Annotated in this window: 41 protein-coding genes and 1 CRISPR repeat array (2 of these 42 running past the window's edge); of the genes, 21 read left to right on the top strand and 20 right to left on the bottom strand. The window is 65.7% G+C overall.

Features of this window, described 5'->3' with window-relative positions; translation table 11 throughout:
* Positions 1–34 carry the final stretch of an abortive infection family protein gene (locus ACYQ77_RS23000; protein ID WP_459714554.1) on the top strand. Its footprint begins 863 nt before the window's first position, so 34 of the gene's 897 nt are visible here — the last part of the coding sequence; its start codon lies off the left edge, out of view; its stop codon occupies positions 32–34.
* A 127-nt stretch (positions 35–161) separates the two neighbouring features.
* Complete coding sequence (locus ACYQ77_RS22995; RefSeq protein ID WP_459714551.1) at positions 162–1,217, top strand: hypothetical protein; 1,056 nt, start codon at positions 162–164, stop codon at positions 1,215–1,217.
* An 85-nt stretch (positions 1,218–1,302) separates the two neighbouring features.
* On the opposite strand, the gene ACYQ77_RS22990 is transcribed toward ACYQ77_RS22995, so the two are convergent.
* Together ACYQ77_RS22990 and ACYQ77_RS22985 are read right to left on the bottom strand one after the other, a co-directional pair.
* Complete coding sequence (locus ACYQ77_RS22990; RefSeq protein WP_459714549.1) at positions 1,303–2,160, bottom strand: helix-turn-helix domain-containing GNAT family N-acetyltransferase; 858 nt, start codon at positions 2,158–2,160, stop codon at positions 1,303–1,305.
* A gap of 91 nt (positions 2,161–2,251) precedes the next feature.
* Positions 2,252–2,926: a M28 family metallopeptidase gene (locus ACYQ77_RS22985; RefSeq protein ID WP_459714547.1), complete on the bottom strand. Its 675-nt coding sequence runs from the start codon at positions 2,924–2,926 to the stop codon at positions 2,252–2,254.
* Positions 2,927–2,979: 53 nt separating this feature from the next.
* On the opposite strand from ACYQ77_RS22985, the gene ACYQ77_RS22980 reads away from it, so the two are divergent.
* Positions 2,980–4,038, top strand: a complete 1,059-nt coding sequence (locus ACYQ77_RS22980; protein WP_459714545.1) for a hypothetical protein — start codon at positions 2,980–2,982, stop codon at positions 4,036–4,038.
* Between the two features lie 83 nt (positions 4,039–4,121).
* Here the strand turns inward: ACYQ77_RS22980 and ACYQ77_RS22975 are convergent, their stop codons facing one another.
* The 4 genes from ACYQ77_RS22975 to ACYQ77_RS22960 all read right to left on the bottom strand — a co-directional run bounded on the left by ACYQ77_RS22975 (position 4,122) and on the right by ACYQ77_RS22960 (position 6,875).
* Positions 4,122–4,322 carry a hypothetical protein gene (locus ACYQ77_RS22975; protein WP_459714544.1) on the bottom strand — a complete coding sequence of 67 codons (201 nt, stop codon included), beginning with the start codon at positions 4,320–4,322 and terminating at the stop codon, positions 4,122–4,124.
* Positions 4,323–4,607: 285 nt separating this feature from the next.
* Positions 4,608–5,414, bottom strand: coding sequence for an RNA polymerase sigma factor (locus ACYQ77_RS22970; protein ID WP_459714542.1), 807 nt, complete (start codon positions 5,412–5,414; stop codon positions 4,608–4,610).
* A 370-nt stretch (positions 5,415–5,784) separates the two neighbouring features.
* Complete coding sequence (locus tag ACYQ77_RS22965) at positions 5,785–6,645, bottom strand: TetR/AcrR family transcriptional regulator (RefSeq protein WP_459714540.1); 861 nt, start codon at positions 6,643–6,645, stop codon at positions 5,785–5,787.
* On the bottom strand, positions 6,624–6,875 hold the full coding sequence (locus ACYQ77_RS22960; RefSeq protein ID WP_459714538.1) for a TetR/AcrR family transcriptional regulator: 252 nt from the start codon (positions 6,873–6,875) through the stop codon (positions 6,624–6,626). Before ACYQ77_RS22960 ends, ACYQ77_RS22965 begins: the two co-directional genes overlap by 22 nt.
* Before the next feature lie 40 nt (positions 6,876–6,915).
* On the opposite strand from ACYQ77_RS22960, the gene ACYQ77_RS22955 reads away from it, so the two are divergent.
* The 3 genes from ACYQ77_RS22955 (at position 6,916) to ACYQ77_RS22945 (ending at position 9,640) form a co-directional block, all read left to right on the top strand.
* Complete coding sequence (locus tag ACYQ77_RS22955) at positions 6,916–7,608, top strand: NAD(P)H-dependent flavin oxidoreductase (protein ID WP_459714536.1); 693 nt, start codon at positions 6,916–6,918, stop codon at positions 7,606–7,608.
* Positions 7,526–8,614, top strand: coding sequence for a tannase/feruloyl esterase family alpha/beta hydrolase (locus tag ACYQ77_RS22950; RefSeq protein ID WP_459714533.1), 1,089 nt, complete (start codon positions 7,526–7,528; stop codon positions 8,612–8,614). The genes ACYQ77_RS22955 and ACYQ77_RS22950 overlap by 83 nt, the downstream gene beginning before the upstream one ends.
* A gap of 195 nt (positions 8,615–8,809) precedes the next feature.
* Positions 8,810–9,640, top strand: coding sequence for a hypothetical protein (locus ACYQ77_RS22945; RefSeq protein WP_459714531.1), 831 nt, complete (start codon positions 8,810–8,812; stop codon positions 9,638–9,640).
* A gap of 300 nt (positions 9,641–9,940) precedes the next feature.
* Here the strand turns inward: ACYQ77_RS22945 and ACYQ77_RS22940 are convergent, their stop codons facing one another.
* A complete protein-coding gene (locus tag ACYQ77_RS22940; protein WP_459714529.1) occupies positions 9,941–10,822 on the bottom strand; it encodes a MerR family transcriptional regulator in 882 nt (293 codons plus the stop codon).
* 121 nt (positions 10,823–10,943) lie between these two features.
* Between ACYQ77_RS22940 and ACYQ77_RS22935 the strand changes: the two genes are divergently transcribed.
* The 4 genes from ACYQ77_RS22935 to ACYQ77_RS22920 all read left to right on the top strand — a co-directional run bounded on the left by ACYQ77_RS22935 (position 10,944) and on the right by ACYQ77_RS22920 (position 16,812).
* Positions 10,944–11,099, top strand: a complete 156-nt coding sequence (locus ACYQ77_RS22935; RefSeq protein ID WP_459714527.1) for a hypothetical protein — start codon at positions 10,944–10,946, stop codon at positions 11,097–11,099.
* A gap of 373 nt (positions 11,100–11,472) precedes the next feature.
* A complete protein-coding gene (locus tag ACYQ77_RS22930; protein WP_459714526.1) occupies positions 11,473–12,372 on the top strand; it encodes a radical SAM protein in 900 nt (299 codons plus the stop codon).
* Positions 12,369–12,782 carry a DUF6375 family protein gene (locus tag ACYQ77_RS22925; RefSeq protein ID WP_459714524.1) on the top strand — a complete coding sequence of 138 codons (414 nt, stop codon included), beginning with the start codon at positions 12,369–12,371 and terminating at the stop codon, positions 12,780–12,782. The genes ACYQ77_RS22930 and ACYQ77_RS22925 overlap by 4 nt, the downstream gene beginning before the upstream one ends.
* Before the next feature lie 7 nt (positions 12,783–12,789).
* Positions 12,790–16,812, top strand: coding sequence for an NACHT domain-containing protein (locus ACYQ77_RS22920; RefSeq protein WP_459714522.1), 4,023 nt, complete (start codon positions 12,790–12,792; stop codon positions 16,810–16,812).
* Between the two features lie 236 nt (positions 16,813–17,048).
* Here ACYQ77_RS22920 and ACYQ77_RS22915 read toward each other — a convergent pair whose 3' ends face one another.
* From ACYQ77_RS22915 to ACYQ77_RS22905, 3 genes are all read right to left on the bottom strand, one after another.
* Entirely contained in the window at positions 17,049–20,411 is a 3,363-nt protein-coding gene (locus ACYQ77_RS22915; protein WP_459714520.1) for an NACHT domain-containing protein, read from the bottom strand.
* Positions 20,412–20,691: 280 nt separating this feature from the next.
* Entirely contained in the window at positions 20,692–21,987 is a 1,296-nt protein-coding gene (locus ACYQ77_RS22910) for an IS256 family transposase (protein ID WP_459714518.1), read from the bottom strand.
* Between the two features lie 145 nt (positions 21,988–22,132).
* Positions 22,133–25,456 carry an error-prone DNA polymerase gene (locus tag ACYQ77_RS22905; RefSeq protein WP_459714516.1) on the bottom strand — a complete coding sequence of 1,108 codons (3,324 nt, stop codon included), beginning with the start codon at positions 25,454–25,456 and terminating at the stop codon, positions 22,133–22,135.
* A 761-nt stretch (positions 25,457–26,217) separates the two neighbouring features.
* On the opposite strand from ACYQ77_RS22905, the gene ACYQ77_RS22900 reads away from it, so the two are divergent.
* Positions 26,218–27,162 (top strand): ATP-dependent DNA ligase, encoded by a 945-nt coding sequence (locus ACYQ77_RS22900; protein WP_459714514.1) that lies wholly within the window; start codon positions 26,218–26,220, stop codon positions 27,160–27,162.
* A gap of 1,040 nt (positions 27,163–28,202) precedes the next feature.
* Here the strand turns inward: ACYQ77_RS22900 and cas6 are convergent.
* Complete coding sequence (cas6, locus tag ACYQ77_RS22895; protein WP_459714512.1) at positions 28,203–28,907, bottom strand: CRISPR system precrRNA processing endoribonuclease RAMP protein Cas6; 705 nt, start codon at positions 28,905–28,907, stop codon at positions 28,203–28,205.
* Positions 28,900–29,982, bottom strand: coding sequence for a hypothetical protein (locus ACYQ77_RS22890; protein WP_459714510.1), 1,083 nt, complete (start codon positions 29,980–29,982; stop codon positions 28,900–28,902). Before ACYQ77_RS22890 ends, cas6 begins: the two co-directional genes overlap by 8 nt.
* A gap of 194 nt (positions 29,983–30,176) precedes the next feature.
* Between ACYQ77_RS22890 and ACYQ77_RS22885 the strand changes: the two genes are divergently transcribed.
* From ACYQ77_RS22885 to cas2, 9 genes are all read left to right on the top strand, one after another.
* Positions 30,177–32,027 carry a TIGR03986 family type III CRISPR-associated RAMP protein gene (locus ACYQ77_RS22885; protein ID WP_459714509.1) on the top strand — a complete coding sequence of 617 codons (1,851 nt, stop codon included), beginning with the start codon at positions 30,177–30,179 and terminating at the stop codon, positions 32,025–32,027.
* On the top strand, positions 32,024–33,382 hold the full coding sequence (locus ACYQ77_RS22880) for a Cas10/Cmr2 second palm domain-containing protein (protein WP_459714507.1): 1,359 nt from the start codon (positions 32,024–32,026) through the stop codon (positions 33,380–33,382). The genes ACYQ77_RS22885 and ACYQ77_RS22880 overlap by 4 nt, the downstream gene beginning before the upstream one ends.
* Positions 33,379–33,945: an RAMP superfamily CRISPR-associated protein gene (locus tag ACYQ77_RS22875; RefSeq protein ID WP_459714505.1), complete on the top strand. Its 567-nt coding sequence runs from the start codon at positions 33,379–33,381 to the stop codon at positions 33,943–33,945. Before ACYQ77_RS22880 ends, ACYQ77_RS22875 begins: the two co-directional genes overlap by 4 nt.
* A 104-nt stretch (positions 33,946–34,049) precedes the next feature.
* Positions 34,050–35,174, top strand: a complete 1,125-nt coding sequence (locus ACYQ77_RS22870; protein WP_459714503.1) for a type III-B CRISPR module-associated Cmr3 family protein — start codon at positions 34,050–34,052, stop codon at positions 35,172–35,174.
* Positions 35,171–36,478, top strand: a complete 1,308-nt coding sequence (locus ACYQ77_RS22865; protein ID WP_459714500.1) for an RAMP superfamily CRISPR-associated protein — start codon at positions 35,171–35,173, stop codon at positions 36,476–36,478. Before ACYQ77_RS22870 ends, ACYQ77_RS22865 begins: the two co-directional genes overlap by 4 nt.
* A complete protein-coding gene (locus tag ACYQ77_RS22860; RefSeq protein WP_459714498.1) occupies positions 36,475–36,930 on the top strand; it encodes a hypothetical protein in 456 nt (151 codons plus the stop codon). Before ACYQ77_RS22865 ends, ACYQ77_RS22860 begins: the two co-directional genes overlap by 4 nt.
* Positions 36,927–37,292, top strand: coding sequence for a hypothetical protein (locus ACYQ77_RS22855; RefSeq protein ID WP_459714496.1), 366 nt, complete (start codon positions 36,927–36,929; stop codon positions 37,290–37,292). Before ACYQ77_RS22860 ends, ACYQ77_RS22855 begins: the two co-directional genes overlap by 4 nt.
* A gap of 203 nt (positions 37,293–37,495) precedes the next feature.
* Positions 37,496–39,172 (top strand): CRISPR-associated endonuclease Cas1, encoded by a 1,677-nt coding sequence (gene cas1 / locus ACYQ77_RS22850; RefSeq protein ID WP_459714493.1) that lies wholly within the window; start codon positions 37,496–37,498, stop codon positions 39,170–39,172.
* Entirely contained in the window at positions 39,169–39,447 is a 279-nt protein-coding gene (gene cas2 / locus ACYQ77_RS22845; protein WP_459714491.1) for a CRISPR-associated endonuclease Cas2, read from the top strand. The genes cas1 and cas2 overlap by 4 nt, the downstream gene beginning before the upstream one ends.
* Before the next feature lie 202 nt (positions 39,448–39,649).
* Positions 39,650–40,117: direct repeats of the CRISPR family, unit length 37 nt; unit sequence GTGCCAACCCAGCTCACGCCGAAGGGCGTATTGAAAC.
* A gap of 878 nt (positions 40,118–40,995) precedes the next feature.
* Here the strand turns inward: cas2 and ACYQ77_RS22840 are convergent.
* The 7 genes from ACYQ77_RS22840 to ACYQ77_RS22810 form a co-directional block, all read right to left on the bottom strand.
* Complete coding sequence (locus ACYQ77_RS22840; RefSeq protein ID WP_459714489.1) at positions 40,996–42,147, bottom strand: hypothetical protein; 1,152 nt, start codon at positions 42,145–42,147, stop codon at positions 40,996–40,998.
* Positions 42,144–42,725, bottom strand: coding sequence for a hypothetical protein (locus ACYQ77_RS22835; protein ID WP_459714487.1), 582 nt, complete (start codon positions 42,723–42,725; stop codon positions 42,144–42,146). The genes ACYQ77_RS22840 and ACYQ77_RS22835 overlap by 4 nt, the downstream gene beginning before the upstream one ends.
* 68 nt (positions 42,726–42,793) lie before the next feature.
* A complete protein-coding gene (locus ACYQ77_RS22830) occupies positions 42,794–45,238 on the bottom strand; it encodes an alpha/beta hydrolase (RefSeq protein ID WP_459714485.1) in 2,445 nt (814 codons plus the stop codon).
* Positions 45,239–45,827: 589 nt separating this feature from the next.
* On the bottom strand, positions 45,828–49,895 hold the full coding sequence (locus ACYQ77_RS22825) for an SAV_2336 N-terminal domain-related protein (protein ID WP_459714484.1): 4,068 nt from the start codon (positions 49,893–49,895) through the stop codon (positions 45,828–45,830).
* Positions 49,892–50,845, bottom strand: a complete 954-nt coding sequence (locus ACYQ77_RS22820) for an AAA family ATPase (protein ID WP_459714482.1) — start codon at positions 50,843–50,845, stop codon at positions 49,892–49,894. The genes ACYQ77_RS22825 and ACYQ77_RS22820 overlap by 4 nt, the downstream gene beginning before the upstream one ends.
* Before the next feature lie 12 nt (positions 50,846–50,857).
* A complete protein-coding gene (locus ACYQ77_RS22815) occupies positions 50,858–52,798 on the bottom strand; it encodes a hypothetical protein (protein WP_459714480.1) in 1,941 nt (646 codons plus the stop codon).
* Between the two features lie 3 nt (positions 52,799–52,801).
* Entirely contained in the window at positions 52,802–53,206 is a 405-nt protein-coding gene (locus ACYQ77_RS22810) for a hypothetical protein (RefSeq protein ID WP_459714478.1), read from the bottom strand.
* Between the two features lie 268 nt (positions 53,207–53,474).
* On the opposite strand from ACYQ77_RS22810, the gene ACYQ77_RS22805 reads away from it, so the two are divergent.
* On the top strand, positions 53,475–57,149 hold the full coding sequence (locus ACYQ77_RS22805) for a tetratricopeptide repeat protein (RefSeq protein ID WP_459714475.1): 3,675 nt from the start codon (positions 53,475–53,477) through the stop codon (positions 57,147–57,149).
* A gap of 146 nt (positions 57,150–57,295) precedes the next feature.
* Here the strand turns inward: ACYQ77_RS22805 and ACYQ77_RS22800 are convergent, their stop codons facing one another.
* Positions 57,296–57,671: the 3' portion of a hypothetical protein gene (locus tag ACYQ77_RS22800; protein ID WP_459714473.1), read on the bottom strand. 65 nt of this gene lie beyond the right edge of the window; only the last 376 of its 441 coding nucleotides appear in the window; its start codon lies off the right edge, out of view; its stop codon occupies positions 57,296–57,298.

Genomic DNA, 57,671 nt, shown 5'->3' with positions numbered 1-57,671 from the left:
CTTCGAGACCTACAACCAGCGAACCCAGCGATGAGGGAAACTTTCCTCAACGCTGCCCGGCGCGGACGGATCAAGAGGATGGTGGACGGCCACCAGTATCGCCTCCGTTGTCGCCGAGCTCCACGATCTCAGCGCAGAACCAGGAAAGGGCCAGTGCTCGGATGACCGAGAGCGAGATCACCAATCGCCGGTTCGGTCGGGAGTTCGTGGCTGAACAACGGCGTCGCTACGGCCATCGCTCGCCGGAGCAGCGCGAGTTGACTTACGACATCGCTGTTGAGGATCAGTACGAGCCATGGCGGCAGTGGCTGGATGACCAGCTTTCCTTACTGCCCGCACACGATGCTGAGACGTTGGCGGGCAAGGTGTGGGTGGACAAGGATTTCTGGACGGTCAACTTCGAGCTGGCCGTCGGTGCGTGGCTGCGTGAGCAAGAGCTCTGGGTCGCATATGAGCAAGAGTGGGATGGCGTTACACCTGACTGGACCATTCTGTCCGACACAGGGCAACCAATGGGATTCGTCGAGGTGCACACGCACAACCCCGCCGCAGACATTTATGCTCAGATGAAGAGCTGGCACGCCCTCGTCGAACGGATCAAGTCCATTCCGGTCCCCGTGGTATTGCGATTGGCCCCGGCTAACGAGCCACCTATCCCGCCTGATGCAGGCACGGCGAAGAAGATCACTCACGAGCTGCGCTCGGCTCTTTTGGAAGCGTCAGAACAGGCCGCATTCACAACATGCGGGTACACGTTCGTCGTCGTGGGCGATCGTCGACGAGACGGTAGGCAAAAGGTGTCTCCCTACGGGATGCAGGCAGCCTTCGAACCACCCAGCAGTCTGGCGGGCTCGGTGAGCGCTCACTCGTTGCTTGAGCGAGTGAAGGAAAAGGTGCGCAAATACCGCCCACTCGCTAACCGGCACCAAGTGCCCTTGTCGGTCGCAGTAGGAGCGCACCGTTTCACAGGAGTTCAACTCCGGCATGTCGACGAGGCTCTTGCCGGAGCCGAGGCGCCGATCATCAACCTCCAGTTCGGTACAGGCGACCCCTGGGTCGAGGAGACAGTGCCCTGGACTCCCGTCGAGCCGTGGGAAATGCCAGCCGATCTTGCCGAACTGTTATGGATCGACAACGGCTCCTGGCCGTTCACGATCACTCGGCGACCCAATCCAGGTGGAAGAACGACTCCGGCACACGAGTGCCCCTCAACCTGAGTTCGATAGGCGGGCCCGACATGACGAGCACCCACGGTTTAGATCACACAATCAGCGGTCAAGTCAGTGCTTCTGATAGACGGCGTCAGCTTCGGGCGGGTCGGTCGACGGTGTCGGCGCGGCGTTCGATGAGGACGGTGTCGTGCCAGGTGCCGTTCACCTGCGCGATGCGGTCGCGGATGCCGACCGTGCGGTAGCCGGCCTGGTGGTGCAGTGCGATGCTCGCGCGGTTCTCGGTGAAGATCGCGGTTTGCGGGGTCCAGAGCCCTGCTTCGTCGGCGGCCACGACTTGCCGGCGGATCAGGGCTTTGCCGATGCCCTTGCCGCGGTGCCCGTCGGCGACGTAGATCGAGCTTTCGGCCACACCGGAGTAGCACTCGCGGCTGGAGACGGGGGACAGGGCGGTCCAGCCGACGACCTCGCCGTCCTGTTCGGCGACCCAGCGGTGGTCGGGGAGCCACTTGGCGTCCAGTGACGCGCGCGAGGGGACGGTGGTCTCGAAAGTGGCGATGCCGGTGTCGATGCCTTCGCCGTAGATGCGGCGGACGGCGGACCAGTCGCCGGGTTCGAGAGCGCGGACGGTGATGTCGGCGGGGGCCTCGGGTGGGCAGCAGGGGCGGGGTGCGAGCAGGCCCATGACGGCGTCGGCGGCGTGGGGGAGCCCGACGCAGCAGGCTTCGTTGACGACGACGCGGGTGCTGGTGCCTTCCTTGTGCAGCTTGAGGAAGCCGACGTCGGCGAGTTTGCGGATGTGGTGGGAGCAGGTGGACTGGCTGATGCCGAGCAGCTCGGTGAGCTGGCCCACCGTGAGACCGCCTGGGGTCGTGGCCACGGTGTGCAGGAGCCGGACGCGGGTGGGTTCGGCGAGGCTGGCGAACCATTCGGCGTAGGTCGCGGCTTCCTGGTCGGGGAGGACCGAGGCGGTGGGCACGGTGGCGGTCATGACGCCGAGTATCGACGTGGATCGATGATGCGTCAAACAGCGACCTGCGCGAGGTGGTGGACGGTGGCGACGACCAGGCGGGTGGCCGCGATCAGGTGGCTGGGTCGACGCGCTCCGGGGTTTCGGCGGGGGTCTGGTAGCCGGGGATGCCCATGCCGATGCCGATCGCGGGCAGGCCCGCCGCGGCGTAGCGGCGGTTGTCCGACGCCATCGAGCCCGCGCGGAGCGGGACGCCGGTCTCGCGTCCTGCCTGGTCGAGTGCGGCGAGCAGGGCGGTGGCCGGGCCGCCGGCCTCGACCGCGGCCGCGTCGCCGAGTTGGGCGGCGCTGTCGACGTTGATGACCGGTGTGCCAGGTGGCACGTGGGGTGCGTGGTGGGCGGAGCCTTGGGCGCCCGCCTCTTCGGCGTCGAGGAGCGCGACCGCGATGCCGATGCCCGTTGGTGCGAGGAGGCGGGCGGCTTCCAGGACGACGGCGATGCCCGAGGCGTTGTCCGCGGCCGCGGGCAGGCGCTGGTCGGGGTCGTCGCCGACGCCGTCGTGGTGCGCGGTCAGCAGGACCGCGGGGGCGCCGTCGGTGAGGACGGCGTGGATGTTGGTGCCGGTGGTCTCGACGGTGCGCAGGGGAACCGAGATGGTGACCTCCCCGCCTTCGGCGACCATCCGGGTGTGCAGGTCGGTGCGGACGGCGAGGAGTGGGCGGTCGCCCTGGCGTGGGCCGGCGATCATCTTCGGCATCCAGCCCTCGGCGTCGGCACCCCGGGGCACCAGTGCGTCCGCGATGGCGACCGTGCGGGTTCGGGGAGGTCGGCGGAGGCGAGGTGTTCGACGAAGTCGCGGCGGTGCACCAGATCCTGGCCGCGCCAGCGGAGGGTGGGTGTCGCGTACAGGTCGCGCACGTCGTGGACCGGGAAGGTCTCGGTGGTGACCGTGACGCCAAGTTGGGTCAGTTGCTGCACCAGCCATTGTGCGGCCGCCCGGCCGCCGGGCGCGAAAACTGCGCGACTGAAACGCGACGAGCACGGATACTCGTTCGTATGCTCCCCCCGTTGTCGGAGGACGAGTTGTTGCACGCGCAGCGTTGTCTCGACTACGCGCGCACGACAGCCGTCCTGCAGGAAGATCACGATGTGCCCAGTGCGGCGGCGCAGTTCGAACAGGCGTTGTGCAACGCGCTCGCGGCGATCGTCCATGCACGCTGGCCAGGCTCTGAGGTCGACAACAAGGGGAAGGTGAAGTCCGCGAAGGTACTTCTTGAGGTGATCGTGGCCGAGGAGGCCAAGGCGGGGCAGGTCGGGCCGGTCCTGAAACTCGAGGAGCCAGATGCTTCGCCGCCGTTGCCGGTCGCGCGTATCCCGGGTTGGGAGGTGCCCGCCGCCGAACCGGGTGTCCGCGTCGAGGTGGCACTTCTTCGAGAGGCGTTGCGCGCTACGGCTCCACGTCGCCACGGGAACCCGGGCAAGAGGTCGTTGGAGCCGAAGCACATCGAGGCGCTCGCCAAGCTCGACGCGCACCCCGCGCTCAACTCGTTGCACAGCGAGTACGGCGACCGGCAGGAGGCGAAGGAACGCGTCCGGGACCAGTGGCGGCGTGGTCAAGCGGCGAACTACCTCGAGATGCTGAGTGAGAAGGAGATCGAGCGGAGGATCCGGGCGGCCCAGGACCTGTTGCCGTTCGACCCGAAGGATCGGCTGGACAGTCTCGGGCTGCAGGAATGCCCGGTTTGTGATCAGGAGACGTTGCTGGTCGAGCATCTCGATGACTTCGGCGCCGGAATCGGTGCGGGCACCTGTTTTGTGTGCGGCTACTGCCGGAGCGCAGCGGTGGTGGACGACGAGGCTTGGCGGTTCATGTGGTCGAACAAGTGGGTGCACGAGTAGCCGATTCGGAACTGGGCGGACACGTGTACCGGCCCCGGGGCTCAGCTGTCGTTCAAGAGCCCCGGGGCATGGTGTCGTTGTTGCTACTTGTTCTCGGTGACCGTCGTGTCGGGGTGCCGACGTGCGGTCGACTCCTTGACGTACCGGCCGGTGATCGCACTGCGGTGCGAGGTCCCCGAGGACCGGCTGCCGCCCGAGGAGACCGCGACCGAGGTGCGGGGGTGCCGGGCGGCGGCCGCCGAGCTGATGTACCTGCCGGTGATGGCACTGCGGTGTCTGGCCATGATGTGGACCAGCCTTTCTTGGGAAGCCCGGTTCCGAAGTTGGAACCGGATCACCGAAGGTGTAAGTGCCGGAGCCGGGCTTATCCTTCGCCCTCGGTGGATTTTCTTGATGTGTTTGTTGGTGTGCGCACCCACCGACCGGTCACCACAGCCCGGCGGAGGGTCGAGGTGTTGGTCGTCGACGCGGCGACCAGCCGACGGGCGACGGTGCGGGGCACGCTCGCTCGTGCCGCTCGCGCGTCGGGGGTGCCCAGGGAGGACCGTTCGATCAGCTGGTTGATGGTTTCATGATGCTCGTTCATCGGGCTCCCTGCGTTGTGTCATGCGTTTGCGGTGCCTGCTGAAGATGCTTTCGAGGGCTTTGAGGCTGATTCCGAGCCGTTGCGCGATGTCCTCCTGCGGGTGGCCCTCGGCGTAGAGGACGAGGGCCTGCTGGGTTCGTTCCGGTAGTTGGGCGAGTGCCCGTTCGACCTCGTCGCGCTGCACGGCATGGTGTTCGACGCTGGACCGGTCGATAACACGGTCTGAGTCGATCTCGTCGGGGCCGCGGTGCTGGTGGTGCTTGGTGGTTTCGCGGTGCCACTCGCGGTAGTGGTTGGCGAACCGGATGAGGCACTGACCGATGAAGAACGTCTTGAGGGTAGCGCCCTTGGTGTGGTCCCACCGATGGGTGAGCAGGACCTGCTCCCGGAACTTCTGCAAGGCGACCGCGACCGTGAGGTGAGCCAGCCCGTCCCGGTCGTCGATGTCCCAGCCGGGTTCCGGGAGCGGTGGGAGTGCGCCGAACCCGCGGGCCTTGACACGCTCGAAGATCGTGCCCTTGTACATCCAGCTGCTCAGCACGGCCAGCCCGTAGCGGGCCAGTTCCTCGGCGAACCGGTCGTACTCGGGCCCCTGGAAGCTCGACCACTGGAGACGGTCGATGAGCTTCGCGTCGGCGAGCAGCCGGTCGAGACGGTCCGCGGCGGACTCGTCGTCCCGAAGCCACTGCCGGGGCACCGGCCTGACCTGCTGCTCGCCGGGATATCCCGGTTCTAGCCGCGCGAGCTCCTGGCGCGTCGCCGGTGGCGACCGTCGAGGCTGCTCGTGCATAGCGCTGACCCTCCGGGGCGGGCACTGACCTCCAGAACAAGGAGCTCACTGCCCTCTTAGGTGCGCGGTCCTCCGAAATCCTTCGCCCGAGTTCAAGATTTTTTAGGGCACTGGTCGGCCCCTGTCGGCCGACACGCGTGCACATGGGTACAAGTGTTCGACAAGAAGCGTAAACCGCGTGGTCCGGACGGACTTGCAACCACGCCGGAGGTCGGGTTCCGGCTGGAAACGCCCAGGGCAGGGCCCTAAGAGTTCGAGGTGTCGGAGTGCGCAGCCTGGTCGAGCAAGGCCTCAGCGATAGCGTGCAGGTCGCGGGCGATTTCGGGGCGTCGGCGCACGTGGCCGGTGCGGGCAACGTCGTTGATCACCATCAGTGTCGCTTGAACGTGAAACGGGCGGTGGGCTCGTCCAGGCCGGGGCGGTCGGTGCGGAGCAGGCGGACCCATTCGGCAACGTAGTCGTGCTGGAGCTGGCGGATCTCGTGGCGTTGCTGGTCGGGGAGGTTCATCACCTCGGACACGAGGGCGCCGATCAGGTCGCTGTGGGACAGGGCGAGCTGGATGTAGGAGTCGAGCGCGCCGTGCAGGGCGTCGTGCGCGGTGGACGCCGACACCAGGGCGCGGGACATGTCCAGCTGGAGTGTGCCCGCCGCGCGGGTGAGTGCCGCGACGAGCAGGTCCGACTTGACCGTGAAGTGGTTGTAGACGCTGGCGCTCTTGATGCCGACCGCGGCGCCGATGTCGTCCATGCTCACTGCGTGGTAGCCGTGCTGGTTGAACAGCTTCGTGGCGGCGGACAGCAGCGCTTCACGGCGTGAACCGGGGGCGAGGCCGCTTCCAGGTTCCGGTGCCGCCGGCATTGTCGGTGCGTCTTCGCCCAGGTCCCGGGTCGCGCAGACCGTCCCCGCGAAGTGGTGCAGCAGTGCGGCCAGCTGTTCGGCGGGCATCTCGGTGGCGTGGTACGACGGGCTGGTCAGGATGGCGAGCACGGCCCAGGCCAGCAGCTCGGCGTCCGATTCGGACAGGTCCGGGCGGGTGGCACGCAGCGCGGACGACAGCCGGTTCGGTACGACGAAGAACCGCTGCCGCATCTCGGCGCGTTGCTCGTCGGTGAGGTGGCGGGACTCCCTCGTCCACAGGATCCCGATGTCCCGGCGCTCGACCGCGCGGGCGGCGAGCCCGGTGAGCATCGCGTCGAGGTCGTCCGCGCTCACCGATTCGACGGCTGACACTGCGCGGTCGAGTCCGTCGATGATGGTGCGGGCGAGTAGCTCCTGCTTGTTCCGAAGTGGCGGTAGAGCGCGCCCGCGGTGATGCCGACCGTGCTCGCGACGTCCTCCGTGCCGACGTTGTGGTAGCCGAGCCGGTAGAAGTGGTCCGCTGCAACCGCGATGATCTGCGTCTTCCGGTCACGTGGCTGGCGTCGCGCCGCCGCTGGCGCTCGGTCTGTCACTGCGTTCATCGGCCTTCCCGTACCCGCGGGTCGCGGGACTTCGCTCGTCGTGCACCGCACCAACGAGCGGCTCGCGGCCGACGTCGATTGCCTCGTACGGCGCCGCGTCGAGATCGTCATCACCAGCGTCGGCTCGCCGGCCGCGGTCGTCGGGCCGCTCCACGATGCCGGGTGCCTGGTTTTCGCCGACGTGGCCACGATGCGGCACGTCGACCGCGCGCTCGACGTGCGTGTCGACGGGCTCGTGTTGTTGACCGCCGGTGCCGGCGGCCAGACCGGGTCGGCGAACCCGTTCGCGTTTGTCCGGGCCGTCCGCGCGCGGTTCGATGGGCCGATCGTCCTCGCAGGCGGGGTGTCGGACGGCGCCGCGGTCCTGGCCGCCCGCGCGCTCGGCGCCGACCTGTGTTACCTCGGCACCAAGCTCATCGCCACCACCGAGAGCCTCGCCGACGACGCCTACCGCCAGGCCGTCGTCGACGCAGGTCTCGACGACGTCGTCGAGACCTCACTGCCGAGTGGACTGCCGGCGAACTTCCTCCGCTCGTGGTGGGAGTCGCGGCCGGAGTTCCGCTCGGGTGACGCCGCCGCCATGTCCGGCGGGTTCGCCCACTACTGCACCGTACTTCGCGGGCTGCTCGAACGGCGGCCGCCAGGCGCTGATGGAGGCCCAGCTCTACCCGGACGACTTCGACGGCATCATCGCCGGTGCCCCGGGCAACAACCTCACCGCCCTCGCTGGTGAGTTCTTCCCGTGGATCGCCCAGGCGAACACCGACCGGTCCGGCCGCCAGATTCTGAACGCCGACAAGCTCCAACTCCTCAACACCAAGGTCCTCGCCGCCTGCGACACCGAGGACGGCCTCGCCGACAACATGCTCAGCGACCCGCGCAGCTGCACGTTCGACCCCGCCACCATTCGCTGCCCGAACGGCACCGACCGCACGGACTGCCTGACAAGCGCACAGGTCGAAACCGTGCGCAAGATCTACCAAGGACCGGTCGACGACCGCGGCCGCCGCCTGTTCCCCGACAGTCTGCCCCGCGGCACAGAGCTCGCCTGGCGGGGCTACGTCGTCGCCCCACAAGGGCAGAGCATGAGCGGCTTGGCCGCACTCGGCCTGAACTACCTGAAGTTCTTCGGCTCGTGGGACAACCCGCCCGGCACCTTCACCCTCGCCGATCACCGCTTCGACATGCGGACCTTCACCAAGCTCCGCCAGATGAGCGGCATCTACGACGCCACGGACCCCGACCTCAGTAGGTTCCGCGACCGCGACGGCAAACTGCTCATCTGGCACGGCTGGTCCGACCCCGCGATCCCGCCACCAGCAGCATCGCCTACTACCATGCCGTCACCCAACGGATGGGCGGACTACGCGCCACCCAGGAGTTCGCCCGCCTGTTCCTGTTCCCCGGCGTCTACCACTGCACCGGCGGCCACGGCCCGGACATCGCCGACATGTTCACCCCGATGTACGACTGGGTCGAACACGGCAAGGCACCGGACCGCATCACCGCCACGAAGAAGAGCGGTGACCAGGTCGTGCGCACCCCGCCCAGCCTTCCCGTACCCGCTGCAGGCCCGCTACGACGGCATCGGCAACCCCGACGACGCAGCCAACTTCGTCGCTACCGCACCGCGACGTCCAGCCGATGACACCTTCCCCTGGCTGGGTGACTTCCGCTCTGGATACCGGCAGACCTGCCTTTGGGAAGGCACACGGCTCGTCTGCGAACGCACCCCGTAACGACCAGCGGACCGGGTGGGCGGCCCCGCGGCCACGCACCCGGTCGAGCTGGCGTGCAGGCGCAACGGCGAACATGCCACGAGCGATATCGGGGTGGTGAGACCGATATCCAGGGGGAGAAGGCTATTGCGGCAGCGCAGCCACGCCTATGTGCGCTGTGCGTTCGCCGTCAGCCGTGATCCCCATGCGGCGGGTATGGAGGCCCTGTTCGACCATGCGTTGAACAACGGCTTGGCCGTCATCGTGTCGACCGCCTGGCCGGGAGCGGAACTCGAAGTGCGTCGCAACGGAGGCGCAGAACCACGTGTGAAGGCGGCATCGGGTCTCCTGGACGTCCTCGTCGAGAAGGCCGGGAGTCCCGGCAGCAGCGTGACCGCGTCCGGCACTGACCTGGCAGACGGTCAGGTTCGGGTGTTGAGCATCGCGAGCGCACCGGAGACGATTCCGGCGACCGTGACGCTCACCGTGTCGAACCTCCCAGAAGGACAGCCGCCGCCCCAACTTTTCCTCCCGATCGGGGCAGAGCACGACAGTGGCGTGGACGTGGTTCGGATCGAGGTTGCGACGCTGCGGGAAGCGATCCGGATCGTCCACCGAGTACGTCACGGCCGAGCACGGCAGGGTGAGCTGGAGCGGCACCACGTTGACGCGCTTGTCGCGCTCGATGGGCATTCCGAGCTCAGGGGGCTCCTGGATGCGGAGATCGACGCCGACTACGTCCGCGATAAGGCTCAAGACCTGTGGCTACGGGACAACGCCACCAGATACCTCGCGCTCCTCGACGAGGAGGAGATCCAGCGCCGCGTGGAAGCCGCTGACTACTGCGGGTCGTCCTCTGGCGGCTACGAGACATTGCAGGAATGCCCGGTCTGTGGGAACGAGACCCTCGTGGCCGAGAGCATCGACGACTTCGGCATCGGTATCGGCGCCGGCACCTGTTTCGTGTGTGGATACTGGCGAAGTCCCAGAGAAGTCGACGAAGCCGCACAGGACATCCGGCTGGAGTACGTACTCCGCGACGACTGAGAGCTTGGCATAGAGCAAGGAACGCGGGGATGCGTGTAGGGCCTCGCCGCGAGTGGCATATTGATCTTCTGCGACCTGCTGGTTCCGAGCTGTCTCACCCGATGTCACTCAAGATCGGTTTCAATCACGTGGCACTTTCTTCGGCGGGAGCGTGTGCGGCGACGGATCGACCCTGCGGCGAGACGCCGTTCCAACGCCTCCGCGAGCGCACTCCTGGCGGCAGAAGTCGCGTTGCGATTTCAGCAACCGCGGCGCGGTCTAAACGAGCTGGATCTCATGTCGCTGCTGCCCACCAGCCCGTCACAGCCATGGTTGGGTTGGTGGGGCAGGAGCCCGGCGGACGCGGTTTGCGACGTCTGGGTGCATGGCCTGTACTCCGAGCGTAGTGAGCAGGTTGCCGCAGCACTGCGCGAGTGCCAGTTCTGGGTTCAGAGGTGCGTACAGGTTCGGCTGGTCCTCGGGAGTGGCGGCGGCGAGCGTTGGGTGCTTCGCCGCGTATTCGGCGAAGGTGAGTAGGTGGGCGTGGCGGGCGTCGCGGAAGTCGTCGTCGGTGATGGCGCTGTTACGCAGGAGGGCAAGGGCGGTCAGCCGGGCCCGGAGGAGGTGGACCGTGGTCTCGGCCATGAGCGCGGCCTCTGGGTGGCCGATGGCCCGGCGCACCTGGCCGTGGCCTGGCTCGAACACAGCTCGGACGGCTTGTTCGAGCTGGTCGAAGTCGGCGCCGCGCCCACCTGCGTATGCCACCTGGGCGAGGACGTCCCGTAGACGTGTACGCGCAGCGTGTGTTGCTTGTGGGTGGGTCAGGTGGGCGAGGAGTTCTTGCGCGGTCTGCCGCGCGACCTTCTTGCTCGTCGTGGCGTCGTCGAGCCAGGTTGTCAACGCGATCCGCACCTGACGAAGCGGGACGTGGCCCTCACCCCAGTACATCCACACGAAGACGGGGATTCTGGCCAGGCTTCTGATCCCGTTGTTGTGCCGATGGTGCAACAGCGTGACGAACAGCTCTCGCTGGGCGGGCGAGTAGAGCGCTGGCAACGAGCCGTGGCCCTTCCCGGCAGGTCGCCGCGTCGGGGCGTCGAGCAGTCCCGCCGCGGTCCAGGCACGGATCATCCGGGGCGTCACGCTCTCACCCATGCGCTCGGCGTCGGTGACCAGGTCGTCGATCGTTCCTGGCTCGATCACGTTAAGCACGCTATGGAAATTACATGAATCTGGCGTGCGCCATACCTCACGCAGGCCACAACCGTCGTGCAACGCTGTATGAGGTAGCGGTCATCGCAGGTGATGAGAGGAGGTGATGGCCATGGCACGGGCTGGCGCAGGTGATGCGTTCGGCGATCCGCGCAAGTGGCTGGCGATCGCCAATCTGCTCGTATCGCTTGGCGTGCTGCCCAAGACCTGGCAGAAGGGCATTGGCACCGCCGCCGTTCTGCTCTGGCTGTACCACACATGGAGGTGAGAACACGCCGAAAAGGGCCCGGATTGTCACAGAGGCCGCTCAAATGATCGACCTAGATTGCACTCTGCTTGGCATGTCGATCTTGTTTGACTTGCGGCTTCGCGTCAGCCTCACGGGATGGCGTCCAAGATCACTGTCAGTGCGGTGGCACTTCCTCAACGCCGCCGTGATCGCGATGACGAGCGGGCGACGAACAAGGTCCGGCACCGGGGAGAACACGCGCTCGTGTGTGTTCGTTCTGGTGCCGGGCTGGTGGTTGGCGCGTTTGACTTGCGCAACCTACTCGCCACACGGACCTGCAGGTCCCGAGTCGATGCCGTACGGTGTTGCACCGATCAAGGCCAGCAGCACAGTGAGTAACGGGGTGGTGTCGATGACGTGCAAGATCCGCCTGTCCGAAGCTGGAGTGCATCTGTTCGACCGCGTGTCCGGACTAAACGTTCTGCTTGATGAGATCACTGTGCCTGCCGAGGAGCTCTCAAGCGCTCCCCGGTACCTGTCGATTGCGTTGACAAACGCCTGTGAGCTCCGGTGCGGCTACTGTTACGCCCCAAAACACGCCGCCATGCTGAATGTGGATCGTGTGGTCTCCTGGGCAGCTGAACTTGATGGCGCTGGGTGTCTCGGTGTTGGCTTCGGAGGCGGCGAGCCCACATCGCACCCGCGCTTCGCTCAACTCTGCGCACAGATCACCCGCTCCACCTCGATGGCAGTCACTTTCACGACGCATGGGCATCGCCTCACTCCCTCTCTCGCCGACGCGCTGCGGGGGGTTGTGCACTTTGCGCGCCTGTCCGTTGACGGCGTCGGCGTCACCTACGAGCGGCTCCGAGGGCGGCCCTTTGCCGCCGTCGCCGACGCGGCTGCGCGGCTTCGGTCTGTGGCTCCGATCGGCATCAACACGGTTGTGAACGCGGACACTGTCGGCCAGCTTGATGACGTGGCCGAGTTCGCTGCCGACGTTGGAGCGTCAGAGCTCCTCCTGCTACCGGAGCAGCCAACCGCGGTCACACCGGGTATTTCCGAAGCTGATGCAGAGCGTCTCGTCCGTTGGGTGCAGGTTGCTAGGCCCCCGGTGCGGCTTGCGATCTCCCGTTCCGGGTTCGAAGCCTCTGTGCCGACCGTCGAGCCCATTCGTGGTGAGCGTCCTCTGGACGCACACCTGCACGTAGACGCGACCGGCGTCCTTCGTCCTCATGCGTACGCATCGACGGGAACTTCGATCGCGGACTCCATCCTGGAGGCAGTCCATATGCTGAGGCAGGCAGTGTGAAAATCTGGCGTAGCTACGGCTCCGAGCACTCGATGGACCTAGTGCTAATCGGCACGTTTGAGACGATCTCCGGTGCGGAGGCGGCGATCGAGCGGATGCAGGCCCTGAAGGCCCTCGCGGAAGCTGAGTGGTCCGACGGCGACTGGATGCACCCCGAGGAACGCATGCCTAAAGCAGTAACCGAGGAACTCCTCAAGCTGAACCTCTACGAACTAGGCCGCTCCGACGTAGACATCTACGCGATGGAGCACACGATCGAGCGGAAAGAATCAACCGTTCGCGTCTGGACTGAGGAGTCTGACGTCCAGGGCTTCCTGAAGGTACTCATCCACCTCGGAGCGCGCGTCGAGGTCTTCTCCCGCCGCCAGTGGAACGAGGACGGGACGCCACGGACGAACGAGAACAGCTGAGGCAAACGTGGATCTAACCCATTTGGCGCGGCTGCCTGGTGCCGCGGACGAGAACTTCGAGGTTCTTACCCGAGCGATCGTGTCGCGCCGCTTCGGCGCATTGGGCACACTTCGCGAGCGGCGCCAACAGCCCGGCGTCGAGTTCTACCTACGGGTCGAACACCCTGGCGCACTCGGTGATCCAGGCCGTGTTTGGGGGTGGTCGTGCAAGTGGTTCATCCTCGAGCAGAACAACGAACTCACCAGCGGACAACGCAGCCAGATCAAGACGTCGCTCGACAAGGCGATCAAGTACGTCGACGGGCTGACTGACTTTGTGCTTTGCCTGCCCCAACGTCCAGCAAAGAAGGACGAAAAATGGATCGATGACCTTGGCCCCGCCAAGGGCATTTCGGTCCAGCTGTGGGCGGCGGAGAACTACGATGCTGAGCTCTCCGGACACGACGAGCTACGTTCCACCTTCTTCGGGGAACTTGTCCTGTCTCCGGAGTTGCTCGCGAAGGCCCACGAGCGTTCCGTCGCCCCGATCGCCGCGCGCTGGATACAGCCGCTGCACACGTCGAACCATGTGGAGCGGCAGATCGAAGGCGCCCTCTTGCGTCCCGCTTCGTTCGACCAGCTTGAAGAGCACGTCAGCGACATTGCTACCCGCAGCAATGTGCTCCGTGAAGCCTTAGCTGACATCGACGATGAGTCCGTCCGCGTAGGCGCAGAGGCTGTCGCTGACGATCTTGATCGATTCGTCACTGATGTTCGGGCGATCGTTGACGCTGGACAAAACTGTCGGCCGATGGAGGCTCGAGAGCGCATCGCAGACCTGCAGCCACCGACCACGTCACCTCGCCAACTCCGTTTCCTTACCCTCCAGCTTAGGAGGCGGCGCCTCCCGGTGGCTCTCACCGTCACCGGCTTGGCGGCGGAGATCCGTGACGTCGTCCGGTGGGTGCAGGACACGCGGGCGGACATGCAGGCCCCGTTACTAGCGGTGGTTGGCGCGGCCGGGCTGGGTAAGACCTATCTGGCTGCTCAGCTGACCGCGTCAACAGATCGGCGATCAGCTGGGGTGTTCATCCAAGGCGGGCGGCTTCGAGCTGGTGGAAGTCTCGATGATCTGGCCCGGAGAATTCCGGGGCTGAAGGTTGAGCGTTTCGAAGATCTCCTCGCGGCTCTCAACTCGGCGGGTGCCCGTGCTGGCAGCCGCATTCCATTGGTGATCGACGGCCTGAACGAGGCCGAGCGCCCCTCGGAGTGGCGCCAGCTGCTCGATGAACTGATGCCGACGCTTGGCGACTACCCGGACGTGCTGGTGATCATTACACTTCGCGAGGCGCTTGCTGCTCGTGCGGTGCCGGCTGGGGCCACAACCATCGGTCTTGAGTGGCGCGAGTCCGAGGTCCACGACCTCGTTGAGGCCTACTTCGATCACTACCTGATCGAGGCTACTGGTGCCTGGCTGCCAATGGGCATGTTCGACAACCCATTGTTCGTCCGCATGTACTGTGAGGCCGCCAACCCGCTTCGCCAGAATCCGGTTGGTGTCGAGGCGTTGCCGACCTCGCTGATCGGTGTGTTCGAGCTGTACCGCGATGGGGTGATCCACCGGCTAGCCAATGACCCCGCACGGGTATCGATACCCGCTGACCAGATCAAGCGACGTCTCGCCACACTCGCATGGGAGATGTGGACCCGTCGGGCCCGCAAGCTCCCCTCTGATGATGCGAAGGCGATCCTCGATGCTGGAGAAATGAACTGGGACGAGAGCCTGTTCCGGCGCCTTGAGGAGGAAGGAGTGCTGTTCCGCGACGAGGTCGACGGCACCGATGACACCGAAACGGGGGTCCTCTTTGACCGTTTCGCCGGATACCTGATCGCTGACGCACTCCTCAGACGCATGACCTATGCCGAGGTCGAGGAACGTCTCGCAGACAACTCCTTGTGGGCGTCCCTTTTCGGCGAGGACGGCCATTCCCTCGGTGAAGACATTGTCGTCAGCCTGATCAGCGTGTTGCCCCGCCGGTTCAGAGGTCATCATCTCTGGCGTCTCGCCCCGGACCAGCATCGTTCCTGGGTACTAGCCCAAGAACTCAACTCAGAGTCTGAGTACCTCGATGACGATACGGTTGACGAACTCGTGACGTTGGTCATCACCTGGAACTCGACTACGCGCAGGCCGCGCCAGTATGGCGGCCACCATCCCTTCGACAGGCTGTGGGAGGTCCGCTCGTCCCCTGCACACCGCCTCAACGCTGCGTTCCTCGACCGGGCTCTTCGCCTGTTACCTCTGCCTGAGCGCGACCGCAGGTGGACTGAATGGGTTCGTCAAAGCGCAGGCGACCTGCTCGTGGACGAGCTCAAAGAATTGATCGTGTACTGGGCTGACAACCTCGACCGGGTCGAAGCCGACGACCTGAACGCGCTCGCGATCGCCTGGCTGCTTTCGTCCACGCATGAGGATACGAGGAATCTTGCGACGAAGGCACTGCAGCGCTACGGACGGCCGGAGCCAAAGCGTCTGTTCGGTCTTGCCGCTCGAATGCTGAACGTGGACGACCCGTACATCGTCGAGCGGGTCGTCGGTGCTGCGTTCGGTGCGGCCAGTGCCCACCAGATGCCCGATCCTGGGGGGCCGTTCGAGCACGCGCTCGGCGAGTTGCTCATCGAGTTGCGCGGCCGCTTCCTCGACGTAGGGTCAACCTTGACGGCCCATGAGCTGCTGCGTAGCTACGTACGGGCAACCTTCGAGTTCGCTGGAACTCTGCACGCTGGTGCCGTACCCGCTGGCATCGACCCATTCGCGCTGGCGTTCGCTGGCGCACCACCGGCTCCGGTAATGGCTGATGACGACCCGAACGCCAAAGAGTGCGACAGCACATTCGGTATGGACTTCGAGAACTATGTGATCGGGTCCGTCATCGAAGGCAGAGCAAACTACGACTTCAAACACGAGGGGTATCGCCGTGCCCGCGGCGAGGTCATGGCTCGAGTGTGGGACCTTGGTTGGCGTGCCGCGCTGCTCGGCGACATCGACCGGGCAATCGCCGAAGGCAACAGCCGGTTCGGGCGTGCACGCGCAAAGGTGGAGCGCTACGGCAAGAAATACGGATGGATCGCCTACTACGAGCTGATCGGTCGGCTCTCCGATGCCGGGCAGATCCGGGACCCTTGGGCCGGTGGTGGACGAAACGTGACACCTGACATCGACCCTTCCTTCCCCGACGAACCCCCAGTTGCTCCCTTTCCGCTCCCGGAGTGGGCACCTACCGGAACCATAGACGACAAGACGTGGCTACGAACCGGTGCGGTGGATATATCAGACGAGCTCTGGTCACCCAACGAGATCCACGACGTCGCCAGTGGATGGCTACTCGTGGAAGGGTTTTTGGAGCATCGACGCGATGGGCGATGCGTCTTTGGGTTCTTTCGTACGCTCCTGCTGGAACCGATCGATGTGGACCCCGCACTCGAGATGATCACCGAGCGCAAGTACCCCGGAAATGACTTCTTTCCCGAGCTTCCAACAGTGAGTGGTGTCTTCGCCGGAGAGGTGCCCTGGAGCCCTAGATTCGAGCTGCGCTACGACGACGATGCCCGCTACTCCAATCCTGGGTTACGTCAGAATTGGCAAGACGACGGTATCGGGTTCGAACAAGTGGCAGTGGACCTATCGCTCGGTGAAGGCGAATCACCGACGGCGCTGAAGCGGCCTTACGACGTGCCGTCGTTCAAGCTCGCTGCCCGGTTCGGGCTTCGTCAGCTGCCCGGCACCTTGGATCTCGTTGGCCTCGACGGCGCCCGAGCATCGGCGACCTTCCGTGCGGAGGGACCGTGGAGTGGACAACTGCTGTTCATACGCCGAGCCTTGATCGTCGAGTTCGCTGCCGAGCGCCGGATCGTGCAGGTTGGATGGGGAGAGCGCGAGGTATCGGTCAACTGGAGCGATGTGCCCGCTTGGGTCCGTGAGGCGCACCAGAGCTACGAGCATGTGTGGCGGGACATCCGGATACTCACCACACCTGAGCGCTCCGATTAGTGCGGCCGCTCTTGCACGCTTTTCCGTGCGCGAGGAGTTCGGTTAGCACGTGCGATACTCCCGTTGCCGTAGTCGTGAGATGGTCCGCCAGTACAGCGCCACGCGAATCAGCGTGTCGGTTCCCGGCTTGTCGACACCGGCTGGGGTGCTCGACGGGTGCTTCCGTAACTGCCTCCTCGCGGACGGCGTGGCCATTCGTGATTTCCATGGTCGGCTGAGGAGACGCGTTGTCGACGCTATCGGTAGGCGGGGTGCGCGTCGACCTTGAGCCATCGTTCTGCCCTGGCGACGCTGAGAAGGGAGGCTTGCGGCGTTGGCTGGTCGTGCGGCTCGACCGGCCCATGGTGTCGATCAGCCGTCGATGGCGGTACTCGGAGCTGGTTCAGTGCGGCCAGGTCGGTATCGGTGGTGTCACCGGTGACCGGACGATTCTTCAACCAGCCGAAGCGGGCGATCTGTTCGGCTGCTCGCAGGACCGTTCGGCGACGTGAGACCGGGAGCTGTCCGAGAACTGCCGTCAAGACGGGCAGCAGTTCCGAGACGACGGTGCTGGTGCCTGTAACCCAGAGAGCGAGTGCCCACCCTGCTCGGTCGAGGTCGGCGTCGATGGCGGCTAGCTGTCGACGCCACCAGTTGGCGTCGCCGTTGTTGGCGCGGGTCTGGGCTAGGAGTTGGGACGGGTGGCTCGCGCTGCCGAAGGCGGTCGCTTCGGGCTTCTTGGTGTATGCGGTTGGGAAAGGAGAGGCGGCACCGATGATGGCGATCTCCGTGGCGAGCCAGCAACGCCCGGTGTGTTCGTGTAGCGCGGCTGCGGTTTCCGCCCAGGGGAACGTGCTGCCCTTCTGCCCGATTTTGAATGCGCGTTGCTTGGCGATCTGTACGTACGGAGATCCTGCGCTTCTGAGCCATTTGATCGCCTGGTTTCGACGACGGATTGTGTTCTCCTCGGTGAGGTCGAACCCTCTTTCGGAGTTTGTGAGGAAGGCATCTGGAGACAGAGCAACGGCGACCTGCGCCGGCATGGATCGAGTCGATGTCACGCGAGGGCACTCACCGTCCAGAACTGCGTCGAGGAGTGCTGTTTCGAGCGTGCTTCCGGTTGGTGGGACGAGCCCGGTGTTCAGGAAGAGTTCCGCAGTGCCGTCGGACAGGTCGATGTGCTCGAACCCAGCAGCGACACCTGCGGCTGCTTCGCATTCGGCGCCGACTCTGAGCCATGCGTTCTGTTGAGGGGTCCCGATAGCTTCAGTGACCTTCTCATACCACCATGTCCTGAACCGGCCGCGCTGGTTCAACAGCTCCCGTAGCGCGCGTGTCCGCTGAGTGTTCGCATTGTCTGCCGGGTTGTTGTTGATCAGCGTCGTGAGGCGCGTCCAGGTGGGATCGGGACCATCCTCGGCAGGGAGGTCTGGCAGCGCGGGTAGGGCGACGATGTCGCGGCGGTCGAGCGCGGGCAACAGGATGGTGAGCCCAGCGTCTGTGCACAAGGCAGCGAGGACTTTGCGTGCCTCGCGTGGCCGGCGTTGGAAGACGCCATCGGTGAGCAGTGCCCACGCTGCCAGATAGGGTGCAGGTGCCGTGCTGTGGGCCAGCTCTTCCTCGATACCCGCGGTCAAGGCGTAGATGCCGTTGCCCTTTGCGTTGCCGCCGTAGAACCTGGCGGTGTTGAGCCAGTACGGTCGGCGCAGCAGCTCGCGCAGCACCGTGGCGCTGTCGAAGGTCGGATTGTCTTCACCCGCGTTGCGGTACAGGAACCGGGCAGCGAAATACTCGCGCAGGGAGAGGACCTCGAACTCGTAGGTTCCGTCGATCTTGCTGGCCAGCGCCCATAGACGGTCGCTGGCTCCTTCGAAGAGCTGGTCGACGATCGATTCGCGGTTGCCGTAGGTGCGTTGATAATGCCGCATTGCTTCCTTCAGCTCCTCGATGCGCATGCGGCCGTCGATCTGCGACTCCTCGGCGTGCGCGTGGAGGTACCAGCCGAGGAACGGGATGATCTCGATGAGTTCTTCCTTGTGGTCGCGAACGGCCTTGGGGTGCTTGTTCGCTTCACGAGCCAGCAGAAGGTCAACGTACTTGTCGTAGAGATCTGTACGCTGGGTGGGCGTTGCAGCACCCTGCTCATGGAGTAGATCCAGAAGGATGGTCAGCTGCATCGGGTTGCCCGCGAGCTCGTTGATATACGGTTCGCGGCTCTTCTCCCTGAAGCTCGTCCGCAGGACACTTCCGTCTCTGCCCTTGATCCCGCGGACCGCGCACCATTTACGCAGGTAAGCGTCCCGTTGCTGGACGGTGAGCTGGTTGAGAGTGACGATCTCGAACAGGCTCGGCGACGGTTCAGGCAATTCACCGGCACTGGGACGTGTGGTGACGACGACTTTGGGCGGATCGGTGTAGGCCTTGCCGCGACCGACGAACTTGTCGATCTCTCTGACGATCCTGCCGCGCGCGGTGGTGCTGCCGACCTCGTCTAGTCCGTCGAGGACTACGAGACTGGGTACTCGCTCGAAGATGTCCTGCACCGTCTTCGCGTCGGTAGGGATTCCGCCGCTCTCGTGGGTCAACAGGTCAGCGAGGAAGCATTCGAGGGTAGCCCGCTCGCCCTTGCGCGGATTTCCCTTCAGCCGCTTGCGGTCGTCGGAGTGATCCCACGGATCGTATCCGCTGAGCCACAGCGCGTAGTCACTCAGGTCGAGCCTGATGGGGAATCGTGGCTGATCAAGTTCGGGCAGCGTATCGGGGCGCTCTGCCTCCGGGATGAAGGCCCTACGGTGGGCTTGGCAGACGTACTGGCTGAGGGTCGATTTGCCCTGTCCTGGTGCACCCCGGACGAGGGTAAACGGGGCCGGAGTGTGGAGTAGGTAGGCGGCGGCGCCGCCCAGGGTGGTCGGCGCTGATTGCGGGCGCTTGCTGGCTGCGATCTGGACCCTGTCGGCGGTGACATCGACGAAGAGGTCCAGCACCTTCTCCCTATCCACGTCGGACTGGCTGAACTTGACCCGCTTGTCGTCTTCCCATTGAGCTGCGGCGACCTTGCGGATCAGGTCACGGTGCGCTTTGTCCTTGCCGACGCCGACGTGTTCGGCAACGAGGTACCGGACAAGATCCCACCCTGCGAGCATGTCGGCATAAGCCCACTTAGTTTCGGTCGGCGCGTTGTCGACCCACGGATTGAGCGCCTCCCGCCAGATGCAGGTCATCCGCTCGTACCCGAACGCCTCTGCATACTGCTCGAGCTTCTCGTCCAGCTGGTCGAAGGTGCCCGACCCCCGCGTGGACGTGCTGCCCACATTGGTGACCAAGATGTAGTTACGCACGCCCTCGCCGGCCAGGCGACGCAGATTGGTCTCCTCCAAGCGGACGACTTGGTCAAGCCAGCTGACTGCGTCCTTTTCCTTCCCGTTCACCGACCACTTGACCTGGTAGATCAGTACCTTCGAGGCATCGACCTTGCGCAGGCCATCGCGGCCACCGTCAGCCTGACGGAGGGCCATGGGGATGTAATCGGGGAACTGATTCGCGAGCAGAGCGCTCACGAGCTGCTGGAAGTCCTGGTCGCCGAGGCGCTCGTAAAGGTAGCGATGGCGGCTCTCGGGCACGCGGCGCCTCCTTCGCTCCAACCGGTTCGTCTCGCTGCTGCCAGCCCTGCTACTGACGTCCATTCAACCCGGAGGCACCAACAAGACGGTGGAGCACATACGCGCGTGTCTTACGTCGGAAAACCCGCGCTCAACGCCTTCGAGATCGCCTTCGACTTCCGGTCGGCCGCCGAAGTCAAGTACGTTGCGCTGCCCGCTGCTATGTTCTCACGTTATGGCCCATGGGCCAACGAGGGGCCAAGAGGGTCTGTCCCGTGATCGGTGTTTCCGGCGTTGTTGATCAGTAGGTTTCGGCGTCCGGCCAGCGGTCACCGAACGTGATGGCGAAGGCGTTGAGTATGGGCTTCCAGCGCATCGTCCATCGGGTGCGGCCTGTGCCGGTGGGGTCCAGGCTGCGGGTCACAAGATACAGGCATTTCATCGCGGCCTGTTCGGTCGGGAAATGCCCGCGTGCGCGGATCGCCCGCCGGTAGCGGGCGTTGAGGGATTCGATCGCGTTGGTGGAACAGATCATGCGGCGGATCTCGATGTCGTAGTCGAGGAATGGCACGAATTCGTTCCAGGCGTTGCGCCACAGTCGAATCATTGCCGTGTACTTGCTGCCCCATTTCTCGTCGAGTTCATCCAGTGCGGCGAGTGCGGCGTCGGGGTTGGGTGCGGTGTAGATGGGTTTGATGTCCCTTTTCACCGCGTCCCAGTCCCGGCGGGACGCGAGCCGGAACGTGTTCCTGATCAGGTGAACAATGCAGGTCTGCACGATCGTTTGCGGCCACACGTTCGCCACCACCTCCGGCAGGCCTTTCAGCCCGTCGCAGACGAGGAAGAACACGTCCCGGACGCCGCGGTTCTTCAGGTCGATCAGCACGCTCATCCAGAACTTCGCGCCCTCGCCACCGACGCCCATCCACAGGCCCAGGACGTCCTTGTGGCCGTCCACGGTGACCCCGATGGCGGCGTAGACGGGCCGGTTGGCGACCTGGCCGTCGCGGACCTTGACGTGGATCGCGTCGATGAACACCGCCGCGTAGACGACGTCGAGCGGCCGGTTGGCCCACTCCTGCATTTCCGCGACCACTTTGTCAGTGATCCGTGAAACCGTCTCCTTGGAGACCGACGCACCGTAGATCTCGGCGAAATGCGCGGAGATATCGCCGGTGGTCATCCCTTTCGCATACAGCGACAGCACGATCTCGTCCACATCCGTGAGCCGACGCTGCCGCTTTTTCACGATCTGCGGTTCGAACGTACTTTCGCGGTCCCGCGGCACGTTGATCTCGACCTCGCCGGCGGCATCCGAGATCACGGTCTTCGACCGGGCACCGTTTCGCACGTTTGTTGATTCCCGATCCGGTTCGGCCTGGTTCTTCTCGTGGCCGAGGTGCTCGGTCATCTCTTCGTCGAGCGCGGTTTCCAACACGTTCTTGGTGAACAGCTTCAGCAGACCGTCCGGGCCGGTCAACGCCAACCCTCGAGCCTTGGCCTCGGCCACCATCGCCGCCGCAGCCGCCTGCTCCGGCGACAGCTCCCGCGCCGGCTTCCCCTCACGCTTACGTGGACTCACAAGGTCCGATGTCATCACTCACAGTGCCCATCCCGTCGGAACTCAGCCCGGCGTGTCGGGCCGAAAACACCGATTTTGGATCGGTCCCGGCCAAGATCGTTGAGAAAGGGTCAGGATCCCTGAGATCTTAAAGAAGCATGCGGGACCTGGGTTGTCCTGCCTATCGGAAGTCGCGAGATCTGTGTGCAGTGTCGAGGTTGAGGGCTTCGAGGTGGTCGGCGTTGAGACTGCAGACACCGTTGGTGTTCTGGAGGATTCCGCGGATGAGAAGGGCGGGCGCGTTGCGGGCGAGTTGTCGGTAGCGGGTCCAGAGGCCGGGGCTGCAGATGATGTTGAGCATGCCGGTTTCGTCTTCGAGGTTGAGGAAGGTGATGCCGCCTGCGGTGGCGGGGCGTTGGCGGTGGGTGATGGCGCCGCCGACGAGGACGCGGGTTCCGTCCGGAACGTTTCCGACTTCGGCGGTGGGGAGTGCGCCGAGTTCGTCGAGTTGGGCGCGGAGGAACTCGACGGGGTGGCGGTCGGGTGTGATGCCGGTGGCCCACACGTCGGCAACCGTCAACTCGAGCGCCGTCATGCCAGGTAGGGCGGGCGCGTGACCCGCCGTGGCAGTGCCGGGAAGATACTGAGGCCGGTCGCGGGCGACCGCACCGGCTTGCCACAGCGCCTCACGCCGCTGGGTGTCGAGCGAAGTGAACGCGCCGCTGGTGGCGAGTGCTTCGAGTTGGGGTTGGGTGAGGGCGGTGCGGCGGCCGAGGTCCTCGAGGTCGCGGTAGGGGCCGTGGGTGTTGCGTTCGTCGACGAGGGTTTGGGCGGTGTCGGTGCCGATGGTGCGGATGGAGCCGAGGTCGAGACGGACAGCGACACCCCCGGTGCTGTCGGGGCAGGGTTCAAGGGTGGCGTGGGCGAGGCTGGCGTTGATGTCCGGTCGGAGGATGGTGACGCCGTGCCGGCGGGCGTCCGCGACCAGTGACTGGGGTGAGTAGAAGCCCATCGGTTGGGCGCGGAGCAGCCCAGCGCAGAACGCGGCCGGGTGATAGAGCTTCAGATACGCCGACGCATACACCAGCAGGGCGAAGGACATGGAGTGGGCTTCGGGGAAACCATAACCACTGAAGGCTTCGATCTGTCCGAAGATCATGTCCGCCAGGTTGCCGGTGATCCCGTTCTTGGCGGCGCCTTCGTAGAAGCGGTCCCGGAGACGTTCCATTTTCGCGCGGGAGCGTTTGGCGCCCATGGCGCGGCGGAGTTGGTCGGCTTCGGCGGGGGTGAAGTCGGCGACGTCGACGGCCATCTGCATGACCTGCTCCTGGAACAGGGGCACGCCGAGGGTGCGGTCGAGCGCGTTCGCGAGCTTGGGGTGGGCATGCGTCCACGCCTCGCCGTTGCGGCGCCGGATATAGGGGTGGACCGAGCCGCCCTGGATGGGGCCGGGGCGGATGAGGGCGACTTCGACGACGAGGTCATAGAACTCGCGTGGCCGCAGGCGGGGGAGGGTGGCGAGCTGGGCGCGGGACTCGACCTGGAACACGCCGACGGCGTCGGCGGCGCAGAGCATGTCGTAGACGTTGGGGTCGGCGAGGTCGAGTTTCGCGATGTCGACCTCGACGTGCTCGTGTTCGCGAACCAGGTCGATGGTGTAGTGGATGGCGGAGAGCATGCCGAGGCCGAGGAGGTCGAATTTGACTAGGCCGACGGCGGCGCAGTCGTCTTTGTCCCACTGGAGCGCGGTGCGGTCTTTCATGCGGGCGTGTTCGACCGGGACGACTTCGGAGACGGGCCGGTCGCAGATGACCATGCCGCCGGAGTGGATGCCGAGGTGGCGGGGTGCGTCGCCGATTTGGTGGGCGAGGGCGAGGACGTCGTCGGGGATGGGGTGTTTCTCGCCGGGGTCGGCTTTCGCGATGGGGCCCCAGCGGTCGATCTGGCGGGACCAGGCGTCCTGCTGCCCGGTCGAGTAGCCGAGCGCCTTGGCCATGTCCCGGACCGCGGACTTCGCGCGGTAGGTGATGACGTTGGCGACTTGGGCGGCGTGGCGGCGGCCGTGTTTGGTGTAGACGTATTGGATGGCTTCTTCGCGGCGGTCGGACTCGATGTCCACGTCGATGTCCGGTGGCCCGTCCCGCTCGGGTGCTAGGAAGCGTTCGAAGAGCAGTTTCCATTTGACGGGGTCGGCGTTGGTGATGCCGAGGGCGTAGCAGACCGCGGAGTTCGCCGCTGAGCCGCGGCCTTGGGCGAGGATGTTGTTGCGGCGGCAGAACTCCACGATGTCCCAGACGACCAGGAAGTAGCCGGGGAAGTTCAGTTCCTCGATGATCGCCAGCTCATGCTCCAGCTGGGCATAGGCCTCCGGGTTGGTGGAGCGGGATCCGTAGCGGTGGGCGGCACCGAGCTGGGTGATGTGGCGGAGGTAGGTGGCTTCGGTGTGTCCCTCCGGGACTGGGAACGGCGGCAGTTCCGGGGCGACGAGCTGGAGGTCGAACGCGCAGTCCAGCCCGAACAGCGCGGCGCGTTGCACCACGCCGGGGTAGCGGCGGAAGACGCGGGCCATTTCCTCGCCGGTGCGCAGGAACGCGACCGGCGCGGGTGGCAGCCACCCGTCCATCGCCTCGAGGTGCGAGCGGGCACGCACTGCCGCGACTGCGGCCGCGAGGCGGCTCTGCTGGGGTTGGGCGTAGTGGACGTTGTTGCTGGCGATCGACGGTAACCTGAGTTCGGCGGCCATGTCGTAGAGCAGGTCGTTGTGGCGGCTGTCCAGCGGGAGCTGGTGGTCGATCAGCTCGACCACCGTGTGGTGGGGGCCGAACCAGTCCCGCAGCCGCTTCAGCTCCGCATACGCCGCGTCCGGCCCGACGGTGGTGAGGGCGTGACGGACGGTGCCTTTGCGGCAGCCGCTCAGCGCGACCACATGCCCCCGTAACTCGTCGACGACCTCCTCGAGGTCATAGACTGGGCGGCCTTTCTCCCCGCCGCGGAGGTGGGCGTTGCTGATCACCCGGCACATCCGCCGGTAGCCCTCCAATCCGCGTGCCAGCAACAGCAGGTGTCTGCCGTGTGGGTCGGGGACACCGTTCTGCGGGCCGGGCAGGTCCAGGGACAGTTCGGAGCCGAACACGGTCCGCACGCCCAGCTCGCGGGCTGCTTCGGCGAACCGCACCACCCCGTACATGCCGTCATGGTCGGTGAGCGCGATCGCATCCAATCCCGCCCGCGCCGCCTCCTCCACCAGCTGCTCGGGGTGGCTGACGCCGTCGAGGAAGCTGAAATTCGAGTGGACATGCAGTTCGGCGTACGGGACGCGTACTCCGGCGCCACACAGGTCGTCGCTCATGAACCGGCCGGCCAAATCGGGCGGCGGGCCTGCGTACCCCTCGCGTTTGCGTGACCAGGCTGGGCTGTCCCCGCCATCGCCGACCGGCGGGTCTGACGTCCCGGACAGCGCGCGCTCCAGCTCCGCCCAGCTCCGGCCACCACTGTTGAAGCCCACGACTGTCACTCCCCACCCGACCCACACGCCGGGGGGAAGCCAGCGATCGAACATGTGTTCGCCGAGTATCGAAGCGATCGTCGCTGGAGTCAAATCCTGATCAGGAACGTGTCTGATCGGCCACTTTGCCGCGTGTATCGAACGCATGTTCCCGCCAGTGGGGTTAGCATGCGATGGTCCTGATGGGCTCGACCAGGTGATGGAGGGAGAAGCGCAATGGACGGTCCCGCGTGCGCGAAGTGTGGCGAGCAACCAGCAGGAGAAGGCGGCGTACTGTGTCCGGCCTGTAAGCAGGTGCTCACGGCCCGCTTACGGGTCTACTGGACCCATGACGCCCATGGCGCCTCGCAGGCTGGCCAACTCGGCGGAGAGGTCACGTCGAGCGTGCCCTGACTGGCGCAGCAGGACTCTGATTCGGACTGTCCACACCCGAATGACTACAGAGTGCATCAGCGATTGCCTTTTCCTGACGTGGGCTTCGAGTGGCCGTCGCGGTCACGGCAATGGCGGTCGTGCGCGAGTCGCCGTTCGGTCGCACACTGTCTGATTGAGACAATGAGCAGGTGGTCCACCATGACCAGGCAGTTGCCGAGCGTGATCAATATCGTCTTCGACGGGCCTCCGTCGCATGAGGAGCCTCGGTTCGTGGAGGTCGAGGACGATGAAGGCCACTCGATCCGGGTGGGGGAGTGGGTGCCGCGGGGTGACGGTTCCTGGGCGTTGCGTATCGAGTGGACCGCCCCCGCTGCGAGGCCGTAGCCGTGGGTGCGCTGGTTCCCCCGGTCGGGCTGGTGCTCGCCCGGGATGTCCGCGAGATTCCTGGGCCCGGCTGGGTATACGAGCCGAAGTTCGACGGGTGGCGGGCGGTGGTGTTCACCGGGCTGGGTGTGGTGCAGTCCCGCCGGAACAGCGACCTGGCGGCGCGGTTCCCCGAGATCGCGGCCGCCGCCCGTGCGCTGGGCGACGTGGTGGTGGACGGGGAACTGGTCGCGCTGCGGGAGGGACGGCTGGATTTCGGGTCACTGGCCGTGATGCCCCGTGCCCGGGCCGCGACGGGCGTCGAGGTGTACTTCGTCGCGTTCGACCTGCTCGCCGTCGGCGACGACGACCTGCGCGAGACGCCGCTCGCCTCCCGGCGTGCCCGGCTCGAGGAGGTGTTCGCCCGGGCAAGGCCGCCGTTGCAACTGACACCGTCCACCCGGGACCGTCCCGCGACCCGGCTGTGGATGAGGGCGGAGTCGGCCCAGGTGGGCATCGAGGGCGTGGTCGCGAAGAAGACCGCCAGTCGCTACCGGGCGGGGCGGACCGGTGACTGGGTGAAGGTCCGGCAGAAGATCGTGGTCGATGCCGTGGTCGTCGGTGTCGCCGGGCCGCTCACCCGCCCGGAGGCGTTGCTGCTCGCCCGCCCCGACGCCCACGACGTGCTGTTGCCGATCGGGTTGTCCCTGCCGTTGCCGCCCGCGTTCCGTGACGAGGCCGCCGGCCTGGTCGTGCCGACGGGCGAGCCGCGCAGGCGGTTGCCGACCACCGTACTGGGGCAGGAGGGCAGCGAGTACGTGCCCGTGCACCCGACGCTCGTCGTGGAGGCGGAGGCCGAGGCGACGGTGATGACGTTCACCGCGCGACTGCGACCGCGCATCCACCGGTTCCGCACCGACCTCGCACCTGCTGACCTGGGCGCCGTCGCCCGGCCGGACGTCGAGTGAAGACCCCGGTCGTCATGTGTGACGAGCTTGGCTGCGGGGCGGGAAAAGCGGTTCGAGGCTGCATGCTGCTGCCGTTAGCTGCTGGTGGCCGTCCTGCGCCCACAGGATGCCGCCGAATGTTCCATCCGGGAGGCAGCAACTGTGAGGGATACCCGTAAACTCGATGATCAACTACCAGGGGGCGAACGCCCCTGATCTCAACTGCGGATACAAGCTCTCGACTTCTGGTTGCGCAATTCCAACTACCTGGCTGGCCAGTTGGCTGCAAAGGTGGGGACAGGCGAGCCCGCATAGACATGAAGCGCCTCCCGGGTCTCGATCCAACCGGCTAGGAACCGCTGGATTAAGGCGTGTTTGGCGGGATGGTGCTTTGTGTGAGGGTGTGTGGTGGTGTGAAGTCGGGTCCTGGGAGGTTGGGGTTTTGAGTCGCCGCATCAACTGACGGATCTACCGACCCGCTCGCGCCTCGGATGGAACCACGTTCCGCCTCAGGGCCGTCGCGGTCTGTGGGGTTTCAATACGCCCTTGGTTGGAACATCGGCAACATGAGGCTCCCGAGCGGGCTCAGCACGACGTTTCAATACGCCCTTCGGCGTGACCTTGGTTGGAACGCACCATCCGCTGCCGCGGTAGTGTGAAGGCGGCCGTTTCAATACGCCCTTCGGCGTGACCTTGGTTGGAACTGTCGAGATCATTCTGCGCAACCCCACACCTAGTGTTTCAATACGCCCTTCGGCGTGACCTTGGTTGGAACGGCCGTGACGCCCTGAACTGACCGGCCACTCTCCGGCGGGTTTCAATACGCCCTTCGGCGTGACCTTGGTTGGAACCCTCTGTCGTTCAGTGGGGGGTTGACCTGCGGTGATGTGGGCCCGTTGCGCACCCCTGCCTGATGTGGATCTTTGAAGATCCACATCAGGGTGATTCTGTCGCGTTTCCGCAGTTCGGGCGTGTTGCACACCAGATGACATGTCGATCATCGACGCGGCCCTCCCTGAACGGAGTAAACCGGTGCTCCTTTCGGGTGAAGGCGTGTTGGGTTAGGCGGGTTCGACGCGGGTGAGACCGAAGCCGCGGGTGGTGTAGGCGCCGCAGCCGCTGAAGGGGGCGAGCCGGAGGAGCCGGTCGATGTTTTCGGTTGTTGTGTGGTTGGTGTCGCTTTCGATTCTCAGCTGTCCGATGAATCCGGACACGGTTCGATTGTTGACGGTGATGATTTCGTTGTGTCCGTTGATGTCGGTGACCCATACGGGATCGGTGGTGAGGTCCAGGTGAATCTGGCGTAGTTCGGGTGGGGCGTGTGTTTGCCAGTTGGCGCGCAGGCCGCCAAGGATTGCTTTGGGGTTCGGGAAGGGGGTGAACTTGTTTCCTCTGCGGAATGTCAGTGGTGTGACGAAGGTTAGGCGCCACGCGGAGGTGGTTCTGGGTGCGGCGAGTTCGGTCCAGGGTGCGACGGCGACCTGTTGCGGTGGGCTCGCGAGCGTGGTGGTGCTGCGGCCCAGCCGTATGCGGGTCCCGTGTGTGGTGTGGTTGAGCAGTCGGTGGGTGAGGTGGTCCTCGAGCAGGCCGATCTCGACGACGGTGCCGCTGATGCTGTGGCTGGGGGGTGAGATCGTGTAGGGCTTGGAGTGTGTGTGGTGTTGTCCGGGTTGGTCGAGCCAGGCGCTGGCCACGGCGTGCAGGTGTTCGAGGCGGATGGTGGTCGGGTCGATGTCGGGGATGGTCAGTTCCCAGCGGCTAGGCATCGGCGGGCTCGTCGGGAACGAGGGTGGGCATGGCGGTGGGTTGGTTCGGGCGTACCCGCATGGGTAGGTAGCCGGCGGTGTGGTCGTAGTGCATCAGGTGGGTGCCGGTGAAGAAGCGGCATTCTCGCAGCGCGAGTTGGCGTCCGAGTGCCAGTGCGACGACTTTCGGCATCATCGCCACCACGACGAGATCGCGGCCTTCCTCGCGTGCGGTGTTCTTCAACGAGACCAGTGCGTCGGCGAGAGCGGCAGGGAATTGTTCCAGTTGCGTGGCCGTCCAGTGCGGGCATGGTTGGTCGCGCGTGGGTGGGCCTTCCGGGTAGGTGAGGATGTGCCATCGGGACATTCCCCATGCGGTGAACGTGTTCGGGTTGAAGTGTGCCGCGTTGGGTGCGAGCGCGATCCACACCCCTACCGGGCCCGCTGATCGGGCCTGTTCGAGTTGCTTCTCGACGATGTTCGATCCGGTGTCGGTCAGGCTGATTTCCCAGTCGGTGGTCAGTTCGAGCAGCCGTACCGTTCGTGTGTGGGGGAGGTACGCGCCGATGGACAGTGCCATGGGCCAGAGCAGGTTCGGTGCGACCACGTACCCGGTGTCCTGACTGTCGTCGTTGATCTGTTGTTCCAGGAGCGCGCCGACCTCTGCGCAGACGTCGACCACGTCGATCACCCCGGTCGGTGAGGTGCGGTCGGGCAGGTCGGTCCACCGGCTGATTGAGCGGGTCGCCATATGGCGTTCGGCGGCCACCGCGAGTGCCTCGGTCTGGCGGTCGGCCATGCCCTCGTCGAGGGCGTGCACGTAGAACAGGGTGCCGGTGGTGCGGTGCACGTGCGCGCGGAAGCTCAGGGCGGCCACGAGCGCGACGAGCAGGACGACCGCTGTGATCCACCGGGAGAGGACGAACCAGCTCCCGTCCTGGGGCTTGGGGAGCATGTCCTCGGCGAGCAGCGCCACGACGCCGGTGGTGACCGTTGCGGTGGTCACGATCGCGAAGTTGGCCAGGGTCACCCGGGTGCGGCGTGGGCGGGTCACCGTGGCTCGCAGCCGGCGGATCAGGGGCGGCCGTGCGGTCATCGAGGATGTCCTCCACATTCCGGGGATTGTGGTAACGCGTCGTCGATGCATCTCGATGGTGGTGTCAAGCGTTACAGGCTTGCCCGGGGGAGGACACCATCTTCGTCAATCCGTACACGTTCGTTCCGTTCCCGGCGGTCGCTCCTGCTCGCGGCAGGCCTCATGGGCATTGCGGAACGCCGGGACGGGATCTGGTGAGTGGGACGTTGTCTGTCCTCATTACCGCTGCGTGTCCGTTGCTGATTCGCGGTTTCGGCACGGATGCTGAACCGGCGGCACCCACCAGACCCGGTTCAGGCGGGCGGGAGCACATCCTTCCCGGGTCGGCACTGCATGGCGCGGTCCGTTCGCTGCACGAGACGTTGACCGGCAGCTGTTTGCGCGCGGTCGACGAGGATTACGTCCCGTCTTATCGGCAGGGCGCGATCGCTGGCGAGATCCGCAGACTGCGGCTTGCGGTGGTCGCACAGGTCGATCCCGCTAACCCGCACGGGTCGCCCCGGGTGCGGTTGTGTGAGGCGGGTGATCCGGTTCGGCACCGGTTGAACCAATCGGTCCTGGAGCATATTCACGCCACCCACGGACTCCGATCGGGTGATCGCCTCCGGGTGGCGCTGGATCCCGGTGGGAACGCGGTGGACGCTAGTCCTGCCGCCGACGGTGACTGGGTGGTGTTCATCAGCGACGGTGCTGCCCGCGACGAGAAACAGCCGTACCGGGCACACGTACGCCAGCTGACGAACGCCGACATTCGGCTGCCCGACGGTGTCTGGTCGGATTTCCTGAAGGTCGTGGAGGAGGCCGACGACCTGCGCACAGCGCGGCTGGCGCAGGTTCCCGAATCGGAACGATACGTGCCGGTCACCTATCGCTACGCGCCTGTCGGACGACCCGCGCGGGACATCGTGGTCGGTGAGCGGAGCCTGGCGCGCAGGACAGTGCATGTCGGGCAGCCGTTGTGGCTGTTGATGTCCGAGACCGGTGAGGTCGGGCAGGTCCGGCTGTCCATGATCTGGCGTCAGTCGGGGGCCGGTGCGGTCGGCGACCGGATTCCGCCGGGGTTTCACGCCTGCTGGGATCCGGAGCGCTTGTGCCCGTCGTGTCGGCTGTTCGGTTCTGCCGATACTCGCGGTGTGGACACGGCACGGGCGCACCAGCGGTCCTATCGGGGGCACGTGCGGTTCGGGGACGCGGTCGCGGTGAAGGCAGAGACGGTGTCGGTGCGGCTCCCGCCGATGGGCAGACCGCATCCGGGTGCTGGCCAGTTCTACCTGAACTCCACCGCGGTCGCCGGGGACGCGGGCAATCCGCCGCTCCGTCAGTGGGGCTCGGCCGCTGACCGTGGGGAATCTCGTCGGCTGCGGGGCCGGAAGTTTTACTGGCACACTTCGGTTCCCAACGGCCACTTGCCCCGCCGGGGCAAGGCCCGTCCTCACCACGCCGATAACGTTATGGCCGTTGACGCGGTGGCCTTCGCGATCGGCAGCACCTTCACCGCCAGGATCGTGTTCAGCGACCTCGATCGCACACAACTCGGCGGACTGATCGCCGCTCTGCGCCCGGACCTGGCGCTGGGTGAGGGCTCCGCGTTTGTTCACATCGGAGGGGGCAAGCCGCTGGGCTACGGCTCCTGCACCATGGCGCTCGATCCGGCCGGCAGCGCCTTTGGACCTGCGGCCGACCGCTACCGCGGGATGAAACCCACGCAATTCGATGAGGCGACGCAGCGGGACCTTGTCGCGGAGTTCGTCACCGCTCACCGTGACCGGCATGTGTGGCCGCAGCTGGCGAAGGTCCTGCAAAGGGACGCGGTCGACCCCGATCTCGTGTGGTACCCGCCCGGCCCGGGACAGCCGGGCGCCAAGTCCTTTGACGAGGGTTACGAGTTCTGGAAGCAGACCGCGGGAGCGGAAATGGCCCCCGACAACGGCACTCGCCGGGGATACCCGCTGACGCCGCTGCCCGATCTCGGCGACACCGACCAACGGCTTCCCATCGTGCCGAAAGCGCAGATCAGGAACCTGCCGCCGAGGAGGGGACGGTGAACCGCTACCTGGACATCGGTGTGGTCCAGATCCAGCACTGGCTGGCCCGGACACAGAAGCTGCGTGGACGGCGGGGCGCGTCGTCCATGATCCGTACGGCCACGGCCCCGGACACGGTCGCGGCTCTAATCGAACGCTACGACGGCGCCGTCCAGCCGAACTCCGAGACCGGTCCGATCGACGGCGTGATCCATCTACGCGTGATCACCACGGACGAGAACGTGATCGCCACCGTCGAACGCGACCTGCTCAGCCACCTGCGCCGGAAACTGCCCATGGCAGCGCTGCGGGCAGTCGAGACCCACGGCCCCAACTACGCCGAACGTGGCGACGCCGTCGCGCGGGACTGGCTCGCACCGGTGCACGAGTGGTCGCTGGCCCGGCCCTGCGAATGGTGCCGGTCATCACCAGGACACCAGTCAGTGGCCCAGGACGCAGAGAACGACACGAAGAACGACGCGGAGAACACCCACGTGCTGTGCGTCGACTGCCTCGAACGTCACCGCAACGCCGGGACGGCCCGCGGCCGCGTCGTGTCCGCGCCGGAACGGGACCTGCTGGAACTCGTCGGAGACGGTCGTTCGGTTCCCGACGAATCCACCGAACTGGCCGCGCTGGGGCTGGGTGGACCGGACGACGACACCCATCTGGCGACCGTCTACGCCGACGGCAACGCGCTGGGCGCGTTCATCCGAGACGTCCACCGACGCCACCCGAAGGCCATGGCCCAGCTCCCGTCGAAGATCCACACGGCGACCTGGGCCGCGGTGCGGGCCGGGCTCGCGAAGATCGACAACGGTGGGCCGACGATGCCGATCATCGCGCACCTGGTCGGCGGGGACGACATCCTCATCACCGTGCCCGCGCACGGCGCGTGGGACTTCGCCGACGCGATGACCTCGGCGTTCACCGATGCCCTGCACGACGCGGTCCCCCAGGTACGCGACACCCCGACGCTGACCTCAGGGGTGGTGATCCACCACCATTCCTTCCCGCTCTCCGCGACCATCGACCTTGCTGGCGACCTGTTACGAGCGGCCAAGAAGGCGTTCCCCGGTATCGCGGCACTGGCCTGGCAGGCCATCACCCACGACGGACCCACGATCAGTGGACGCGCCGCGATACCCCACACCCAGTTGCGTGCCCACCACGCCCACTTGACCGCGCTGGCCGACCTCCCCGCATCCCAACGCCAGCAACTCGCGCGACTGGGCAGAGAAGGGCGTCCGGAGGACCTCGATCGGCAGATAGAACGACTGGGCCTCGGGGACGTGACCGCACCGTTCCGCACCACCGCAAGTGACACGATCCCCCTTCATGACGCGTTGGACATGGCGCGGTGGTGGCGTCGATGACCACCGTCGAGTTCCGGATAGCGTTCGCCGCACCATTCCGTGTGTCCACCGGGCACGCACGCCCAGGTGTCGACGCGGGTATCGACCGCGACACCCCGCTGCCCGCCACCAGCCTCAAAGGGCTGATGCGCGCGACCGCCGGCCAACTGCTCGGCGAGAAGCATCCGTTGGTCGCCGCAGTCTTCGGATCTGTCCACGCGCCGTCACCGTGGAGCTGGTCCGACGCGACCCCCGCCGGTGACGGCTGGCGGAAACCGGTGATCGCCTCCAGAGTGCGTATCGGCGAAGACCACGTCGCGGACCACGACATGCTCGGCTCCGCCGAGGTCACCCAGGCTGCCGCCGCGACGTTCAGCATCACCCAGTGCGGCCACCTCACCGACGAAGCCCTCGCACTACACCGGGCGCTGCTCGCGGTCGCAGGGCAGGCCACCCGCTCCCTGGGCGCAAACCGGCGCCGCGGCCTGGGCTGGGTGCACATCACCTGCACCAGCGACCCGCCGACCGAGGACACCGTGCGGACGCTGCTCGCCCAAGGACCCGCCCAAGGACCCGCCACATGACCGAGATCATGCGCGTCACCGCGACGCTGGACGAGCCTGCCGCCCTCGGCCGGGGCCGCCGGGCCGACTTCCGTCAGGACACCTTCGACCACGTACCGGGGTCCGTGCTGCGGGGCGCCTACGCCGCCGCCTGGATTCGCCGGCACGGGATCGACGTCACGACGAGTCCCGAGTTCAGCGCCGTGTTCGAGGGGACGGGCACCTTCGGGCCGTTGCACACCGACACCAGCTTGCCGCTTCCGCTGTCTGTGTTCCGGCACAAGTACCAGCCCTCACCCAGGTGTGAGCGCCTGTGGTGGGACCGCGCGCTCGGGGCCGCCGAGACGGAATGTCCCCACTGCCGGCAGCTGCTCGAGCCAGGCCGAGGGGAGCCGATCGGCGAGATCCCCCGTGTGCACCGGACCCGCGCGGCCCTTGACATGGACGGTGTCGCCCGGACAGCCCAATTGTTCCAGACCAGCGCCCTGCCGACCGGTACCCAGCTACATGGATGGGTGACCGGTCCCGCGGTCCGCGCGCTGCGGCTCGGCGACTCGACGATCTCCCGGCTCAAGTTCGGGGGTGATCGCAGCACCCACGGTGCGGTGACCATCACGGTCGACGACGACATGCCCACTCCGCTGGAAACCTCCGTGTCCGAGGGCAGTGTCATGGTCGTGCTCCGGCTCGCCGCCCCAGGGGTCTTCCTCGACCAGTACGGTCTGCCCGCCGATCGCCCGGATACCGACGAACTCCGCGAACACCTCGGCTGCGCCGACGCGGAGATCGTCGGTGCGTGGACCCGGTGGACCGAGGTCGGAGGCTGGCACGCCGCCAGCGGCCTACCGAAACCCCGTGACCGGGCCGTCGCCGCGGGCTCGACCTATCAGGTCCGCTGCGGCACGGCACCGGCCCCGGACGCGCTCACCGCCCTGCGAGCTCGTGGTGTCGGGCTGCGGCGCCGGGAGGGCTTCGGCGCCCTCTACGTTCCACCATCGCCCCCGCTCCCGGACCGGTACTGGTTCCGGCGCGCGATCCCGGTCCGAGGGTTCCACGGGTGGCCCCGGCTTCGCGTGCTGCTGCGTACGCGACTTGACACCTGGCCGCCGGAACCGGACGCCGACGCACGACTCCTGACGGTGCTCGGGAAGCACCTGGATGACCGTCAACGTGAAGCGCTGGAGACCTTCCTGTCCATCGGGGACCAGACAACCAGCGGTGCGGTGCTGGACATGTTGGAGGAGCAGTGAAAGTCACCCTGGTGACCGTGGCGTTGCGGATGGAGACCGCTGGTGGCGTCACCGCTCCGGAAGCGCAGTGGTGGGATGACGAGGTCACTGCCACCGACACCCGGACTCGCAACGTGCTCCCGCTGCGGCGGGATCCGTTCGGGCACGAACACATCCCTGGCACCACCATCGCCGGTGCGCTCCGCGCGCACTGCCACGACCGCCCTGGACTCGGCGGTGCGTTCGGGCCGGAACCGGGAGCAACGCACCGGTCCGCGTCCCCGATCCAGGTGCTCGGTACCTGGTTTCCCAAGGCTCCGACGACGACAACACACACCCGTACCGCCGTCGACCGGTTCCGTGGTGCTCCCCGAACGAGCACGCTGCGGGCCACGGAAATGTTCGACGCCGGCACCGAGTTCCGGGTGGCGCTGCGCTGGAACGACGCCGAAGCGAACGAGGTGGCCGCGCTCCTGGACGCGGTGCGCTCATGGGCGCCAGTCTTGGGCCGAGGCGCCTCGATCGGTGCTGGTCAGTGCGTCGTCACCGGCTTGGGGCACCAGACTTATGATCTGTCCACAGCGGGTGGACTGATGGCATGGCTTCGGATCGGCGGTCTCGATGACTACCCGACGCCCGAGCACGTCCCCACCACCGACCGCGCAGCGCCCGTGCTGCGTGTCACTCTCGCTGTCGTTGACGCGCTGCACGTCGGCGCGGGCACCACGATAGGCGGCGCGCACGGACAGCAGGTCGCCGCGCTGGTGCGCCGCGGAAACGACATTGTCATTCCGGGGTCCGGACTCAAGGGCGTGCTGCGGTCGCGGGCCGAGTACATCTGCCGGGTTCTGGAGCAGCCCGCCTGCACCGATGCCACCTGTGGACAGTGCCGTCCGTGCCGGATCTTCGGCCACGGAGCCAGCGAACCAGGCAGGCCGCTGCGACGCGCGGCTGTCGCCGTCGCGGACGCGGTGGTACGCGAACCCCTTGTCGAACACCGCCAGCACGTGACGGTCGACCGGTTCACCGGCGGGGCGCAGGACGAACTGCTCTTCACCCACGAGGTCCTGGTCGCGGGAACGTTCGACCTGACCGTCACACCACTCGGTACACCGCTGGACCGTGGTGACCTGTTGCTGCTCGACGCCGTCGTGCTCGACCTGCACGACGGGTTGATCGGTATCGGTGCCCGCACGACCGCCGGCTACGGGACCGTCCGTGTCGTGGGCGAGTGGACACGACACGACCTCGCCGACCTGCCCGCCGCGCTGACCAAGCCGACCGAGGTGACAGAGATGGCAGAGGTGACGGAGGTGACGGCGTGACGTGGACGATGCTCGGCACCGGACGGCGCGACGTGGCGAACTGGCCTGCCCTGGTCGCGGCACTGCCGACCATGACAGCGGCCTGGGCGGACCTCACCGGCTTCCACCTCGACGACTTACCCGCTGCCACGCCACCGGCCAGCCACCTGTGGGCGTGGTCGCCGGGAACCTGGCTACGGGTGCGTATCGACCAGCCGAACTGGTGGGCCGCGCTGCTCATCCCCGAGCCCAGCGACGCCGACCCGGATCTGTGGGCGACAACGGAGGACGGGCTCACGGTGGATCACCGCAAGGTCATCCACTGGTCGCCTGACATGGGCGAGGTCGCGCAACGCCGAGTTACGCCGGAGAACGCTCTCGATCGTCAGATGATCGAGCTGGTCCCGTTGCGGCCGTCGACCGCGACGTTCCTCGGACCGCATGACAGCGTCACCCATGTGGGCACGTCGTGACGCTGGTCAACCTGACACCACACCTGTTGTGTGTCATGGCTTCATCCGGTGCCGTGCTCCTGGAGTTGCCGCGCTGCGAAGTCCCGGCGCGCATGACGCAGGAGGTGGTGCGGACCGAGACGTTGCCTGCCCCGGACGGTCCAGTGCCGGTTGACGTCATCGGTTACCTGCACCCGATCGCGTTGCCGCCGCCGCGGCCGGGTACCTGGTATGTGGTGTCACGCGTAGTCGCCCGGGACGTGCCCCGGGCGGATCTCGTGTTCCCGGACGAAGAGGTCAGGGACGATCGCGGCGCGATCATCGGGTGCCGCCGTCTCGCGCGGTTCCACCAGGGCTCGTTCCTCCGGCCAGCGGATACGTGACCATGGGTGAGGCGCTGGAACTCGTCGCGTCGGCGCCACGGCTCGCGTCGGCGTGGCGCAAGGTGCTCGCGAACGACGCCGAGGACGACGTGCTGGCGCCGGGTGTCACCCGCTTCGCCGCAGGCGCCGACCGGCTGCTCGGCGAGCTGAGCGCGGAACTGGTCAGCGGCGGCTACCGGCCCCGGCCGCTGACCGAGATCGCCGTGCCCGAACCCGACGGCCAGACCCGCCACCTGCGGATACCGGCGGTCAGAGATCGGATCGTGGAAGGCGCGATCCTGTCCGTCCTGACACCGCTGCTCGATCCCGAGCTGGGACCGGGGTCGTTCGCGTACCGTCCCGGAATCGGAGTGGTCGACGCGGTCCAGGAAGTAGCCCGCCTCCGGGACGAAGGGCTCGGCTGGGTGCTGCACACCGACGTGCACAACTGCTTCCCCAGCGTCGACCTGGACCGTGTGCGCCGCATGCTGGACGTGCTCGTCGCCGACGACGCCCTGGTCGCGGTGATCAACAGGCTGCTCGATCGTCCGGCGCGTATGACAGGCCGGTCTCGTCACCGGCCCGCCGAAGGTCTGCCGCAAGGCGCGCCGCTGTCCCCGTTGCTCGCCAACCTGGCTCTCGAACATCTCGACCAGCGTCTCCGCGAAGCGGGCTTCCCGGTCGTGCGCTACGCCGACGACCTCGTCGCCGCGGCCGCCACCAGAGAACACGCGTGGGAGGCAGCACGTGTGGCTTCACAGGCAGCGGAGGAAATCGGGATGACGCTCGGACCGGACAAGACCGAGATCATGTCCTTCGACGAAGGCTTCAGCTTCCTCGGCGAGGACTTCGGAGTCCGCTACCCGCCCGTCCTCGACGCCCGCACCGACGTACCCGACCGGCGCACCGTCGACCTCGGAGTCCCCGGCAGCCGGGCATGGCTCGACGACGGACGACTGAGGATCGCCCACGACGACACGGACCTGCTCGACGTGCCATCGGGTCTCGTGGCGAGAATCGTGTGCTTCGGACCAGTCGGACTGTCCGCCGGACTCCGCAACTGGGCCCTGTCCACCGGCGTCGACACGGTGATCTGCTCTGCCCGAGGCCGATTCCTGGGCTACGTGACCGCCGGACACCACCGCAGAGTCGAACGACTACGCGGACAGATCACACTGGCCGACCGTCCCGAGCGGTGGCAGCCCGTGGCCCGCGCCATCGTCCACGCGAAGATCCGCAAGCAAGCTGTCCTGTTACAGCGCCTCATGCGGAGAAACAACGCGCAGGAACTCGCCGTCGCAGCCGAACAGATCAACGGCTACGCCGCGATGCTTCCCGACGCGACGGAACGAGACGAGATCATGGGTCTTGAGGAAGCGGCGGCACGCGCTTACTTCGACGCGTGGACCAGCATCCTCGATCCCGAACTGGGCTTCACCGGCCGCAACCGCCGACCACCACTCGACGTGGTCAACAGCGCCCTGTCCTTCGGCTACGCGGTCCTGCTCGGCGAGGCGGTGTCCGCCGCCGCTGCCGCCGGACTCGAACCGGCCATCGGCCTACTACACACCGACCACGACAACCGTCCCAGCCTGGGACTCGACCTGGCCGAGGAGTTCCGACCACTCGTCGTCGACCAAGTGGTCCTCGACCTCGTCCGCCGCAGAAGCCTCACCACCGACCACGCACGACACGACCCGGAACGCGGCGGCGTCCTGCTCACCAGACGAGGCCGCGAAATCCTGATCGACGCCTACGAACGCCGAATGCTCCAAACCACCCGAGGCGCACTCCCCGACTTCGCCGGCAGCCTCCGGCGCCACCTCTACCGGCAAGCGCAGACCATCGCCGGACTGGTCGAGGGAACCATTCCAGCGTTCGTGGGGCTGTCATGGCGATGACCATGCTGATCTGCTACGACGTCTCGCGCGACTCCGCGCGCGCCAAAATAGCGGCATACCTCCAACAGTGGGGAGACCGAATCCAACGCAGCGTCTACATCTGCGCCATCGCACCCGACAAACTGACCGAAGTCACCAATCACCTGACAACCTTCATCGACCCAGCGACCGACGCGGTCCACATCCTCCCAGCCTGCGGAACCTGCTGGACAAGACTGGTCGTACTCGGCCAAGCTGACCGCGAACCAGACAAACCATACTGGGCCGCGCTGTGACATACACGCTAACGGACTATACGTCGTTGCTCCATTTAGGGAGGGTAGCTCATGTGATCAAATAGCGCTGGACTGTGCAGATCGCCTACCAGCGAAAACATCGAGTAGAGCAGCCAGACTTGATCACCAAAGATCCACAGCGAGGTCAGGTGTGCAACGACGGCTCGTTCCCGCAGGTGCAGCCGCCGCCGGATACAGTAGGGTGCCAACCCGGCTCACGCCGAAGGGCGTATTGAAACTTGAAGCGATTTCCTTGGTGGAATGGTCGTTGGCCAGAGTGCCAACCCAGCTCACGCCGAAGGGCGTATTGAAACTATGCCAGCGCGGTCCAGCCGTTGCCGAGATCGTGCCAACCCAGCTCACGCCGAAGGGCGTATTGAAACGTTGGTGCGCTCGGTATCAGTGGTGATCAGGCTGCTTGTGCCAACCCAGCTCACGCCGAGGGGCGTATTGAAACGAAAGCATGCTGAGCATCGCCACCCAGTGCGCTGTGCCAACCCAGCTCACGCCGAAGGGCGTATTGAAACTTCCACAGCGTCGAGTAGTTGGCCGAAGCGTCGGGTGCCAACCCAGCTCACGCCGAAGGGCGTATTGAAACCCGTGGGGTTCATTCGGCACCCTCACCGAGGAGCGGTGCTAACCCAGTTGACGCCGAAGGGCGTATTGAAACTTTGTGGTGCGGCCGTGTATTCCACGGTTTGGAACTGTGCCGGCCCAGCTCGCGCCGAGGGCGTACTGAAACATTGCCGCGCCGATCGCGCTGATGTTAACCATGGCCAGCAGTGCCAACCTGGACCGACGGCGGCCACGAGGTCGCACTCGTCCGTTCGCTACCCGCGATCGACCTCACATGCGTCAGGGATGGCAAGCGACGGTGAGGCCCAGTCGGCCTGTTGATCTTGTTTAGACTCATTTGGGGTGCCTACCGCTACAACGTGAAGGGGGTTGCGGCACCAGTCACGTCCCCGCGCGGCATCACGGCACCGGTTCGACGCGACATCCGGGAACCGCAGCTCGCCAAAATCGAACAAGTGGTCGGCGACCTGTTGGTTGTGGCGGAACGGGCGTGGCCTGACAGCGCGCAATGGTGACATTGGAGGCCCACACGGGCGACGGACTCGCTGACCGCCAGGCCGTCCACAGGCCGTCGGACGTCAAGTCGTGACCAGATGCATCGGAATACAACGAGAAGGAATGAGCAGGTCAGCGCGGGTGCGAAGGGTTTCGGTCCGAGGTGCCCTGACCAGGGAGAAAGTTGTCCCACTTCTGATGGATGCGCCACGCCGCGTCGGCGGCCTGCTGCCGTTCCGGGGCAGGCTGGACGGGCGGCTGTGGCCGCACTGGGTCGGCTCGACCCTTCCACGATGGCCCCCTCACGCCGACCTCGCCGAGACTTCTCGCCTGTCTGGTTGGCGGTCGCGTCACGCGGGTACGGACCGATCGGCTGACTCAATGGCATGAGTGGATGTTCGTCCGCACATATGTTGCTCGGAAGAGTCTGTGTCATCCTGACCGGGGTCGTCGAACTCTGTCGAATGGTCGATTAATTCAACAACGAGCGGAATTTGAAACCGGATCTTCAGGTTTCAAGCGAGGCCGATAGTCTGGTGGCTCGTAAGTCATCTGGTGTACGGCCTGATAGGTGAGACCCGCCGTAGAGGGCTCCGATGCGCAGATAGCAGGTGTCACCCTGAAGGGCTGCCCATTGTTGTCGACGATCTGACTAAAGCGCCTCCCGTCGATCTCGTATTCTATGGAAAGTGTAAAGACGTGAGACGCTGTCCGTGCGTCCATGTTGATTGGCAACGTCGCTGTGGTGCCCGCATGAACGGTTATTGGCCTCGCGGCAAAGTAGGCGCCAGCATCTTCCCCGCTCTCCTGATCAAGGATACGGGCGACAGGATAGGCTGCGTCGAGGTGAAGTAAGGCGGTGGGTTCGGCGCCGCCACCCGCTTCGACGAAGATCGCTGTGCCGTCGAGGACCGGCCCGTCCTGCTTGTTCTTCACCACGAGGTTTCGGATTATTAAATCCTTTGTGGTCGTGTTGCGGAGATTTAGAACAAGTCGCATCGGCAGGCCGGCCGCCAATGCAATGTATGCACCGTCGGCGAGTTCGCGTCTGAAGAAGTCGTCCATTCCAATCTCGTCGGAAGGAAGAGGATCCGTTTTCGAAAATTGCTCTGCGTTGCGCTCCGCGCCTCGCGGGAAAACTGCGTACCAGCCTTCGCTGAAAGCGCGTAGTCGATCCAAGTTGATCACGAGCGCGTTCTCGTATGCGGATGGAGTTGGTGTGTTCACAGTCGTCGTTGTTTTTGATGGGGCCGTGCCCGACGGTGAACCTTCTTGTGTTGCTCGACCAGTCAATATGCCTGCCACGACGGCAACAATCACGATGAAGCTCAGGGCGACCATTGCGCCCGCGCCAAGGATGTTTATCTTGACGCGGTTCTTCTCGCCGCCGATAGTTACCAGGGTACCGCGGTTGACGACAGACGTCGGAGGTTCCTTAGCAGCCGACTGCCGAGCGGCAAGGAGTCGCTCGGAGCCGACGCCGAAAAGAACGCCCATGACGGTGAGTAGGCCGACCGCTGCCCACGCCCAGGTGCTCGACTTGAGCTCGGTTGCGAGGTTGATGAACACGCCGAGCCCGGTCGTCGACAGGCCGCTCAGCGCAGCAACGATCCAGCGCCGTGCAGTCATTCGGCTGCCTCACACGCGGCAGGTCGCTCCTGACCAGTCGGGTCGAACGCGCTCCACAGGCCGGGTCGACTGATCGTTCCACGCGCGATGACGGCTACAGCGCCATCCGGGTGGCAGAAATACTGCCCGCCCTGGTCTCCGACCGGTGGTACTTCGAAAGTCTCCGCCACAACCTGGAGTATGTGGCTGCCGTGATCTTCGCGCTCCCACTCTGCGACCACCTCCTCTTTGGGCGTCGAGTTGAAGGAATTCTCCATGTAGGGGAGTAGGCTGGCGTAGTCGCCGCGGCAGGCGGCGCTGTGAATCCCCTGCACGAGCGGTTCGAGTGGGCCCAGCGGGTTACCGTACGCGTCAGTTGTAACGGCACCGCCGCACTTGAAGTTTGGGCTCTCCTCTGCGGTCGAAATCGGCGTCGCTGTGGAGTTCCCGACTTCGGGTTCCGTTTCATGCGATGTCGCAGGTACTTCTCGTGCGTCATTCGCGACGAGCGTCCGTGTCAGGAAGAAGACGCCGAAGCCGATGGCGACCAACGTGACCGCTGCCGCCAGCGCCGCAGCAGCCCTCGTCCCAGTCCACACGCAGTGGATCCTAGAGGTATTTCCAGTGATTAGGTAGCTGTTCCGTGGTGGGGACTCAGTAAGTGTGATCATTGGGGCGAAGTCTTGCCCGTTAGGTCGAGGACCCACTGGTGGATAGACTCCGCTTGGCCGAGGATTTCCAGCGGGACTGTACCTGCTGTGTAAGCGTCCATTAGGCCCTCGCGGGCATCGGCAATCAACGTCAAAGCGATGTCCTCTTGCCCCTTGAATTGCCTTGCGGCTGCGAGGGCGTAGCCGAGGGCAAGTGTGGCAACAATGGCACGGGGGTCGTCGGGACCATGTTCGTCCGTCCGGCTGCCCTGCAGGTCCACAGCCGCTGAAAGAAGCTTAGCCAGGTGTTCAGCGTGCTCGCCATCGAGGGAGATGGTGTCGGGATCGATGTGCTCTGGCAGCTCATCAGGGTCCGAACTGACCCTGGTCTCTGGGGGCCTGCTGCTGTCCAGAAGAACCTTCAGTTCGGCGCCGAGCAGTCGGGCGAGCGATCGGACAGTGTCGGGGTGCGATGGGTGGCACGTGAGTAGAGCGTCGGCTGTGGTGCGTGCGAGGTGGCGGAGAACGTCGGGGGTGAGGGGATTACGTACGACGCGTTGGACCAGAGCATGAATGGCCACTACTACTCTCGTGGGGTGGTTGTGGTCAAGAGTGACTAGACTAAGGCGGTGGAGCACCGCGAGGGCGTCGGTGACGGTTTCCTCGCTGACGTCTTGCCCGGTGGTGCTTGCTAGGTGGTCAAGGATCCGGTCGCTGAGAAACACCGTCAGTGGGGTACCGGCGGGGTCAAGCAGGGCCGCGACGTGCATCAGTGGTGTGGCTAACCCATTCGGGGCGAGTCGATCGGCGAGGTCAATGGACAGCGACCAAGTTGTGGCAATCGTATGCCGGTAGCCGTCCGGTAGCTCGTCCTCGTCTGGGTCGGGCAGGACCTCGGCCAGGGTGCGGGAGCGGTCGAGGAACCGGTCTCGATAGCGATGGCAGGTCAGGCCGCGGTCGAGCTGGTAGGCGGCGGCCTGCGCCAGCGCCAGCGGTAGGTGCCCGAGGGTGTCAGCCAGGTCGGCGGCACCCTCGTCCAGGTCGGGGCCGGTGCCGGTCGCGATGAGTTTGGCCTGCAGGTACGACACAGATTGGGTGGGCGTAAAAACGTCTACGGGCACCACCAATCGGTCGGTCCGGCGCAGGGCCGGGTCACGGCGGCGGGTGGTGACCACCACCTGCCCCGCTCTACCGGTCCTCGGCCACAGTTCTCGCAGGTCGGAAGGTTTAAGTAGGTCGTCCAGCACAATCAGCCACCGCTCATTGGTCGACCCCATCCACTCCAACAGCAGCTGTGCAGCCGCGTCCGAGTCAGTCGAATCAGCCCCGAGTAGTCGGTGCGCGGCCTCGGCGTAGGCCGAGATGATCGAGAGCCGTGAGTCCGCACTCGCCCACACAGCGAGCCGTAAACCTTCATCGTGCCAGGCGGTTGCGGCGAACTCTGCAGCCAGTTGAGTCTTGCCCACCCCACCGGTCCCCACCAGCACTGTCGTGCGTGCCGCGTCGGGATCCGCTTGGGCCAAGTCCAGGACGATCCCCCTGGCCTGGAATCTGTCTGCCAAAAGCGGTACCACCCCTACACGCACCGGCTCGGCTTGACTCCTCGACTCGAGTGTCAGGAGGGGCTCATGGTTCGTACGTCGTTGCTGCCATTGGCCAGATTCACTGCTTGTTTTGGACGCGCCCTGCGCCAGCCCGATGAGGGTGTCTCGGATGCTGGTGATGAAGCGTTTGATCTGGCCGTAGACCAAGTCGCTGCGGTCAGTCGGTTTGCAGATGTCGATGTGGTTGGCGTCCACCGGGATGGGCGCTTGGCCCGGAATACCGGGATCGGCCGAGCCCGCATCTACCACGTGGACACCTCGGGTTGGCTGGGTCTCGTAGAAGATCCGGTGCCCGATTGCCACCTTGTGATCCGTGGCCCAGTTCCGGTACCGGATGTTGAGCTGCCGGAGATGCGCGCCGTTGCGCTCGAGCGCAACGACTGCCGGTGTCTTGCGGTACGCGACTCCCAATGCCTTGACGACCGCCTTTGTGACCACATCGGAGCCCGTGTGTGGGGTTGCAAGAAACACCACGCCGCGGGTAGCGGTGGCGAACTCGCCATAGCCGGCCCGGCCGTCGGCCGCGTGTAGCAGCATCTCCTTGACTACCAACCCACCCATGCTGTGGGTGACGAAACATAGTGGGCGCCGCCCGATCTCATGGTTCTCGAGCTCAGCGAGCAGGTTGATCGCACGGTCCTGGATTGGCATCGCATGACCAAGCCAGCGGCTCGACGCCGCGTCGTATCCCAGCGACCAGACAGCAACGCCGCTGACGTCCAATGCCAACCACTCTGGCCAGAACGAGCGCTTCGGCCCAGCTGACCAGCTCTTGCGGGCATCGCCGTCAAGTCCATGTACGAAGACGACATCCAACATCGAGTCCTCGCTCACGCCCACTTTGACGAGCTTGGTCACCCATAACCTCCGCGCCCAGACCGTGTCCGTCAATCACAACTTCGGCGTAGCGAGTAGTCGCTCCGAGCCCCGGTACCGTTACCTGGACGACCGGGAACGTGAACACGCTCAGTAGCCGCGAGTCGCGCGGGTTCGAGCTCCGGGGGTAAGGGCAAGAACCAGATGACGGCCAGGCCGTCTACAGGCCGTCGGATGTCGATTCGTGACCAGATGCACGGAAGACAATGAGATAGAATGAGCAGGTCAGCGCAGGTGTGAAGTGGATCAGTCCGCTAGCGCCGACAGGGTTCACCACCTACATCTCGGGTCGCCGTCCTGTGTTACCACGATCGGTCAACCCCGCACGTGTACGGACCTCGTGTCGACTGCAGGTTCGGCGGCGAGTGCGAAGGAGGTGGTGAGGGTTGCAGCCGTGGCTGGGGTGTGAGGGGCGCCGGCCATGAGCCTGCGTTTTTGGCTGCCGTCGCCGGGGGGCCTCCGACTCGCCCCGCCCGCGGTGGCGGCGTACTTGTTATACGGCATGCCGCTGAGGGTGCTACTCGTGTTGGACAGGCTGCCCGACGGGTCCCGCGCACCGCGGGCTGAGTCGTTACTGCACCGGGTCCGCGGTGGCGACGGCGTACTCTCTCAGCGCCCTCCTGTTCGGCAGGCCCGTCTTCGTGATCAGGCTTGACACGTGCTTCTCCACCGTCCGATGTGAGAGGTGCAGCCGGTCGGCGATCTCGCGGTTGCCGAGCCCGTCGGCGAGCAGGCGGAGCACTTCGTACTCGCGGATGGTGAGGCCCGCACGGCGCAGCGCAGGCGGGATGTCCTCGTGGCGGGTAACGGTCCTTAGTGCGTCGTACAACTGCCCGAAGTGGCGTTGAGTGTCTCTATGCTTCAAGTCTTCTGGTTGGCGGAACCATCCGAACTCCACTTCGAGATGTTTCACTGCTTCTCGTACCGCTCGCGCGGAGTTGGCGACGAACCGTTGCTTGTTCGCAGTGTTCTCATCGTCCGTCCTGTCGGGGTCTGCAGCAGGACGGGTTGAGCCTTCATGCAGAACCAACCATAACTGGTTGTGCTCTACGCCGCGGATGGGTCGATACAAGGCCGGCTTGCGTGGGTCTTCGAACGAGTCGACCTCGCGTTCGATCGCGTTAAGGGCTGTTCGGGCTTGCTGCTGAGTGGTGATACCCCACCGACGCAGGAATTGCCACAAGGCGCCGTGTGTGGAGGTGATCCGGTCGGTCTCGTTGACTCCTGGTTGGTTGGCGATAACGCGAATCAGTTCGTCGATACCCTCTATAGTGAAGTCGTGTACGAAGTAAGTGGTCGCAGTGTGAGGGAAGACGAACATCGGGAGCTCATCGCGCGTCCCGCCGGGCAGTACAACCGGCAAGATATTTCTTCGCGTCTCTTGCTGGATATGGTTACGGAGCAATACCATCTGAGATCGGACACTCGGGTTCTTGTCCGCAGGTGAGGTCCCGTCGTCTGCAGCCTTCATTATTGGGGAGGCCACGACGATGATGAAGTCGGATTCCAGGATCTGGCGGTACGTCCATCTGGTCCAGTCTTGCCGATCTTCCTCGGCATACTGGTCGATCTGCGCGTCCACGCCGTTCATCCGCAGGAGGTCCGCGAGCCTGCGTACGTCATCCTTGTGTGCCTGCGAGTCGTGGGCATAGGCAATGAAGACCTTGGCGGGCCGTTCGATATTGACGATTTGCTCGATTGCCCTGTTTCGATCGTCTCGGTTTCTCGAGAAGAAGGCAGAGGTGTAACTCGAGGTGACGCCGTGATCAATCGCTACTGCCAACTGTTTGGAATTCTGTCGAAGGTACTGATTGACGTGGTGGACCAGTTCTTTTATGTCGAAATCGTCATCGGTCAATTCCTGTGCGGCGCGGATGAGAGCTGACCCGAATCTCGGCTCGCGTGCTCGTTGTATCCCGTCTGTTGACGCTATCATGGCTGTTTCTGGACCGTTACTGACTCTTCTCGCCACTCGGTCCAGCTGGCGTATAGCGTGCCCCGCTGCGCCGGTGTCAATCACAAGAAGCTGTCTGTCGATGGACGGTCTTGTGAACAAGATTCTGCCGAGATCATCAGCAGATATCCCGCTGGTGTCGATCTGGTCTGTCACTGTGTCGGCTGGGAGGAAGAAGTAACGCTCACGCGAGAGCGCGGCATGGCCGGACAGATAGAACAGCATTGTGTCGTCGGGATTGCGTTCTGGATCTTCGACGAAGCGCCGTAAGTCTTCTAAAATACGGATCTTCGTCTGGTCGGTGGGCGCGAGCGGCACGTGTTCGTAGCCCAGTGATCGGAAGAACGCGACGATCTCCGCCGCCTCACGGCCCCCCCATGGGAGCTCCATGAGGACCGAGGTCGAGTAGTCGACCACGCATGAGACGAGAAAACGGCGGCCGCCGGACGTCCTGACAGTTGGGACGGCTGCTGTCGTCTGGTTACTCCGCAGGGCCTTTGAGATCGCGGATGCGGCCATCCGTGTCTCCAAATGCCATCTTGCGTCGTCGGGCCGTTCGCCGCTGACCAGTTGGAACTGGATCTTGCTGCCGAATAGGTCGCGGAGGTCATAACCGGCGGCCTCGGTTTCGTCGCGAGTCGCGACGTCGATCCAGGATGTGATGTTCTCTGGCCATCGGTCGCGCCGACGCTTGAGGCGCCGGGGTGGTGGATCGAGTTGGTCGATGACCGATGGGCTGCCGAGCGGGGCACTGACGGTCACCAGTGTACGGACCGGCCATTCCGGGTTGGCGCACAATGCCTCGTAGGCGACGACGGCGCCGAACGAGTGGGCCACGATGACTCGGACGTTGTCGGTGATCATGGCCGAGAGTCGGTCTTGCGCCGCTTGTCGGATGTCAGGGTCGTTGAAGTAAGCGTGCATACGGTGGACGTCGTCCGGAGAAAAGAGGTCGGCGTACCAGGCGACGCTGACGCCGCCGTCCTCGATCGCACGTGCGGCGTCGGCGTCCTCACGATCGAGAAGACCGAAGACCAACTCGTGAACCACAATGTCGGCGATCTGTGTCGCTGATACCGAAGGAGTGGCGTCGGGGACACATACGATGCCGGATGTGCCCCGGACCACCGGGACCGTCACGGACCTGGAGGAGATGGGTCGCAACGGGATCGCGGGTGCCTCGTCGCCGGGCGGGATCTCTTCCGCCGGCATGGCGATGCCCAGTCTGATGGCCATGCCCCGGCTCATTGCGGCGAACGGCACGAGACCTCTGTCGATCGTGGCGGCGCCCTGTGGGTCGGGCAACACCGCGCGGATGGCGTTTCCGCTGCTGGCGTTGCGTTCCAGGTGCTGAGTGAGGATCTCGTAGACGTCCCACTCCTGACTAGCCGTCGTGCCCTGGTACAGCAGATCCGCCACACCGGGTCGGAACCGCAGCAGCAGGTTTGCGGCGTCGGCGCCTTCGGTGAGCTTCTCCAGCAGGCCGCTGACGAATATCTCCGCCAGTTGCCCGGGCTCGGGCGCCGGGATCAAGTGCTCGTGCAGTACACGGATGAGCGGCAAGGACAGCAACGGCGCGCTGGCCAGAACCCGGGCCAGATCCTGTGCGCCGACGCTCGCGCGGGACTGGAATGTGCGTACCCGGTCGGCCGGTGTCAGCTCGGATGCTGGCGCGGAAACGGTTTCCGCTGGGCGGGCCCACATCGCGTCGGCCCATGCGTTGCCGGACACCACGGCGTCTGCCCACCGCGAAATGTCTTCTTGGCACAGGGCGATGATCGGGACCGGCACGTCGGTGGGGTCCGGATCGTCGCCCCACCATGACGGCATGACCTCCGCGCCGGAGTTTGGGACAGCCGGTCGGCCGGAGCGGACGGTCGCGGTCGGTTCGCCCGTTGCCGTGTAGCCCCAATAACTCCGTGGCAGCAGGTGCACCAGGGCCGTCGGCATCGCCTTCGCCCACCGGTTGAGCACATGCCATGCCTGCTCCTCGTACCACCGGGCCGCGGTGGCATCAGTTAGCAGGAGCACCAGGCGTCGTCCGGCCGGATCGATGATGATGTCAGTCCCATGCACGGTGCCCGCACTGTCCCGGAGCACGAGCTCGTCCAGCCACCAGCGGGAGACGGACCGGAATGCGCCGGTTCGGCGGAGTGTCGCCGCGAACTCGTCGATCGCGTCCGCCCAGACCATCGCAACTGGGGTTCGGTCGACCACGATCGCGACGTCGAGGCCGCGTTCCTCACTGGGTCGGGAGACAACCACGAGCCGTCCGACGTCGGCGGTCGCCTCGACCGTGGCGTCGACGTCCACGACCGGCGGGCCAGGCCTGCGCACCCGCCGGAACTGGGATAACGCGACTACGGTGATCGGCATCGGACCGGTCGCCACCGGCACCCGCAAGCCCACCTCAGTGACGAGTATCGCCTGCGGATTCGTCGATGGCCGTTCCTCGTCGGTGAGCGCCAGATCAGCCCCGGATGACGTCACGGCCGGGTTGTCGGCAGGTGTCTCGTCCTCCTCTGAGCCTGCCCGTGACACCTCAGCGCCGGTCGTGTCGCTGTCTACTAGGGAGGACTCGGTTGCGGTTGAGTACTTCGCGGCAAGCCACAAGGCGTCCGCGATCTGTTCGCCTCGCAGTTCCGGGAGGGCGGTGGTGATCGACTGAGCAAGTCGGTCGATCACTTGCCGCTCAGCTCCTCCAGAAGGGTGCTCTCCAGCCGGGTGCGGACCGTATCGTCGAGCCTGACATTCACGTTGGACTCGCCGGTGACCAGGTACAGATAATTCAACAACTGGTCGATGGCAAGACGTTCGCCCGCGACCAGCCGCTGTGCGAACGCGGTGATCGCGTCGCGGTCCTGCTCGGTGACGCGCTCCAGGTAGGCGTCGACGATCTGTTTGAGGAAGGGCTCCGATGGCGTGTTCATTTCGAACCGGACGCACCGGCGTAGGAACGGGGCGGGGAAGGTGCGTTCGCCGTTGCTGGTCATGACGATGACCGGCCAGTGGGTCCGGCGCACCACGCCGTGCGGGACGATGTACATGGCTCGGTCGGCGCCGCGGACCTGATAGACGTCGTCTCCTGACGCCTGGTTCGCTCTGGTGTCTCGGACCAGCGGCGGAATGTCGAATTCGCCTTCCTCCAGAATGTTCAGTAGATCGCCGGGCAAGTCGAAGTCGCTCTTGTCAATCTCGTCGATGAGCACGGCACGTGGTTTCTCGTCGCAGGCGAGGGCGGTGCCGAGCGGGCCGAGAGTCACGAAGTCCTCGACATGCCTGCCGTGCTCTTCCGTTTCGACCTGGGTGGAATGCAGTCGGCCCAGCGCGTCGTACTGGTAGAGGCCGTCCTGCAGTGTGCTGCGGGAGGTGATGTACCAGTTGAGTGGATCTCCGAGGCCCAGTTCGGCGGCGACTAGCCTGAGCAGCGTGGACTTGCCCGAACCGGGTGCGCCGGTGAGCAGGAGCGGCCGCCGCAGATGTAGTGCCGTGTTGACCGCGTCAACCAGGTCGTCCGTAGGGACGAACTTGGTGATCGCGGTGGCACGCTGGCGCCACGGTGGTGGGCCGGGGAGGTCGCGCCAGGGTTCTTTCCCGTCCGTCGGGCCATCACCAGTGAAAATGCGCCACGGCACGTCCGTTCTCCCTTACAGCTGTTTTGTCTGGATGTGTTCGGCCCGGATCGGGGGAGGTAACGCGAAGTCATTGCGGCCGCGAGGATCGTCCCAGATGATCGCGGGGTGGTGGTCGAGGTCCGGTATCTCCTCCGGGATCTCGCTCCGGCGGGCGTCGATAGGAATCCTCGCTGCTGCCTCGGTGACCCGGCGCCGATGGTCGTCGTCCGAGCCGGCCGGGAACCAGATCAGAAACCCGCAGCCTTCCCGGAGGAGCACGCGAAGCGGATCGGTGCCTGCGGCTTTCGTGTGGCCACCGACCAGCCACGCCTGGTTGGTGCCGGTCTTGAGCCATTTTTTCAGCTTGGCGCTGTCGGCAAGAAGCTCGTCGCGGATCGCCTCGGGTACGGCCGCCCAACTTGTCCGTGTTGTCCACGCGACACACCGGCCATGCAGCCGCTGATCGCGGAGGCGTGGCGACCACCGCAACCGGGGGTGGCAACTCTCGCTCAACGACTCCCAGTCGTCGTCAACTTCGAGGACTAGCCACTGCTCGATGCGTTTGTCCAGCAGTGCATAGGGCATGGCGATGTCCACCAGCACGGGCCAGGTTTGCGGGACGTCGCGAAGCACGCGGCGAAGCGCGGTGAGCAGGCCCGTTTCGGTTGGCTCAACCGCGACTTCTTTGGTGAGCTGACCGGTGCGGTCGAAGTGTGTCCACACGATCTTGGTCGGCCAGGGTGGGCTGCCCGGCGCTGGCTCGCCGCCAAGGTCGATCACCAGCCAGGCAGTCCCGGCGTGTCGTTCGTCGTAATGCGCCTGTGCGTCGCCGATCTGGTGGCCGACTGCGGTGAGCCAGCTCGCGAGCACCGAGTTGTCCTGCGGCGAAACCGAAAGAGCGGCGGCCGTGGCGACGACGAACCTGGCAAGGGCGCTCAGCCTGGTCGGCCCCTGACCAGGATCCCTGACATCTGCGGCCTCGACCAGCAGGGCATCGAGGGAGTTGTGCCTGGGCCAACTGCCGACCTCGCGTCGGTAGATTACCTGCAGCCGACCGATCTCCAGTCGGGTCGCGCCTATGTGAAGCAGGACGGGCTTGGCGGTCACGGCGGAACGCAGTGCCTGAAGCCGGTCTGCGAGTCTGGACATCGGCCGGGGCGGGACAACCTTGGACAGCTCCGCGAGCGTGAACCTCTCCGGCAGCGACACGCTGGCTGCCTCGAAGTCCGGTTTGCTGGCTACAACCACGTCGGGCGACAGCTCAACCTCTACCACCGGAACCCGGGGTGGAGAGCTGAGCAGCACCGCGTTCTTGACGGCAGGAAACACGTCCTGGAGATCCCTGACATGGCGCGCGACAAGACCGCCGCCCAGCGCGGCGCGGTCCTGCGGACCAGCTTTCGGGAACGCCGAGACGATACCCACGACCCGTTCGCGGCCTTCGAGGTCACCGCAGGCCAGCGGACCTCCCGACATTCCTTTCGGGTTCTCAGGGTAGACAGTGCCGAATCCGTCGATGTGCAGAGCGATCGCCAACTTCGGGCCACGTCTGAACGTGGTCGTCCGTACCGTCCCGTTGAGCGCGGTGGCGAACTCGGTTTTGTTCAACTCGGGAAAGCCGAATATGCGGATGTTGTCGAGCGGCTGCACATCGACGCCCAACGGGAGGGCCACGGAGTCAAGGCGTTCGCGCAGTTCTTGGGCTTTGTCGCCCGCCCGCTCCTCGTCAAAGGCCAGCAGGGCAGCGTCGAGGTTTTCGCAGCACGCCACGTTCTTGACGGGAATGTCAATGGGCTCGTCATCGTCGGACAGTGGTTGCAGCCGTATCCACCAAGGCGCATCCATGCCCACCTTGACGCAGTGCCAGGCCGTTAGCACATGTCCGTCGCCGATGGCAAACGCGCTTCGTACCTCGCCGTTGCGCCAGTCCTCTATTTCCAAGGAGGTCAGTAGCCTCCCGACACCGTGTTCCATGGGTCAGTGCTTGCGCAGCGTCAGACTCACCTCTACGGTGGCCTCCCCATTGGCGGTGAATAGTGCCTCGATTACCTTGCCCGCGCCGATCGCCGCCTTGATGCCGAACTTCAGCACCACATCGTCGATCCCGAACGCCCCGGCTTTTGCGGCCTTGTCATCGTGCTGCTCGATGCCTGCGACGACGCCGCCGACGACGAGGCCGATCTCCCGCCCGATCGCCTCGGCCGCTGCCTGCAGCACGTGATGCCCAATCGCAGCGACGCGCTTCCCGGCATCGCGACCGCCAATGGCTTCTCCGTAACCGTCATCGTCGACCAACTCGCCATCGCTGAGCGAGGTCGACTGAGGCAGCAACACGCCAACCGCTATATCGACCGGCTCTGTCATCGCGACGTTGCTGTCCATCCCGACTCCCATCCTCATGCCTGATGTTCGCGACACTGGGACCAGGCGTTACAACAATTTTCGATGACCGCGCCGCTGACCAGGGACCGTTCTCGGAAACCCGATGTAGGGCTAGATCAGGGCTGGCTACGAGTCCCTGGTGGCAGCGGCACTTAAGAACACAGCCGCGAAGGACCCGGCCTCCGCCGGCGAGTCAGGGGCGGTTCTGGCCGACAGTCAGAGACGCTCCTGACTCACCCTCTTGCGGGTTGACCGGGATGATGGGGTCGTGTTTGACGTTTTCGTGAACTACCGCACCGTGGACGCGCGGTTCGGTGCCGCCGAGGCTCACCAGTTCCTCGTCGGCAGGTTCGGCAGCGAGCGGGTGTTTCTCGACCATGTCTCGATGTCGCCGGGGGAGCGGTATCCGGACGAGATCCGTGCCGCGCTGGAGCAGGTCCGGGTTCTGCTGGTGCTGATCGGTCCGGAGTGGTTGGCGTGTGCGGAGGGCACGACGGATCGGTTGGTCGACTACGAGGACGATTGGGTGCGGCGGGAGGTCCGCCGTGCTCTGGAGCGCGGTATCGAGATCATTCCGGTGTTGTTCGATGGCACGACGATGCCAACGGATTTGCCGGACGACATGGCCGAGTTGTCGGTGCGGCAGGCTGCGTCGGTGCGGCACACCAGCCTGACCGCGGACTTGACGCGGCTGGCGGAGCGGCTCGTGGACCGGGTGCCGGAGCTGGCGTTGCCGGACCTGTTCGTCGAGTCCCGTGCTCTACCGGACAAGCCGTTGCCGAGTGAGTTGCTGCGGCCGGAGTACCGGGTGGTCGACTACCTCCCGGTGGACGATCAGCGGGAGCGGTTGACCGGATGGCTGGAAGAGCCGAGTCCGTTGGATGTCCGGTTGCTGATCGGGCCGGGTGGGCGAGGCAAGTCGCGGCTGGCGACTGAACTCGTCGAGCATGCGCGTGGCCGTGGTTGGCACGCGGGTTTTGTGCGGGAGGACGCCGAGCCCGAGGTGCTGGCGCGGGTGCGCACGGTCCGCGCCGGTCTGCTGCTCGTGGTGGATTACGCGGAGGCACGGCCAGGGCAGGTCGCCGATGTGCTGACCGAGCTGCTGGAACGGTCCGCCGGGCAGGGCGTGGCAAGGGTGTTGTTGCTGGCCAGGGCGGGTGGCGAATGGCAGCGCGCGCTGGAACGTCACGAGGCCCCGCGGATCACGGCCCTGGCTGCCGCCATCGTGGTCGAGAGCGTCGCGGTGGTTGCCCCGGGCGGAGCACGGCACGCGCAGTTCACTCATGCCGTCGCGGCGTTCCGTGACCGGCTGGGCGGCCAAGCCACCGAAGTGGTCACACCGTCGGACCTCGACGACGACCGCTACGACCAGGTCCTCGACGTCCACGCCGCCGCGCTGGCCACGGTGCTGGATGCGGTGGTGCGGTCCGCGACCGGTGAGGTGTTGCCCGCGCGGACCGACCCGGTGCGGCGGGTGCTCGACCACGAGGAGCGTTACTGGCTGCGGTCCGCGACCGCGCACGATGTGCCCGCGCGCGTGGAGCGGATGCGGGAGCTGGTCGCCGCCGCCACGCTGGTGGGCGCGGACGAGCTGCCTGCCGCGCGGAAGGTGCTCGCCGCGCTGCGGTCCCTCGACGGCGCAGGTCGGGGTGTGATCGCTGACCACCTTGCCTGGCTGACCCACCTGTACCCGGGTGAGGCCGCGTTGAATCCGTTGCGGCCCGATCGGCTGGGCGAGGATCTCGTCGCGCTGGTGCTGGCCGACTACCCGGAGCTGACCACGGATCTGGCGCCACTGGTCGACGACCGGCAGCTGTTCCGTGCGCTCACAGTTCTGTCCAGGGCAGCACGCCGGCATCGCGGTGTCGTTCAACCGGCGATGGCCGAGCTGCTGGCCGTCGACACCGCGGACCGGATCGGTGTCGGCATGACCGTCGCCACCCAGGTCGACGATCCGACGCTGGTCGACGTGCTGGGCGCGTTACGCGGGGACCAGGACCTGTCGGCGGTGATCGTGCCGAACCTGCCAGACAACAGCCTGACGCTGGCCGCGTTCGCGGTGGTCCACACGACCGCGTTGCTGCGGGCCGAGACCCGGCGGGCGAACGTCGACGCCAGGTTCGTCGCGGAGCTGCGGCACAACCTGGCGTTGCGATTGTCCGCGGTCGGCGAGTACGATCGCGCGCTCGTCATGGCCGGGGAGGCCGTCCGGGACTACCGTGCGCTCGTCGAGAGCCCTGACGACGTCGTCGAACTGGCCGGTGCGCTGACCACGCTGGCCGCCACGCACGCCGAGCTGGGCCTGTACCTGGAGGGAGCGGAGTTCGCGGTCGAGGCCGTCACGCTTCTCGACGACCTCGACGCCGACCCGGCCGAGCCCGAAGGCCTGGCCACCGCGCGGGCCGACGCGTTGATCACCGTCGCGGACCTCACCCACGAGCAGGGCGACCTCGACCGTGCGGTCGAGGCGATCGAGCGGGCTATCACCATCGCCAGGGAACTGTGGGAACACAGCGGTGATCACGGCGACCGTGCCCGGCTCGCGTCCGCCCTGGAGTCCCTGGGCACGATCCGTGACGCCCGCGGTGAGACCGAGGCATCGCTGACCGCGACCGCGCAGGCGGTGGGAATCTACCGGGAACTGGACGCCGAGCAGCCCGACAGCTACCGAGGAGAACTCATCCGAGCACTGGGCAACCTCGCGGGCGCCCACGCCGAACTCGGATTGTGGGAGCAGGGCGCAGAGCTGGGGGAGGAGGCCGTTGCGCTGGCACGCGCGCTGGTGTCCCGGCACGGCGACACCCACCTCGCCCGGCTCGCCGACACGATGAACAACACCGCCGCGCTGCTGCGCCGACTCGACCAGCACGAGCGAGCCCTCACCTACCTCGACCAGGTCGTCCCGCTCTACCGCGGCCTCGCCGACCGGGTACCCGGCAGCCACCTCGCCGCGCTCGCAGGCGCCCTCCACAACCTCGGCAACTGCCTGCACGAGGTGGGCCGCCACCCCGATGCCATCGACGCCTACGACGAGTCGATCGGCATCTACCGCAAGCTCTCCGGCCCGCAACGCGCCGACCACGACGAGTCACTCGCCGAGACACTGGTCGGACTCGCCCACGCCCACGTCGCCCTCGACGACGAACCGACCGCACTCGACCTGGTCACCGAGGCGATCGAGCTGCTCGACAACGCGCTGCGCGGCGACCGGAACCGGACACGCCGCAAACTGGCCCAAGCCCTGCACCTCGCCTCGGCCACCGCGTTCGACCTCGGCCGCTACGAACAGGCGCTGCGTGACGCTGAACGCGCCGCCGACCTGTTCCACCAGGTTCTCGCGCACGACACCAACGAGCACCTCCACGCGAACTACGCCGCAGTGCTCCATGCGTGGGCCCGCGCCCTCGACGCCACCGAAGAACACGACCGCGCAGCCCAGGTCTTCGACGACACCATCGCCGCCTACCGCGCCCTGTCCGACGACGAGGCACGGGAGGATCTGGCAGGAGTCCTGGTCAACGCGGCCGTCTGTGCCAGCGCCCGCGACGACCACGACGCCGCGCTCGACTTCGCCCTCGAGTCCGTCACCATCCACCGCGAACTCGCCCGCCACGGCGCCGCGAACACCTTCCAACTCGCCGAAGCACTGAACAACCTGGCAGACATCCACTGCGACCGCGGCGAGTGGCCACAAGCACAAGATATCGCCGACGAAGCCGTAACTATCGCCTCGGCACAACGTGCCCTGAATCAACTCGAGGTGGACTCACTCGCCGTCTACGCGCTCATCACCCGCGCTCGCGCCGCCGGCCCCGGCAACACCGCCCAGGCCGCGATGTTTCTCCGCCACGCCAAACAGATCGCCGACACCGACAACGAACTCCAGGAACTCGTCCGCACCTGGGCCGACCAACTCGGTGTCCCCCAACGCCATCTCCGATGACCCAGCAGACATTCCCCGACATAGCTACGAGCGTGGCTACGGCGACCAGCGAGCAGACCCGCTCCGATCGTCAGAGACCGGCTCAACGTGGTCACCCTGACCTGCGAAACATGGGTCCACTCAGGACCTTGCGTATCCACATTTTGTCAACATGACACGTTCGGCTCCACACCCAGCTTCTCGGCCAGTCCGAGCTGGTCGACCATGTCGCTCCATGTCACTCGCAACGCCCGCAGAATCCTCGTCTTGGCGTCGCCAGGGCCCATCAGATAGACGGCTGTCGACGCGTTCTCCAAGGCGGCACGGAGCAGGGTGAACAGCGCGTTACTGTGGATGACGCGTCCTACGGACACCAGGGTGGCCGCCGCATGGAAGTGATCCACGGCAGCCACTAACGCAGTCAGCGCGATATACGACAACGGATGAGGCCGTGTCGCGTCGTCGTCAGCTGCAAGTGCGCTGCCCGTAACGGGCAACTCATGTTGCTCGGATGTGCGTGCAAGCCACCGATGCGCTTGACGG

It is taken from the genome of Actinophytocola sp. KF-1, from assembly GCF_054661535.1.
Note: the sequence above shows the minus strand (reverse complement) of the source record. Positions and strands in the feature narration are given on the sequence as shown.

What these genes read in the sequence shown, in the direction of transcription:
- ACYQ77_RS22995 (WP_459714551.1), top strand. Translation starts at nt 162, where the DNA reads ATGACCGAGAGCGAGATCACCAATCGCCGGTTCGGTCGGGAGTTCGTG.
- ACYQ77_RS22810 (WP_459714478.1), bottom strand. Translation starts at nt 53,206, where the DNA reads ATGGACAGCAACGTCGCGATGACAGAGCCGGTCGATATAGCGGTTGGC.
- ACYQ77_RS22815 (WP_459714480.1), bottom strand. Translation starts at nt 52,798, where the DNA reads ATGGAACACGGTGTCGGGAGGCTACTGACCTCCTTGGAAATAGAGGAC.
- ACYQ77_RS22945 (WP_459714531.1), top strand. Translation starts at nt 8,810, where the DNA reads ATGGAGGCCCTGTTCGACCATGCGTTGAACAACGGCTTGGCCGTCATC.
- ACYQ77_RS22990 (WP_459714549.1), bottom strand. Translation starts at nt 2,160, where the DNA reads ATGACCGCCACCGTGCCCACCGCCTCGGTCCTCCCCGACCAGGAAGCC.
- ACYQ77_RS22910 (WP_459714518.1), bottom strand. Translation starts at nt 21,987, where the DNA reads ATGACATCGGACCTTGTGAGTCCACGTAAGCGTGAGGGGAAGCCGGCG.
- ACYQ77_RS22950 (WP_459714533.1), top strand. Translation starts at nt 7,526, where the DNA reads ATGGAGGCCCAGCTCTACCCGGACGACTTCGACGGCATCATCGCCGGT.
- ACYQ77_RS22875 (WP_459714505.1), top strand. Translation starts at nt 33,379, where the DNA reads ATGACCACCGTCGAGTTCCGGATAGCGTTCGCCGCACCATTCCGTGTG.
- ACYQ77_RS22930 (WP_459714526.1), top strand. Translation starts at nt 11,473, where the DNA reads ATGACGTGCAAGATCCGCCTGTCCGAAGCTGGAGTGCATCTGTTCGAC.
- ACYQ77_RS22935 (WP_459714527.1), top strand. Translation starts at nt 10,944, where the DNA reads ATGGCACGGGCTGGCGCAGGTGATGCGTTCGGCGATCCGCGCAAGTGG.
- ACYQ77_RS22975 (WP_459714544.1), bottom strand. Translation starts at nt 4,322, where the DNA reads ATGGCCAGACACCGCAGTGCCATCACCGGCAGGTACATCAGCTCGGCG.
- cas6 (WP_459714512.1), bottom strand. Translation starts at nt 28,907, where the DNA reads ATGCCTAGCCGCTGGGAACTGACCATCCCCGACATCGACCCGACCACC.
- ACYQ77_RS22970 (WP_459714542.1), bottom strand. Translation starts at nt 5,414, where the DNA reads ATGCACGAGCAGCCTCGACGGTCGCCACCGGCGACGCGCCAGGAGCTC.
- ACYQ77_RS22840 (WP_459714489.1), bottom strand. Translation starts at nt 42,147, where the DNA reads ATGACTGCACGGCGCTGGATCGTTGCTGCGCTGAGCGGCCTGTCGACG.
- ACYQ77_RS22960 (WP_459714538.1), bottom strand. Translation starts at nt 6,875, where the DNA reads ATGAACGCAGTGACAGACCGAGCGCCAGCGGCGGCGCGACGCCAGCCA.
- ACYQ77_RS22890 (WP_459714510.1), bottom strand. Translation starts at nt 29,982, where the DNA reads ATGACCGCACGGCCGCCCCTGATCCGCCGGCTGCGAGCCACGGTGACC.
- cas2 (WP_459714491.1), top strand. Translation starts at nt 39,169, where the DNA reads ATGACCATGCTGATCTGCTACGACGTCTCGCGCGACTCCGCGCGCGCC.